Source organism: Pedobacter sp. SYSU D00535, assembly GCF_017355855.1.
Classification (GTDB): domain Bacteria; phylum Bacteroidota; class Bacteroidia; order Sphingobacteriales; family Sphingobacteriaceae; genus Desertivirga.
The window spans coordinates 57,414-115,084 of record NZ_JAFEWD010000010.1 but is presented as its reverse complement, the minus strand read 5'-3'; the positions used below and the strand labels follow the sequence as shown (position 1 = coordinate 115,084).

Sequence of the window (57,671 nt, the reverse complement as noted above, 5' to 3'; positions counted from 1 at the left end):
CCAGATGGTCTCGTTCTGCATCCGTTGAATCTTCAGATCTACGGCTCTGATAACCTTTTTTACCCCAGCTTTTATGACTTCTAAAATTGCTACCTGTGCATTTGCATGTCCCACAGGCATAGACACCATCAGCACAATCATACTGGCTGGCATCAGAATCATTAGTTTCTTCATGGTAACTTATTTAGTTTGTAAATCCCTTGCCAGTGCAACTATTCCTTTTTGAATGCTGCCATACTTTTGGGTGTATTGCTGGACTTTGAGTTTTTCACTCTCCTCGGTAGTATATGCGAGATATTCCTCCGGGCTTACCTCCGTTCGATAGACTTTGCTAAGCTGTCCTCCAAGGCTGATAAAAACCTCCTTGTACTTTCTCTGCGGATCATTTGCTTTGTTGATTGAAAGAATCTGGACTTTCTCCTTCTCGGTCAGTCCGAGTAAATCCTGAATGAGGTCGAACTTGTTCTGATATTTCGATTGGTCCAGGAGGATTTTGCAGTCCGAGTTATTAATGATGGTCTCTTTCACAACCGGCGAGCTGATGATATCTTCTACCTCCTGCGTAACCACCACTGCTTCGCCGAAAAACTTCCTGACCGTCTTGAAGAGGTATTTGATGTATTCGGCCATACCTTCTTTTGCGATGGCTTTCCATGCTTCCTCAATCAGTATCATCTTTCGAATTCCCTTCAGTTTTCTCATCTTACTGATAAAAGTCTCCATGATAATAAGGGTGACAACAGGAAAGAGGATTGGATGGTCTTTGATGTTATCCAGTTCAAAGACGATGAATCGCTCATTTAAAAGTTCAAGATTTTCGGTCGCATTCAAAAGGTAGCCGAACTCTCCATCCTTGTAGAAAGGCTTCAAAACATACAGCAGATTATCCAGGTCGAAATGCTTTTCCTTTACGTTGTCTGCTTTCAGTTGAGCAGAAAACTCAGTCCTGAGATAATCATAGAAGGTATTGAAGCAAGGGAAAATCTCGTTGTCGCATCTTAGCTTTTCATAGTATCCCTGAATAGCATTCGATAAGGCAACATACTCAGGCCTTTCCAGTACTTCATCTTCTTTCTTCCACAGGGCGAGTATTAAGCTTTTTAGACTTTCCTTTTTTTCGGTATCGAGCGTGTCTCCTTTGCTGATGTAGAACGGATTGAACCTGATCGGATTTGCTTCGTCGTAGGTGAAGTAGTATCCTCCCACCATTTCACACAAGCCTTTATAACTGTGGCCGACGTCAACCAACACGATATGGGTTCCCTGCTCGTAATAGCTTCTCACCATATGATTGGTAAAAAAAGACTTGCCGGAACCTGAGGGCCCAAGGATAAACTTATTACGATTGGTGGAGATTCCAAGCCTCATCGGTTCATCGGAAATATCCACGTGGACCGGTCTTCCTGTCAATCGATCTCCCAGGCGAATTCCAAACGGACTGATAGAAGTTTTATAATTGGTTTCGAGATTAAGAAAGCAGCAGGCCTGTTCCGCGAACGTGTCGAATGTATCGTTCATTGGAAAGTCTGCTTCATTTCCAGGTAAGCCCGCCCACCATATCTGCGGTGCTCCATCTGTTTCCCGTTTAGCGGTAGCATCAATTTGGGCCATTGCCGAAGAGACGAGCGTGGTCAACTCTTTCTTGTCATCGACATTTTCCGACCAGGCAAGAATATTAAAATGAGCTTTCACAGGAAGCCGCTGCTGACTGATTGCTTCGTTCAGAAAGTCTTGCGTTGCATCTCTGCTGATTGCATTTTCACGTGAATAAGCGGATAATGATTGCAGACGAAGACGTTTAGCTTCGAGTTGCTTCATTGTTTTTACAGCGTCATCGATAAAAATGTATTGATTAAAAATGTGGTTACAGTTGAGCAGCTGGCCTAAAGGAGATGCAAATCCGATACTACATTTCGTTCTGTCAGTACTATATTTATCATAGTTAATTCGGGAACCGCAAAGCGCCGGCATTGCTTCTGTGTCCGATAAAGTATATAGGTGACAATAGCGGTCACCAATTCGGATTTCATCCTTAAGATGAATGTCACTGATAGATGGAAGTGATTCCGCCTGAAGTAGAAAACAATAGCGTTCCAAAATGCCCGCCTTCTCTTTTGTACCCACCAAATCATCTGCATTTAAACGCTTGATTTCAATGAACCCGCTGTCTGCAAGTATGCGTTCAAACTGGTTAGCTTTATCTGAAAATTCGTCTACGAAATACTTATCTAAAGACTGAGACGGGACCACAGAACGCCTGAACAAGTTTGAGAAAGCTGAGCTTGCCAGGCGTCGTCCTTCTGGTTTCTTTGATAAAAAGACATAGCACTGGTGGTTCAAATAGGGCCTCTCGTTAAAAAAGCGTTCGCTTGCTCCGGATAAAAAGCTGGAGGTGCCGGATCCATCGATGAAATTTGCTTTGTAATTATCTGCCATAAACCAGTCCTGCTTATGGAAACAACTGTGTTTTGGCAGTACTTTGATAGCTTTTACCCAGGCCTGGTGAAATGCTTCATACTCATTGACAGAGAGAGTGAAAATTTCCGGTAGCGTGATTTTGTAAGCAATGGTTATATCGCCGAACATGGAAAGGATAGAATTATTCTCTACCTTATAAATCGGCAGCATTTTCTCTATTTCGATTGCATTTGCCATAAGTCCTCCTAATCTTTCCCGTACAGGAATTTGAAAACCTTTCTTGATCTTGCCTTTATAGCTGTTGGGACGTATCGCCTTGCAGCTTTCTTCAAAAGGCCATATTGCCCGTACTTATGGCTGAGACGAAAAACGGTCATAAACAAAGCTGTTCCCGAAATGGCTATCGTTACGATGCAGATAAAGAGGTTAATCCCTAGAATGTACATCGCTGAAAAAAGTAGAAGGAGGATAACCAGTCCGAATGCCAGATAGGTGATGTACTGCGCTTTCAAGCCTTTGAACTCAATAGGTTTATTTACGCCCTTGTTGATGTGATAGATGCTGGCCATAACTATATCCCGAAAAATGATTGAAGTACTGTTGCTACAATTACCAGAAATACGCAGCTGCCAAACCAGGCAGAGGCTACTTTACCTGTATCATGATCGCCACTGTTCCATTTCTGGTAGACCTTTATTGCGCCAACCAAACCAACAACTGCCCCGATTGCGTACATGAGATCCGTACCGGTGTCGAAGTAGCCTCGTATTTTTCCGGTAGCTTCGGTTATGCCAGCGTTACCGTCCTGCGCATAGATTGCAACAGAGATTAATAGTGTGGCTGCTGTGATGAAGGCTTTCTTTGAATGCTTACCGTAAGTTCTCAAAGCTTTGATAGTGTTTTTCATAAGTATACTGTTATTGGTCTTGTGAATAATCTGTTTCCGTCTCTAAGCTAAATTGGATGTCATCCGCAGAAAGGGATTTCGCCAGAACATCTTCTTTGGCCTTACCCATTATATCGTTCTGAACGGGTGGTCGCGAAGGTGTTCCACGGTGTCGGGAATTTTTTAAGAGGGCAAATGCTTCAGTCCTGAAGTACGCGGCTATTACAACCGCGTAGTAGGCTGTAGCAATTGTGACGATGGCAATTAAGTATTCTTGCCAGGAGATAGATGCGAGCATTGCTTTCAATTTTATCTTGCTGCTCCATTGCAGTAAGTGAAAGCAAATTTGGGGAGGGATTGAGTGTCGATTTCACACCTAAGACAGGAGGTGTGTAATTTTTTGTTGGAATTGTTCGGTCGATATTGTCAGTTGAAAAATTTTCGATAAAGCCGATTTGAGAGGGAATCAAGATTAGGGCTGTTAAAAATATTATCTTTAGCTATCCTATTGGATTATCATAATAGATTCATGTACATAAATAGTATTCGTATTGAAGGTTTCCGAAATTTTAAGGATAACCAAGTTGACTTTAATGAGCGGGTAAACGTAATAATTGGACACAATAACGCAGGGAAAACTAATCTTTTAAAAGCATTATCCCTTGTTCTTGATAATAAGTCCTCGAGGAAATTAGAGATAGACGACTTTAATAAAAATATTCCACTTGCTGATCTTAGAGTTCAACCTCCTAAAGTGACAGTGACTCTATCTATAATGGAAAGTAGCGGGGAAGATTTAACGGGTGATGATCTCGTAACTGTTTCTCCCTGGTTAACAAAGCTTGACTCGCCATATCAAGCTAAACTAACCTATGTCTTCTTTTTGCCAGAAGCAGAACATTACACTTATTTAACGGCACTTGCAGGGGAGACTGACCTAAAACATGCCTGGTTGAAGATTAAACATGATTTTCTTAGAAAGTATGTTTATAAGATTTATGGAGGGAATCCTGCTCTTCAAAGCCTAGCAGATTCTGAAAATTTACAAAAATTCGATTACCAGTTTCTCCATGCAATTCGAGATGTAGAACGAGATATGTTGACCGGTCGTTCTTCCTTACTCAGGGAAGTCATTGACTTCTTCATGGATTTCCAGATAAAAAACGACACTACGAAAGATAAAGCGACTAAGCATAGCGAAATTTTGCTTCATAAGCAGACCTTCTCTGCGGATGCTTTGGCTTTAATTACTCAATTACAAAATCGAATGAAAGAAGGCCGCGATCATATCATGAAATATGCAGATGAAACAGGCGCGGCATTTGATGGTGCGAAACCGGGATTTGATGGCCAAATTTCAGAAATCGAGATGTACTCTGCTCTGAAATTAATTATAACTCATACAACAGGTATCGAAATACCGGCTACCCATAATGGGCTGGGATATAACAACTTAATCTACATGTCGCTGCTTCTTGCAAAAATGCAAGTCGATACGAATGGGGAGTATTTGGGTAGTAATGCGAAAGTATTCCCTGTATTGGTAATTGAAGAACCAGAGGCACATCTACATCCTTCACTTCAGTACAAGCTTCTAAAATTTCTCCATTCGCATGAAACACAGAATGCAAGACAAATTTTTATAACTAGTCACTCTACGAATATAACAGCAGCAGTTTCCCTAGATCAGATTATATGCTTAAGCGGCAATAATAGCGGAACGGTAAACATAGGTTATCCGGGAAAGGTATTTTCGAATGATGCCGCAGGGAAAAATTCTAAGGCATATGTACAGCGATTTTTGGATGCCACAAGGTCAGATATGCTGTTTGCAAAAAATATCATAATGGTTGAAGGTATTGCAGAACAACTTATCATTCCGACTTTAGGTCGGTATGCTGGTAAAAATATAGAAGATACTCATACAGTCGTGATAAATATAGGTGGTCGGTATTTTGATCATTTCCTGAAACTTTTTGATTCAAATACTCCTCATACAATTCACAAAAGAGTTGCTTGTATTACCGATCAAGACCCTACCCGGAAAAGAATAGGAGCAGATAATAAACACAAAAAATGTTATCCCTTTGAGTTGCATCAAGATTCTGCAACATACGAGTACTTAACTGCCGGTAATGCACAAGTTACCCAATATGCGAGTCACCCGAACATTCGTTTTTTCTCTCAAGATCCGAATCTCGGCAAGACTTTAGAGTACGAATTAATGTTAAAAAACCCAGGTAGTGAGCTATTAATTACAGACAGTGTATCAAATCAAGCAGAATTAAAGGAACTCAAGAAGCATTACGAAAAGGGGGATACGGTAAATGCTGTTATTGCTGCTAACACGATGCACAAAAGTGATGAAAATACTCGAATAACAGATTCTTTGCTAGCATGCAATGGCGGAAGCTGGGATGATACGACTAAGATGAAAGCGTTATTAGCCGCCAGATATTTAAATAGTGTATCAAAGGGAGGAAATGCATTAGAAATTGCCGCTAAATTGGAAGAGAATCTGACAGCAACAACACCAGAACCTTTTGCAGTGCCATCATACTTAAACGACGCAATCTCCTGGGCATGCCAATAATTATTAACTCGGACGATATAGTAGTTGATATCGAACAGCACTTTAAAGTACTGGCGGGTCCTGGAGCAGGAAAAACCACTTTTCTTGTTAATCACATAAAGAATATTCTAAACAATAGTAGGAGATTAAAAATCCAGGGAAAAATTGCATGTATCACTTATACAAATGTCGCTACCGAAACCATATTAAAGAGAGTAGGTGATCACGCGGGACGGCTGGAGATTAGCACTATTCATAGTTTCCTATATGAACACATTGTAAAACCGTACGTTCATTTGATTGCAGAGGATTATGAATTAGATGCAAAAAATATTAGTGGACATGATGATATTGTCCTTAGCGGTTATCAAACTATTGAAGATTGGAAAGCTAGAACGGGACAAAGACGATTAAGAGACAATGATCTTATTGTCGCAACCTGGGACAGCTTACAATGGAAGTTTAATCCTGCTAATACAGACGAATTGATTGTTCGTCCACCTCGCCCAGTTCAGTATTTTAGTAATGATGGATATTTGGAGTATAAAAAGATACTGTGGTCAAAGGGGCTTCTCCATCATGACGATGTGCTATTTTTTAGTTACGAATTAATTAAGAAACGTCCATTTATCCTTACGGTATTAAGGGCTAAGTTTCCGTATTTTCTAATTGATGAGTTTCAAGATACAAGTCCCATTCAAATTGCTCTTCTTAAATCTATAGGAGCTATGGAAACTATTGTAGGTGTTGTTGGGGACGAAATGCAGTCTATCTACTCATTTTTGGGAGCAATTCCGGGACAATTAAGAACTTTTTCTTTACCTAATATATGTGAATATGAAATTCAAGGCAATTGGCGTAGTACAAATGAGATCGTTGATTTATTAAACAAGGTTCGTCCAGATCTTACTCAAAAATCACTTCGGAATGTTTCTGGCAGTAATCCTACCATAATTGTTGGTGATAAATTAGCAGCTTTGTCTTGGGTTGCAAATAAGCATCCGACAAATGAGATATTCTCACTCTGCCGGGAAAACTCAACAGCAAATGCGCTAGAAAAGGGGCTAGGAATTAATACTCACTCTAATCTTCTTCAAGAACTTAAAGCAAAGGATACAACATCCGAAAGGAGGCGCGCTGTATCTGATTCGATAAAAGCGGTCGAATATGCGAGACTTGGTTTCTTTAAAGATGCCTTAAAGACTCTAGGAAAATTATTTAATCGGAATAAAACTGTTGACGATAAGAAACAAACTTTAATCGCTTTAAAAAAACTCCTTGCTAATTACAGCAGCTACTCAACAGGTAATTTGATTAATATGGTAGACTTTATAAGAACTAACATAAAATCATTCTCAAATTTACGGGCGGGTGGAGCACAAACTTTTTATAATTCCACGCCTTATACCCATGTCGCTATAGCGGTGAAAAATTTGTGTGAGTCAGGAAATTGCAGGACTATCCATAAAGCTAAGGGAGATGAGTTCGAATGTGTATTAGTCATACTGGAAGCGACGCGAGGGAAAGCCTATAATGAAAACACAGCACTCTCTTTTCTCCTAAATACAGACTTAACTGCTAAGGAGGAGCACCGAGTTCAATATGTTGCAATTAGTAGAGCCAAGGAACATCTATATATTTCGACGCCCGCTTTGTCTAGAACAAATAAAACCGCTTTGGAAGCAATTGGATTTAATGTTCAGATTCTTCCTTAATCTAACCGTAAATGGGGCGATGATTTTTGAATGGAAGATCTTACGACTCAACGTTCTTGTAATATCCGATCATGGGATTCTGGACTACAAGATGAGCTGTTGTAAGAGTTACTATCATTTTTTTGTCGAATGGAGTAGAACCGAAATCAGTTATATCTACCAAAAAGGGATTAGGTGGTGGACTATTGTGGGTAAGGAAATACCCAAATGGTTTGAAATTGATTTCTGACCATTGTTTCTTTACTAGTTGATCACCTTCCTTGTCCCAGACTGTCATATAACCGAGAAGTCGTTTGTGGCTAGAAGAATTTGAATACAGGTAGATTTTTATATCTGGCGGAAAATTGCAGTTGTCTTTGTTCAGCAGATATTCTCTAACACCTTCAATTTGTCCTACAGCACCATCGCTATCCGCTGCCACAAACATCATTAGAATTTGCTTAAGAACGTTTTGAGGCTTAATAATATACTCTCCTCGTACATATTCCTTAATAGTATTAGCCGTAAAAACTTCGAGACCCTGCTTACTAAACTCACAAAAATCTTTGACATACCAGCTTCCAGTATCGTTGTTGCACGATGCACATAGCGTTTGTTTACCAAAGCCCCGCTGACTTCGCATTTTTTTCCCGAACAGCTTGCTGTTTTCCTCGAAAAGATGCTCGTGTTTCTGAACGTATATGACTTTATTATTTGATGCGCACTGTGGGGGAATATGTTCAAAGGTAAGCGGTCCCCACTTCCCACATAGTACGCAGTTTCCTTCCGTCATTCAACAAATATCAGTAATTGGTCCTAAATATCAGTTTGATATTGGCTCAATTTGTCTTTAATTCATACTTTTCCTCCATCTTTCTGATTAACCCTGCTTTAAGTCGATCCAGAAACACCGTACGTTCCTTTTTCCTATTAGTAATATCCGTATACTTTCTATAATAATGGTTTAAGTCGACTTGGAACATACTCTGGAAGTAGTTCATAAGGTACTTAATCTCAATGTTGCCGTTATTGAAAGCACCAGATTCTACAAGCGCGTAGATCAGTTCAACCAAATCCGTTTGATTGCTCGTCCATACTACCGGAATTTCTGATAGCCGGTGTGATTCAATTCCAGCAGGCTTCAAGAGCTTACCCAAGTATTCCTGAAATTTTTCATTGGCTATGATTTTAGATAGTTTATAATCGTGGGTAGTAGAAAACATCTCATCTCCCTGAAAGTCTTCCAGTTCAGAATAAATATCACCCGTTCCCCTTGTAAAGTAGATGCTATCCATATAGGTTGCTTGAGTGCGATAGTACTGGTAAAAGACTTGGTTGTGATCGAAGAAACGTTTTAAATCTGCCAGTTCAGATACAATATATTCTTTAAGCATGTCCTCGCCTCCAGCAGGTTTTTTGATTAAGAAATTATAGAGGCTTACATAATAAATGTATTGGCTGTAAAATAGAGGTTTAATCTGTTTGAAGAAAAGTACTTCGTCATCCATATTTTCAAAGAAATAGGAAGAGATAAACTTCTTTAGGATAATCAGCGCCTTTCGGCAAACCTTAATAGCTCCCTTGAGTCTTTCTGATTCAGAGGTTGTTTGTATTGATAATTCATAAAGTTCGATTTCCATTGCATGGTACAAGCGTTCGGTAAATGTTTTCATAGTGTGGTAGATAAATGTATAGCGATTTCACACTTTAGAAAGGTGAGAGCGTCAATTCTACCACAAAAATGGCTGAAAGTGTGCCGCTTGTAAATACGTTTTTCCTAGTATTCGTACTACGCAAAAAGTAGTATTTTATGCTTCAGACGCTTCAGAAACAGAATTAGAGCCAGAGATAGGTTTTTGTTCGAGTTTGTGAAGTAACTCGGTTCTATTGTTTACGCCGACTTTCTCGAAAACATTCTGAACGTGTTTAGTTACTGTCTTCTCTGACCGAAACAGTTTGTCAGCGATATCTTTATACTTGCACCCCTGTCTTATTAAACCCACAATTTCTGCTTCACGGGAGGTCAATTGGAAATATTTACAGTTTTGTTCAAAAATTGAAGGCTGATTTGCGAGATTGTTGAATTCCTTAAGCTGTTCATACTCGACACGAGCTTTCGCAATATATCGTGAAATAAAGAGAACGGTAATGACAATAAAACCACCGTTCGTACAAACTACTTCCACAAGTTGGCTGGCATGCAAATAAGACAATAAAGCGAGGGATGCCCAGGGGATAATAGCACAATAGACGGCCAGTACTTCAATAAAGTTGTTTTGATTAGTCCTCTCCTTATACTTTAGCCAAACAGCCCTAGATATTGCATAAAGTAATACAATGGAGTATATAAACGGAACAGCAACCCCATATCTTATCGCAAGATTCAAATCACCATCTATTGAATACCCAATAACAAAGAACAAGATGTAGGGCAAAATAAGAAATAGCGGTACACCATAAAGTGCATGAAAGCGAAGTCTCTTCAATTCAAATGCTCTATAAAAGTAATATGGGAAGTATGACGCCATTAGAAATCCGCTACCGTAAGCTGCTATGTTCTGAACCTTAATTGGGATGTCTAATTTGGGATCAGGAAAAAGGCCTCCGGTGATATTGTAAATGATCAATAAGCTCAACAGCACGAGATACCACATTCTGCTTTTATCCTGTGGTCTGAACAGGTAATACAGAAGTTGATAAAAAAACATGATTATTTCCAGTAGGACGAATACAAATGTCACTACATGCATTTCGGTTCCAAACACATTCATAGGAGTAGATTTTGTAATCGCTTATTAGGCTACGTCCTTTTTCAGGAAGAAAAGCTTATAGGAAAGGTCAAGTTCGTTATAGATATCAAATCCGAATTTCTTATACCAGGGGATGTTTTTGAGAGTGGAGGTTTCTAGGTATAACGGTCGCTTTTTCTGTGAACTATCGGCAATTACTTCTTGTAGCAAACTCGACCCTATGCCCGAATTCTGATATTCAGGATCTACTCCAATGAACCAGATATAGTACATCGGCTCTTTTGGCTGTAGTTTTTTAATCTTTGATTCTCTGGAAAGTGCTTTCTGAACATTGCTTATTCCTACAGAGTGAAGAATAAGTTTGATGTCCAGAAGTATGGATTTAAGGTTCGTTTTCTTCTTATCCGGGTAAAGGATCAATGCACAGGCTTTTTTATTTTCAGACAGGAAGACTTCGCCGAACGAATAACAAACTTCAAAAGAGTAGTCCATTAAGGCCTCTACCCGTTTTTCTCGGTGCTTATCTTGCTTTACAATGTAATTCACACTTTGATTAGTGTCAAAAGACTTGGTGAGGATATCAATCACTAAGCCTTTGTCGTGCGAGGATGCTTTAATCATATTATCTAGGCTTTGGTTTGGTTAGGTGAAATATTAACGGGGGAAGTGGGAAAAATGTTTACAAAACGAAAAAACAAAGGAGAAGTGAATTTGTATGTTGAAACATTGGTTGTCATGGCGACAAATAGTATCTTCTTAAAAGAGAGTTTTAAATTTGCAATCCCCTCATTATTCCTGATGTTGCTGTTGAAATGTCGCTTTTTATAGGTTGTTCATCTTTACCTGGAAATTCTCCAGCTATAATTTCTTGTACATCCTGCTTTATCTGAAGATAATTCACCAGGACACTTTCCTTGTCAATTGCTCTCAATTTCGGGATATCTTTGTAATGATCCTCTTCTAGTTGTATAGCCTCGTGATCGTTTACTATCTCGTTATGGAAAACCTTCAGGTCAATTTTATTCTGAGGATCGTCTGCTACCATACCAACGAACTCGCCAGAAGATAATGTAGATATTTTTGACGCAGGTATCGCAAAATCAAGTTGAGTGGAACGGCTGACAGAGGTATCGGAACTATTTATTGATATCGATTGTCGCTCCTGTTGAATTTTGCCGAACCTTTCGGATAACTGTTTTGCTGTATCTCCCGTAACTTGGCCAGCAATTACATTTCCCACTATGTTTAATATAACCTCTGCCTGTTCCTTGCCATAATCCTTTTTTAATTGACTATAATCCTGAACAGCTAAAGTTGTGGCAACTTTATTAGAGCGGGCGGTGGCGATAAGACTATCAATATTATTGAAATAGATAGTTGGAAACTCATCGAATATAAGACTACATTTTTGTTTGTTCTTCTGATTCACCAGCTTAATCATTCGGGAGATGTATAAACTTAATACCGCTCCATACACCTGCTGCTTTTGAGGATTATTACCCATACAAATGACTTTTGGAAAATCCGGATTATTGAGATCCAGCGTGAAATCATTTCCCGATAAAACATAATACAAGGAAGGAGATGACAATCGCGCCATACTTATTTTAGCACTGGCAACTTGGCCTTCGAGTTGATCGTAGGCTTCATTCCTCCATGCAGATATAAAAGGATTGATCAGCACTTCAATTTCGGGCTCCTGGCTAAGTACTGCAAATAGATATTTATACTCCACCTGCATAAGCTCAATAACATGTGGTAGTGTGCAGAATACGCCATCCTTGTACTTTCTCAAGTACCAGATAATGGCTGTCACAAAATTGATGGGAGATTCCACGAAGAAATCTCCCTGCTTCTTGATCCATTCTCGGTTCAGGCCAAGCATAATGGTACGCGAAGCTTCTGTTGCGTCTGTTATATCGATCATACTAGCAGGCTCCAGAGGATTGCAGCGATGCGTTTTGTTCAGGTCGTCAAAATTGATCACGAAAAACTTGCGCTTATCATTTCCGGAACTGCTTTTCAGCAATGTGTTGTAGGCTATCCTTGTTAAATCGTCGTACTTGAAATCATAGATGAACATGCTGAACCCCTTTTGAAGATGCTGGGCAATAATATGCCGAATAACAAAATATGACTTACCAGCTCCGGGTGTACCCAGAACCAAAGAACCTCTAAAAGGATTAATAATATTGATCCAGCTACCCCTGATCTTGCCCTTATAGTAATAAGTCGAAGGAAGATTTATAGAATACTCGTTTTCCAGTTTTCTTTCTTCCTGTGGAAAAGTTTCATTCTCTTTGTTAAATACATCGCTAACTAAATTCAATTTCAGCAATCGAGTTAAGCGAGTGCCGCTGGTCAGGATAAGAATATAGCCAGTCGAAGTGCTGGATATATAAGCGATCGCCTTGACGTGTGCGGCGATTTCGAAGCTGAAAACCAAAGTACTTATCGAAAAAAGGAGAAGACCCGTTGCCAAAGAGACAACCAAGTATTGAATGTTCGTCTTTTCATCTTTTCTCCCCCTGGCACCAAGTAACGAAATCATTAGAAGCACTAGACTTGCGATTTTTGCAGAAAGAATAGAATCGAAAACTTTCATTCTTGACAGCGCAATTAGAATCCGGTCTGTAATTTCCCAGGAAAAGCCATGTGCGTTGAAAACTGCATAGCAGCTCAAATAGAAGTGAATTACTAGTATCGCTATCGAAAGCATTCTTGTAAAATCAATGATCTTTCGCAATCCTTGTTCATTTTCACCGGTTCCCATAGGTTTATTATTTTGATAGTCCTTTTCTTTTCTTCTTTCTTCTATGTCTGAATAGATTGCTGATACCACCGCCTTCAGAATAATCCGGCTTCAACAGGTCATCAAGTAAAGATGTACCCAACTCGTGATTCGTAATACTTTGATCAGCAAACAGAGGATTATTGGATTGAGAAGCTGGTGACGTTTTTTCCAAGAGCGACCTGTCGACCAATGACAGTTTATGTGATGCATCTCCAAAATATTTATTCAAAGCAGTTGCACTGTAATCCTTACCGATATCGCTGCCATTAAACACTACTTTGTTATTGTGATCAATGTAAGTGATACCGTAGATATAGTTGCTTTCATTTCGTCGAAATACCACCTGAATTCCTTTTGAATGCAACGCCTGAGCAAATCCGGCCGGACTCGCTTTTGTCTTCAGTACACCGTCAAGCAATGCACGTACATTTTGCACGAACGGTTTCCTGAGTTGTTCGTTCTGTTTAAACTTCTCCTCCAGAAATTTTAGAGTCGGCCGACCGGGAAGACTGCTGGCTTTTATCGGCACTCCAACCTTATTTCCCTTACCATCCATGGCCCAGTAGATCAGCCAATTCTTTGTATACATCCTTGAGTCTTTTGAGCCCCGGTCTGCTAAGACATTGAAGTTCTGCAATACGACATTTAGCTCAGGAAGACTGGTAAAACGGTATATTTTTATAACAGCATTTACAGTATTAGCGAGAGCTCGTTTTGTATCTGTTTTTCCATATTCTATTTTAGAAAGAGAAAGGATATTGAGATCCTGTTCTTTCTGTCTTGAGTTGGCTGGCGTCAACCCAAATTTCGCCTCCAGCGCCTTTCTCGCAAGCTCTGATTTTGTCTTTCCAAGATTGTGCAAGCTGATCCTTTCTCCGGACGATTTAATATTGGTGCTAACAATATGAACATGGGGATGGCCTGCATCGCTATGGCTATACACGAGGTAAGGTTGGCTTCCGAAACCTATTCTTTCCATGTATTCGTCAGCAACTTCCTTAATTAAGTCTGTTGAAAGATTTTCCCCAGTAGCAAAGTTTAAAGAGATATGCAGCGTGTTCGTTTTTACACGTTCGTTTCTTAAAGACAAGTCCTTTAACCTAAGTAGCTTGTCGTTGAAATTGAGATGTATTATGTCTTTTGCATATCCGTTTTGATGGATCAAATCAGCTTTGCCCTGTTGCACCTTTTTTTCATTGTAGTTTAAGGCGCCGATCAGACTTTTTCCGCTAATAATTTTTGCGACCATAAATCAGAATAGTTATTGATCCGATCCTTGATTTGCCGGATTGAAGGTTCCAGTTGATCGCGCAAAACTTCAAGCACTGACTGCCAATGTTTTGCTTCCGGCATCCCACTCACACTGTTCAATTTCCTGACGGTTTGATTGAAATTATTTCCAAAGAAATTGAGCTCTTTACGAAGTAAGATGAGCTCTTCTAGAATATCATCGGAGGACTTATCTCTATATAAAATTGTAATCGGCTTTTCCAGTAGCACGCTCCTTGTATACTCGCTTAGACTACGAAATTTCGTCTTTTTAAATCGATCATTAATTAGTTGAAATTCTGCAGGTTTTAACCTCAACAGAAAAATCTTTGAGCGATTTTCGTCCTGTCTTTTCATAGGTTCTTTTATAAAAAATCCGACTTCGGAGGATTGCTTCTTTTTTTACCCGGACTGACTTCGGAAGGGAGGCAAGATTCGTTTGTATTACAAACGTACATCTTGCTGACTGCAGCAAAGCGAGGCAGTCTACCTCCGCATTTCAGGATCTTTGTTAATTCTCATGTTGTACCTCATATTTAAAGTGAGCAGAACCTGGAAGTTCTTAAGCTGAATTTTCTTTCTTGTTTGTAGTTGAAAATCCAGTCACTTGCATGTACTTTCCAATTTCGGATAGGCTTCCCAGTTTTCGTCTTCCAGCCTGACTTTTCTTGCTCATCGACGAAGTGCTGAGCAGCTTCCCCGGCTTCTTTCTGCTCAAAATAAATCAGGACGTCTAGTGTTTCGGGAGGAATGTTAAATCCGAAAGATTCAGTAACTTGAATAGGGATTTCCGGTGCTTTAGATCTCCTTTTTTGCTTCATCGGATCTATCCGTCTTGCCTTCCTTTTCATGCTAATTTCAATTGATCCTGAAACTTATCTGACTTCATTATCTCTTGAATTTCGTCGTAGTCGTAATAGGTAACACCACCTAGTTTTTTGAAGGGGATCACGCCTTTGTCTCTCAGATACTGGAGCTTACTTTCCGAAACTCTTAATAGCTTTTTGACTTCGAATGCCTTCAACCATTTATGGGGCAGCTGACCAGAATTTTCCTTCAATAGTTTCTTAATGTCTAAGATGAGTTGCTCTTTGAATTCAATAAGGTCCTGAACTGTAAGCAACTGATCTTTATAAAAACTCTGCTTTCTTTGATCGGAATTCATTTCTTTTATGCTTGTCATAGGGGTAAATATTTTAGTCCGAAGTTCAGGAAGCTGTGAGAATGAATTTAACACCTATGACAGGAGGTGTGTGTTTTTTTATAAGGGTTAATGGTTAAGATAATCCCATTCCTTTGATAAGCAAAGGTCTCTCGTTTCCTTCACCCGTCAAGAGCTTTCACGGCATAAATTCTCCTTCCTTCGTCAGTCCGATTTATTCCATGTTCTCGTGACAGGTTTGTAAACTAACAAGGAGGGTGGCTTAACAGAGGAATGGGGAGGAGTGATTCCCGTTACCTATATGAAAAATATTGAGTTAGCTGTTCGATCCTGGGATAAGGGAATACAACATTTTATTCCGATCTATTGAGCATTCCTCAACCAGTCCTCTCAATTCGTTTTCGATGGAACATCGCGACGAAATAACATGCGTAATTACTTTTAAATTTAAGGAAGAATTCACGCACTTGTGAAGACGGTTTGAACTTGGCCGTCCAAGGAGACGTCTCTTCCTTATCACCTCACTATAGACACATACCCAGTGAAACTCTTCCTCTGATTGCCTGGATTGATAACGTAATAATAGGTTCCCGCCGGAAGATCCTCTCCTTTATACCTTCCATCCCAAGGGATTGAATAACCGGTGGACTGGTAGACTTTTGTTCCATATCTGTTGAACACTTCCACCGTACACTTCGGTAGACTTTCTAAATTTTTTATCCCCCAAACATCATTCACTGCATCGCTATTGGGAGTGAACGCGTTTGGTATCCTGGGACTATTCAACACGCTCAACCTTACCTCATCTTTGGCGACGCATCCTTTATCTGAGATTATGGTTAGAGTATAAGTTATATCTGACGAAGGAGCAGCCACAGGATTAGGAATATCATCGCGGTTCAGCCCCTCTGCTGGCGACCACTTATATGAAAGTGCATTACCGCTCACCGAACTACTTAATAGCACTTCTCCCCATGCCAGCATCTCCCGGTCAGGACCAACGTCTACCGCTATTCCATCTTCGACCGTAATATCCTTGGAAAGAATAACCTCACAGCCGCTAGCTAAGGTATAGTGAAAGGTGATGGGATGTATTCCTGCACCCGCCCGGGCGGGCTCAAAAACAGCTTTAGATTCTCCTGTTGCTCTGACCCCTACACCTTTAAAAACGCCTGTTCCGTCGAGACCGAATTTTTCATACCCTTCCAATGGAATCGCCGTCTCATTCAAACATGTGACCAGAGGAAGAGAAAAGTCAATTTCAGTGATTGGCCAGGTTGAAATCCTCTCAACAATCTCACTGACGCATGCTGTTCCTGAAAAAGCCCTCAACTTTACCAAATACTCCTTCTTTCCGGAGTTGAAAAATGGAGGATAAGAGTGTTTTTGAACTTTCCCAAGCACTGGCTCTTCATCTATAAGCACTTCTGCGGGGTGGTTGGCGAAATCGAAATACCATTCGAGCCTCGTGATCTTACCAAAGTCGACTTCGGATCTATTTATAAAACTTACTTCATCACCACTGCAGAGCCTTGCTGCATTCATCACTTCCATTGCTGCTCTCGGGGTTGCGCCATTGATGGTAACGTCCTTTTCAACTGTATCACGACATCCATTTGAGGACGTAGCTATCAGCCTGACTTTATATATTCCGGCAGATGCGTACTTGTGTTGTGGGTCCTTCAACGTTGAAGTATTAGGATTGCCAGGACTAGAATCAGGGTCTCCAAAATTCCACAGGTAGCTTAAAGCTCCGTTGTTAGCAATGCTTGAGGTATTAGAAAACATAGCGAAAGCATCCGCGACGCAAGCTTCTGGCTCCAGGAAATCTGCTACGGGAACATCGTAGATCTGCACCTCCTTCTCGATACTGTCTTTACAACCCAGGGCCGTTTCTACTGCCAGCTTCACTTTATAGATACCGGGACTTTGAAAAGTGTGAACGACGGGCGCCCCTGAAGCAACCTGCTTAGTCGTCCCATCTCCTATCTTCCAGGTCCATTTGGAAATATTACCGTCGCCTCCTATTGAACTATCCTCGAATACAATACTCCTACTAACGCAGGCCCCAACACTATTAAAGTGAGCTTTCGGTTTTTTCAACACTTTAACCGGCTTAGTTGTGCTAACAGGAGAACAGCCAGATGCGGTAGTAACAGTCAAAGTGACTGAATAAGTGCCCGGGGTCAGATAGGTATGCCTGGGACTCTGTTCTGATGAACTTTGACCATCTCCAAAATCCCAGTGCCAACTTGTCAATTGATGCCCCATCCCATCACTCTTGTCAATGAAGACCGTTTCTCCTCCCTCGCAAACATCAACCCCTTCGAAGTCGACCGTAGCCTGAGAGTAGACAGAAAATTCGAACGGGATAACCTCTGCTGCCCCGCAGCCATCAGCACTACTTTTTTCGACCGTCACCTCGACATCATAGTCTTTCCCGAGGTTGAATACCACTTCTTCCGGCAATTCGTATACATAAAAGGTTTTGCCATTAGCAGTATAATGCGAGTCAGGGACGGGGTTGATAATCTCTGCGGGAACAGTGCCGTTCTTAAAATTCCACTTAATCCTACTAGCCTGATAGACCAGGCTCAGTGTAAATTGCAAGGGCTCAGCAACGCAGCCAGTGCTGACCTTTTCTCCCGTAGCTTTATTTCGAGCAGTAATTTCGAGGCCCGTTACATTTGCACCAGCGGAATAGCCGTAGGACTCTGCTGTTCCAAAACCATAAGCTATTGCATTAAACCCGTCTGCTGCTGATAAGGTATGGACACCGGCTGTTACGCTCAGCTGGGCGTAGGAATATTCAGGATCACCGGGGACATCCAGAAACTCAGAAGCCCGGCTAATTCCGTCGAGATTGAAACTGGCTACTGCAGTCTTTCTGATAGTAACATTAATATAATTCTGTTGGATCCGGTACCTATCGGAGGAATAGACTGTGATCTGATCGATATTCTGCTCCACTGGATTTAGGTAGATCATCTCGGGATCACCGATATTTTCAGGATAAAAGCCGCAATTTTCTGACTTATTCATCCCTACAGCGTATTGCACCACTTGAATGGGACGGTCAGCTTCTATCACTGCTACACCCGAACTCGGGAAGTCACAATATGAATCATTAACAAAGTTGGAAGCAGCAACAATAGAACCGTTCACTTTTACGGTAGCCCCTACTTCACTTTTAAATACCCTGATCACATCATAGCTTCTACTTTTCAGAGGTATCGTAAAGAACTTTTTGCCCCATGCTTTTGTAGGATATACCTGCTGGTATAAATTGTCCGAACTTCCCACGCCGGTGGGACTGCATCCAATCCCCACCTTTCCACTTCCGGAAAAAACAGCGATAGGCTTGCAAGCCTGGAGACCTGTACTTATTGATCTGATCCTTGAACCGGTCAGGTCGGCCCCTTTATAATTATAGATCGAAGTTTGACCAGCAGTCCCTACCACCTCGCTCCCCTGAGATTCTCCCAATACCTGATAAATCTCACCCTTGTTCAGTGTCACGATACGACTTTCGCCCGCCGGCCAACCATTTTTTGTCCGCGCTGAGGGAGTAATCTCCACTTCTGTCTGATCTTCGGTTGCTACTACAAAAAAATAAGAGAAAGCATTATCTGTATTTGATATCTGCTTGTAATTAATGGAGTAATAATCTTTACCAAGTGCAGAAACAGGGAGAATGAGACTGGCTCCTGATACCAGATTGTCGTAAATATGGGAGTAAATGACGACTGGTTGCTGGGAAACAATATGAATTCCTGTATTAAATTTCCCCTCATCTCCAAGGTGAGCCTGATCCGGAATGTCGTCGATTACTTTGATGGAGTTAGCGGCCACACTGAAATCTGAGCGATAACCGAGTGAGGGTATCTCTACATAACCGGTGCTATTTACATCAGACGTAATGTAAAGTGCAAGTTTCCGGCTGCTTCCGGCAATACCGGAGGAATGAAGCCCATATCCCAGCCAGAACTCTTTACCCTTGTTTGAAATGTTCTGTCCCGAAGCGCTTAGAAAAAAAAGGGAGAAAAAAAACAACAGGAGCACCCGTATCAGGCTATACTGTTTGTATTTTTTTCTCCCCTTATCCAACTTGTAAGATCTAAGCAGCAGTGAAGCTAATTATTTCTCTTCAAATGATCGCATCTTCATTATTTTTCCTGAGAAAGACCTTCTACTTTTTTAGCCAGCTCATCAATCTTCTCATTGGCTTTCTGCAATTGCTTATCCTTCTCAATTAAATAGAGTGTAAGCTCTTCTATTTTCTTCAGTAACACCGCGCTCATATCTCCCAATTCGATTCCCTCCTTTTTCACCTCCGCTTCTGACGGAACATCTGGTAGATGCTTATTTTCCTGGATGAATTTCTCTACATCAGCTAGGGCAGGTAGTTTATAATTTGGAGCAAAGACATAATCGGCCCAACCGTTGGGTGAAACCTTTATAGCTTTAGTCTGAATCGTGCCAAACACTTCAAGTTTCAAATTATCCTGGCTGCCAGAGCCTATCTTTAAATTATTAGTAAACGTTTTAGATCCTGAGATACTCTCTGCTCCTGACTGATGGACTACATTTGCATCATTAGCGGCTGTGTATCCTAAAGCTGGTTGAAAAGTTGTGGCAAGGCTAGTTATATCCTCTACCAGAGCAAACACCCCACTCTTATCAGGGAATCGAAAAGTTCGGCTTCCTGTAAGCAGTCCGGCATTTAAAGAGCCCTTTATATTTCGCTCTTGCAAATTTTTATAGAGATCAAGATTAGTGGTAGTAACTGAATAACTGGTAATATCAGTACTCAACACAGGACCTGAGGTGATATAAGGAGATTTTACGCTGAATCTTCTTGAATTAGCGGTTATACCGAAGCCTTCATAAGAGCAGGTGAATTCTAAATTAGGAACTACCATCCCAAGGTTTGAATAAAAAGAACCATTGTCTGTGAATCCTATTTTATATTTAGCAGCATTCCCATCGGAATAGCTGTGAACGAACCGTAAGTCAGGAGAAGGAATACTGTACCCACCAACAGCATGAGCATTTACCAGTGGAAAACTTACAGCATTAGAAACATAATCGCTAGGGATATCAGATGTTAAAGCAAGGTCAATTCCTCCTACATTTGGACGGGTTGTAAAAGTCTTAATTCCTGACACTATTTCATCTCCTGTTTTATGAATGGCTTCCATGTCATTGGCAGGAACATAACCTAATGCACTCGTAATGGAATTGCTGGTTGGAACTGAATTTTCAATATCAGATACCATAGCAAAAGTACCGTCCTTATCAGGAAGTGTATAAGTTCTATCTGCAGAAACAGAACCTGAAATGGTTTTAAGACTACCAGAAGTGCCTGATTCGAAAACGCCTTCAGTTCTTAAATTACCCGCAAACCTACCAGTGCCGTTTACGTCAAGCTTAAAGCCGTTATCGGTTGGATTATTTGGATGGCCAAGTAGCACGTTCCCGCTGGCCGGGCTGTAGAAACGCTGGACACCTTCTCCATCGCCAATTATCACAGTGTTACTTAGGCTGTCGGTATCGACATTGATTTTTGCGCCTAGAATTGTATTCCCGCTCCCTGTCTTGAGGCCTCCTCCCGAACTAAAACCGATGAAGGTGTTATCATATCCAGATTGAAGATCTCTACCGGCACTACCACCAAGTGCGGTATTGTTAGATCCTGTAGTATTGCTATACATCGAATATATCCCCAAGGCGCTATTGCCCGCCCCTGCAGAATTATTAAATAAACTATGAGCACCTGAAGCTGTGTTCCCGCTCCCGGTGGTATTCGAAGGAAGGGATTGAAAGCCCGTTGCTGTATTTACATTACCTGAAATGCTTTTACTAAGCGCGAATGAGCCTAGTGCTACGTTGCTTCCTCCATTAATATTGTCATGCATTGCGCGATGCCCGATGCTGACATTGTGGCTTGTACTACTACTTTGGCGGAGCGAGCTAGCACCTATAGCGATGTTGCTAAAACCGGTTGTGTTATTAACTAACGCACTCCCCCCTATTGCTATATTATAACTCCCTGTTGTATTATGGTTTAAAGCAGAAAAGCCGGTTGCTATATTTTCAAAACCGGTTGTATTATAAAATAAGGCATGCAAACCAGTTCCGATATTAAAACTACCTGTCGTATTACTATATAGCGCAGCTTGACCACTTGCTATATTACCGCTTCCGGACGTATTCTTATAAAGAGCTTGGTTACCGATTGCAACGTTACTATTACCGGTTGTGTTGTAATACAATACGTCTGCCCCAAACGCCATATTACTAGAACCTTCGGTATTTTCATTAAGAGCGTTTTGTCCTGTTGCAATATTATAGCTACCTGTAGTATTATTATTCAAGGCATTGAGCCCTGTTGCTATATTATACTGAAATATTCTGGTAGGAATATCAGAAGTTAATGCAACGTCAATGTCTCCGACTTTAGGGCGAGTTGTAAAAGTTTTAGTTCCTGACACGACTTCGTCCCCTGTCGTATGCACAACACCGGTTTCATTTCCTCCTAGACTGCTTGCTGCAATTTTTTCAATAGCTCCTGTTGAGGTATTTCTAGTTAAAATATCATAAGAACCAGTGGAGGTAGAAGGGGTATTAGACAATGTCAAATTGCCTGCAAACCTACCTGTACCCGCAACATCCAGCTTAAAGGCAGGCGTCTTGGTGCCTATTCCGATGTTACCCGTAGAGATGTTCGAATTCCTACCGTCCAAGTTGGTTCCGAAAATTAGATTGCCTATTGAAAGTTGGTTGTTCGCGGCGCCTGATGGCACATGAACCTCTGTTCCTATAGCAATGTTATTACTTCCTGTATTTATATTCCCCCCCGCTGACGTTCCAAGGCTGATATTGTACCCCCCGGTGGTATTGGCAAATAAAGCATTTGGCCCTATTCCTGTATTGCTCCAGCCAGTCGTATTTGAAGCTAAAGCAGAATTACCTGTTGCAATATTTTCGAAGCCACTGGTATTGGAAAATAAAGCAGAATTGCCGATAGCTATATTACTGGAGCCAGCGATATTGGCAGATAGAGCAGAATAGCCCATAGCAATATTTCTATAACCGGACATACTGTTATTCATCCCAAAAGCTAAAGTATTTTGAGGGCCTAACCCTATCCGTCCTACCATTTTTCGCGCGGTAGTGTCCGAATAAAAGCTTAGACTTGTTGCGCTTGTATGGATATCAGATGCAATCAGGCCGTCCAGCTTAAGGTCGCCCTGAATCACATTTGTACTTGGGGAAAGGACGGTCCTTGATAGATTCGGATCTCCGACCTCCATGAAAAAAATCTCATTTTCATAGCCATAGCCACCGTTACTAAAAAAATCATAGTCTACAAAGGTGGTCGTGCTGATATCACCATATTGCTTGTAATCTGAAATAACCCAAATATCACCTTCCCCTTCAACTAGACTGCGGGCGTAGACCCGATACCCATCGGCTCCGGGTACAGGAGAGATAGATACCGACACCCAGCTATTGGCGCCAGGCGGAACAGAAAAATCACTTGAGAGCGTAGCATAGCCTGGGGAAAAGATATATTTGCCATTAACTATTTTATAAGCATAAACTCGGTAATTCACCAAATTAGCTCCCCAGAACCCTCCCCCTCCCCACTCATCTTCAATCAGAGAAGCGGTGATACTCGCTGGTGTTGCTACTGTTATTGCAGTGTCGGTAATTAATAACTTATTTCCTTTAAGCACAGTGTCGCCCGGGTTTACACCGTTATTTTTTCTAATTTCAGAAAAGGTGATCGCTTTTACACTTGTATTAACTGTACTATAACCTTTAAAGCCGCTGGCTATAACTAAAAAAAGAGCAATTGCAATGAGGCTTGCTGTTACTTGTAATTTTCGGTTCCTGGAAATCTGCATGGGAAAATTGTGGTAAGGAGACTATCGTTTTTCTCTTTAAAGATCTAAAGGCTCAGGTACGTTTCTATTTTTTCTGCAGGTAGAAAGTTCTTAACCTGATCTAGATGAGCCTTTTTTAGTAGTGCGATCCTGCTCTTCACTTCTGCCTGACTTGGGAAAGGTGAATTTGCCGCAGTCCTTTTCTGCCTTTCAAAATTGATTCTAAGCTTTGCCAGTTCAGTTGCCTGCTCTTTGCTGACGCCCAACTTTTGCTGAAAAAGAGTGGCTTTTTCGTTTGCGGTGTTATTCAGAGAGTCACTTTTTGCCTTGCTGAAGCGGTTTTGTGAATAAAGCCTATATACCTCTGCTCCCAATGCCTTTTTAATAGCTACTTCTTTCTCCTGCCTCAGCTTTTTCGCATCAAGTATCCGTTTCTCTTTATTCTCACTTGCCTTACTTAGCTCTTGTGTTTTTTTAGCAAAGGTCATATTAATTTCCGTTACCCGTGCCCGCTCGGTCTCGCTAAGTACATACACCCCTTCAATAATGTTAGCGGAATCAACTTTAGCTGTTTGTGCAGCGAGGTTTGCCGTTAATAAAAATGTTAAGTAAACTAGGACTGTTATTTTTTTCATTTTTTGATATGGTTTAAATTTTGTGATTCAGTTATAGTTGCGTATTAAAAACGATTAAGCTGTTATTTACGAAATAGCGATCAAAGAGTTAAGATTAATTCAATTATTTCAATCGTTGAGTCCTTTTTCTTCCAGCTTTTTCAAACGCCCCTTTAAGTCCTCATTCTCTTTTTTCATTTCGATCATATAGAGGGTCAGTTCTTCTATTTTTTTCAAAAGGGTGGCACTCATGTCTGCCACATCAATACCATCTTTTATCACCTTCGCCTCTGACGGCACACCTGGCAAGTGTTTGTTTATTTGAATAAACTTCTCTACATCTGCCAGAGGTGGCAATTTGTAGGATGGCGCGAATACGTAGTCAGCCCAACCGGTGGGCTCTATTTTTATCGACTTTGCCTTAATGTTACCTTCCACACTCAGGTGGTAGTCCCCGCCTGCAGGTTTGCCGATCGCTATTTGACTAGCGTTGAAAACTATTCTTCCATTTCGATCCCCACTCGAAAAATTCAAATCACCGTTCGCTGCTTTTATAGACCAATCCCGTACTGTAGACTCTTTGAATGCTAAATGATGACTTCCTAATTGAAGATTATTTGTATTAATAGTTCCGCTACGGGAGGTAAAGTTGGCGTTTCCTGTTTCGTCAGTAGAGATCCGGAAATCAAAATCATAATTACCGTTATTATTAGATGAGTGAAAGTCAAGGCTCTTCCCAAGCTCAGTTGTCCCATTGCCGTCTATAAAAGGGATTTTATTAGAGAGACTTCCACCATTGTGCGTACTCATGAACCCTGCACTACCAATATCATCGCGAAACAAAAATTGACGATAAGTACTCCAGCCTGCATCATTATGCTTCCTAATGTAAAACTTGTTATCACTATATTCTGAAACTAGTTGAAATCCTCTATTTGCGCCTCCGACGGAAACAAAGGCGGCGTTCCAGGAGCCAGAGGGAGAGTTGGGTACTTTCCCATTATACCCATCCAGATTGCCCATTTCATTCCATAATACACCATTCAAACCATTATTTATAGGCTGAAAGAGGACTTTGGGGACGAAGGCAAGGGATCCAAGCCTGCTTTCTACCCATGATCTGGTAGTCAAATGCTCACCATTTACTGGCGGTGAACTTGAGATCGGCTGTAGGAAAGTCTTTCGGCCTGAGACCTCTTCGTCACCTAATCTGCGTACAAAATTGCTCTCATCTATTGTCACATCTTTAGTTGATATTATAAAGTGTACTGACAAAAACGCACTTCTATTATCAAAAGACTCGCCTCCGCCTGTTTTAGAAATGGAGCTTTCATGCAAAGCAATACTCGCCATATCCTCAATATAAAAATAGGCTCCCTGAGAGGACGCCAGAACTCTTTGAGCCGTGCCCGCAGGCAGATCCGCGGGATCAAAAGAAACCATGAGATTATGAGAATGAGATGGAATTTGAGACTCGAGTAGCGTCACATTATTTTGGCCACCCCCGCTTCCGACAGGCGTCATTGTTCCAGATCCCGCTGGTACTCTGTCGCGAAGATCTGGAAGAGAGAAGGTCATCTGTCCATCGCCTCCAAATGTTGTACCTATAGATTGAAACAATTCAGGATAATCTGTAATATTTAGAGTTTGCCCATTACAAATCAACCAACCATGAGGAATTTGTTCCTTTAGTCCTACGAACATTCTTATTTCCCCAACGTGTCTTGTTGTTCCTGTTTGCGCAATGGAAGTTAGCTCCAGAATCAACAGCAATGATAAAGTAACAATGTGTTTCATGATTGTAATAAATGTCTTTCCAGTTTCCCTCTTAATTTATTTTCTTTTAATAAATCCCTTTTCTACCTTTTCTTTCGGCATTTATCTGTTATCTGTTCTAGGGATTACAAATTCCTTTCTACTTCTCACTTGAACATACTTGCCAGAAGATGTTGAACAGCACCGGTTCTTAAGGTGACTGCGACCGTATCTATGGCCACCACTTGCCCGTTCTGCTTTTTTTCCATTTTGATAAGTATCTTTCTTAAAGTTGTTCTAGTTCATTTTGACTATTTGGAAAGCAAGTTTCCAGTTAGCACGAGTTTCACTCTTCCGGATAACCCTCAGCGCCTTGTTCTACTTGTGTTTTTTTTTTTTGCAAATGCCAACTTTTTTGAACAATTCGCCTAAAAAAATACTGCCCGAACTGCTCTTGCAAGCTGTAAGTGCAACGCTCTGCTCCTAATAGCTTCTTTATGTGATAAAATTCTCTTCTGCTTTTTTAGCTCATCATTTTTTTGTTAACCGCAATCCAATCTCCCCTTAAATTAATATCGGGATTAAAAATCCCTCTTTATCTCTTAGTTCGACATACCTTTCAGAACATGTCGAACAGCAACAAGTCATCATTTTTTGCTACCTGTAAAGCAATCTCCTACTACCGGGATTACAAATCCCTCTTTATCTCTTAATTCGACATGCCTTTCAGAACATGTCGAACAGCAACCATTCTTTTATTGGGCTAAATACCATTTCCTAATTTCATCTCATCATCTATTCGTTTAGCGGGATTGCAAATCCCTTTTTATTACTTAGTTCGAAGTGCAGAGGGAATATGCCGAACAAGCTGCGGATCACGACGGGAGTCTTATAAAGCAATCCCTCAACTGATCAAAGAAAGAACATTGGCTGCGTGGCGGACATCCATAAATCTCTTTAAATTTAAACTCCTGAACATCTTCCCCTTCTACAATCTTAATTACATATTCGCTGGTCGTTCGATCAACGCAATCGCACTTCATTGAAGTATTAAGGAGCTTCAAATTATCAGAAGATATAGAACGTAAAAAAAGAACAGTTCTACTGTCTTTGACAATTCTAGTAACGCTAGTTGTGGGCCTAAAATATAGCGAGTCTAAATACAAAGTTGTAACGACGTCTCCTTCCATCATTAAACCTGTAATTAAGTTGGACGATTTCTTTTGATGATCAAGTTTAAATACATATATCTTTCGCGAGGAGCGCGTCTGCTCCCGGTTCTCAACGTTAATGCAAGAAACTAAATGCAAGAAAAACAATAGATAAACTTTCACACCTCCCATATTTCCTAGTTTTCTAGCAACGACACAAGAGGCAAATAGCCAACCCTTTTCGCAAACAAAATGGGAGTCATTCCTGCGTGATTCTTATGATCTCTATCAGCTCCCGCGACTAGAAAACGCCTTACGAGCGCCAAATGTGTAAGCCGTCCTTTCACGTTGAATACGGCGGTCCATAACGGTTGATTACCATAGTTGTCTTGAATCGACAAGTCGCCTCCGGCATTCAAAATCATTTCCGCGAGATTGAGAAGATTATATTCCGCACAAAAGTGGAGGGGTGTTTTACCTTCCTCATTCCTCAAGTTTACGGGAAATCCATTTTGGATAAGGAGGTGCAAGATATCATGACTTTCTTCTAAAACCGCAAGGTGAACTGCTGAATCCCCATAACTGTCAACAGCTTGTCTATCTGCCTTGCCAATATGTTTCTTAACCATTGGTATATTCCGTTCCTTGATAAATCTTAAAATTTCCTCCATATTATTTTTTCTTATCATACTTTCTAGACCTATTTTCACTGACACCTTCTGGTCGATAATTCTTTGATTCTTTGTAATTCTTTAAGAACTGCTCTTCCGTAATTTCACCACGTCTTAAACGCTCTAGTTCGTCCTTATACTTGTACTTTGGTTTATGTCCCATATCCCATTGTCCATTCCGCTTTTTGGACTTATCCCAGAAAAGTTCGCGACCGGTATTTGGATCATAAACTTTCCCATCTGCATCCTTAGCAGCCTCCCATACCTCCTCAACCTGATTTTTTCCATACTTAGGCCTATTCTTGCTGTATTTATTTGCAAGTATACTATTAACTTCATTTGCATTCAATTTGCTTTTATTGACTGGATTTTTAAGAGTTTTATATACATCTCTTAAATCTGATAAAGCAGATACTCCTTCAATAAGATTTTGCGCATTGTTATAAATTCGGCTCTTGTAATCGCTCGGACTCTCGAAAGTTTCCCAGATCGGGTCATTCAAATTGGGAAGATTAGTAGGGTCGATACTACTAGGTAAAACTTTCCACTGACCGTTGTAGCCTACCACAAATGCACTTAATCCCAGCGTAGAGTAGTTAAGATCACCTAGTTTAATATCTTGAGAGAACAATCCATTTGAAAGGCGTAGTACAACTCCTAAGGCCACATTATCGGTTTTGATCTGGTTCGCAATCGAAAGTTGACTTTTACCATTTCTAGTCACCCAGTCGATGTTGTAATACTTCAACTCCCCGCCGTCTTCGTCGATACCCATAATAGGAGAGTTGCTCGCGAACTGATAGGGTGTCAAAAAGGAGTACTTTCTTGTCAAAGGATCTTCACTCAAAAAGCGCCCCAACCTCGGATCATAGATCCTCATCCCATAATCCTGCTGATTCCCTTCTCCCTTCACCTCATTATCATTCTCCTTACCATTAAAGCCGTATCTGTAACCACCGGAGCTAAAGCTTCTTCCAGGCTGGATCATCCCAAACGGATAGTAATCCTGCTGAGAAACCACATCTGCGGTATAATTACCCAGGCTACCAAAACGTCGGCCAGAGATCACAGACATTACGTTTCCTAAATGGTTCGTCAGCTCATATTGCTGCAGGTTGGCGTGGTTATCCCATAAGGACCAGGCAGTAGCTTTCTGCTCTCCGTTGAGATCCAGGTCGGGCCTGAACATCCCCACCCTTGAACTTCCATACAGCACCTGCTCACGCCAGAACAACTGGCTACCTGATTTCTCGTATAAGCCCAGATTATTCCCCTGCGCATCGCGAACGTAATAACTGGTTTGCCCGCCCAAAGTCTTGCTTACACGGTTACCTGAAGGATCGTAGCTATAGGCGATCACAGTACCATCCGTCTTTTTGATGCTCCTGATCTTTCCGTAAACTGTCCAGTCAATTTTATCGATACCACCTTCTGTATCCTTAACCAGGTTACCAATATCATCGTAGGAATAATTGTCCGGCGACTGATTATCGATATCTTCAGCATAACTTCCAGCAGACACATTATCAGTAACATGCCGTAAGCGGTTATTCTGTAGTCTCCCCGCTGCATCCCTGCTGTAAGCATAGTTCAAGTTGTCCATTGCGACTGGTTTCCCATCGCCTGAACCATACCTTAAAAAGCTGAGGATATTACCATTGCCATCATAAGTGATATTCTCCCTATAGGCTTCGTTGGCGGCATCGGTTGTCCAGCTGCTGGCACTTGCAGCAAAGCCCGTCTGCCTCATTTGTTTCAAACGGTTTAGCTGGTCGTAACGGTAAGAGTAACCCACCGGATCGCCATTTCTGAACTTACTCAATGCAACAGTGGTATTGCTGATATTTCCGTTGTACAAGTTCCTGCCAAGCTCATTCGTTCCTGCCTGATAACTGATTGCGAAGGCTTTAGAGGTAGTGCCGCCAATAGGCTTATAATCTGCGTTATAATAACCCAGCGAATAAGCCATTACGTCTTTCGGCATAAAATTTCCGTCGGCTCCTATATCTGCAGAAGGATTGAGGGCATACGAATTTACTCCCTTTAGCCAGCCTTGTAGTGTATATGCGTAGTCGAGCCCTTGCACTTTGTCTTGCAAGCCGCCCAATTCAGTCCTTGCCAGCGGCCCGTGGTAATAGTACTGGTATGACGCCACCTGTTTAGGGTTAGCTGGATCCACGCCGTTCCATACTTCTGTTAGCCTGTTTTCCGCATCGTACTTATATTGATAATAGAATCGGTCATCCTGTCCTTTCTGGTAAAATACCTTATTTACTTTGCCACTTACCAAGTCGTACTCATAATCGATTTTTTTCAGGCCGAGGCCGTTTACCTGCTGCCATAAGCTTTTTACGTTACCATTAAGATCGTAGTCATAGTAGGTGGCGTTGATATCCGCGCTTTCGGGCGTGTCGCGATAAACACTTGCTGCTACCCTCTTGCGGAGATTATTTTGAGCTAGAGCGGTATGAAGCCCAGGACCGTTTTCAGCTCCAGGAGCATTGTCATAAATAGTTTGAGTGATCTGCTGGTTACTTCCGGCAGCATCATTCAGGAAAGCCAGGTATTTATCTTTGCTGACAAAGGAAGGATCTTCAAATCCCGTAGTGAGCATCCTTCGCTCTCCGACTTCCGTAATGCGGCCCAGATCGTCGTATTTCGTATAGCTATACAACGCCTTTCCGTTATCTGTATCCTTTCGCTGCTTCTCGTTCTGCGACACTACCAGGCGACTCAGATCATCGTACCAAAATCGTGAAGTTCCACCGTCTGGTGTGACCTGTTGCACTACCTGGTTGGTGCTGTTATAGGCGTAGGTTGTAGCCAGCGTGTGATCAGGGTACACTGGCTCAAACCTTTGTTCAAGGGTACTGGTACTTCCGCCGGCGAGTATTTCGTCCGGAATATTAAATCGATGCCAGGCCAGCTGCTCGATGCTTTTTGCGTTAAAACAAGCACTTTCAGCATTGTTGATGATCTCCTGATCCCCCAGTCTCCGGTTGTAAACGCGCAGGTGCTTTAAGTTGCCTATAAACTGAGGCAGTACAAGAGGACTGGTGCTTATTTCCCAACCGCATCCCGTTTCACCAGTGGTACTGGTACCATCTACTTTGCGCCCGTTTAGCCAGAGTTCAAGTTCACCCGAAGCAAGGTCCTTTCCTCTTACCACTACGTGGTGCCAATTGAAAAGTGTCTGCGTTCCGATACTTCCGCTAATATGGTTTGACCTGCTAATTATCACACCTTCCACTCCGTCGGGCTGCATAGTGTAAATATCAGCATTGATTTTACCGTTACCCAGGCACACCTGCACCATATACTGCTTTTCTGCAGTAATAATGGTTTGTGCACCCGTAGCATTTTGATCATACATCCAGAGCTCGATAGCTGCATCAGTATTGTTTGTTGCGCTGCTTGAAATGATGGTATTCAAGGACTGTTGCGCGAGAGACAAGGTGCTATTAGACGTTGGCCCATTGTATGCACATACTGCGAGATCCTTTTCCCGATATCTCTCAGCCATCTTTATCTGATCGCTATTCAGAAATGATACCCCCTCGGGAGGTACGGTTCTCACCAGATTATCTGCCTGATCGTAATAGTATAATGTGTAATGATATGTCTTGGTGGTTTCTGTAAGATTTACATAAGGTTTCGCAGAAGAGCATACATTAGTGTATTCCAGCATCGCTTTTTTGCGGATCTCCGGAATATATTTAGAATAATCTTGCCTTCCGTTTCCGACAGCCAGTTCTATCTCCTTTTTAAAATCTGCGTAGTCATCGTCGAAGACTCCTGGAAAGGCAGGTTGATTGCATAACAGCTTGCTGGTGTTATCAGGGAGCGCCGCATAATCCTGATACACGTGGAATGCTATACTGAAGCCCCATTTGTGATTCAGGTAATTTGCAAATATCTGTTCGTAATTTACATCCGCGGTTGTCAGACCGGGAACCTGACCTGTCAATTCACTAACTGCCTGGTTAAACTCTGCCTTGGTGATACATCCTTTAGAATACGGATCAAGAAACGCCGGCAAAGGCATAGAGGCATTCAGGATATAATTACACCTGTCACAGGACTTCAGCAGGTCCGCGAATTCCTCCTCGGTTATGTTCAGTGCTTCCTCATATTTCTGACTAAGGCAATTATAGAACTCTGTAGTACTTGCGGGATTTCCGCAAGCCTGTTTTAATTCCTGTAGACGGGTACAGATCTCTGCACTGCTGCTTCCTATCTCCTTACCGGAAAGACTTGGCTGCTTGTCGTAGGGATAAGGAGAATCAAGCAACCATGGATTAAGCTGGGCCGTGAATACGCCATTTGGAGCGTATTGTCTAATCGCATCGGCGAAGCTGGAAGGAATCGGGCCGGTAGCGCCGGGAGGCAACGTGCTGGAGCCCATGCCGTGCTCAAAGTCTCCACCTGCTTTACAAATTGCCACCAGTTTTGCGCGAAGTTCGGTCTGTTGGATAGAACTGAGGCCCGCGGAAGCCAAATTACGCATCCACACATCCGCCTGTCCCTCACACGCATCTTCAATCTCGGCCAGCATCTCTTCCTTCTGCTGGGTATCAGTTGCGTCGTAGTCGTATTCAGGGACCGTTTTGTCGATATCGTCGAAATGAGACTTCTTAGCTCGAAGCTTATAATCAACCGTCACGTTGAGCTGGTTAGAAAAATTGGAGCTACCACATTCTGTTGTCCTTTTCGCTGTATATTCCCCGGGGAGCTTTACATCAATAAAGTTTTTACCACTCGCATACTTCTTTCCGTTCCGGAACCAATGAATCGTAAGTGCTTCTTCCTCTGATGCGTCGGCAGTAATCTTGACAGAAGTTCCCGCACATATAGGAAAAGTGCCGTTGGCAGTGATAAGGGGAGCAGGCACAATAGGAGGATGTATTGTTACTGGTTCGGATGTTAGTTGCGGCCCGCAAGGGTTCACAACTTTAACGGTATAAACACCCGGGCTGGACACACTGATCGCCCCGCCTTTCCCTATCTCCACACCGTCCTTAAACCATCTACTAAAGTCAGAATTGTTATTTGTTATCAAACTTAAGTTATTTGTACATAAAGAACCGGTCAGAGTAATCGTTGGCGATAAGAGGAGAGGAACGTCGGTCACCCTTTTCGTATCCGAGGTTAAGGAGCAGCCGAGAGCATTCGTTACAGTAACAGAATAGTCTCCCACGGAATTTACAGGGATGGATTGTTCTGTTTTTCCATTACTCCAAAAGTAAGTATAGCCTGGAGGTGCACTTAATGTTATTGTCTCCCCAGGGCAAATTACCTCCGGGCCTGTAATTAAAGGCTTTTGAATAGTGGTTACCTCAATTTCATTTGAAATGACAGAACACCCGTACTCATTGATAACTGTACAGGTGTATTTACCAGGGACGTTCACCACGATAACAGAGCCTTCCTTTTCGTTACTCCATTTGTATGTATATGGTCCGTTGTTCTGCCCCCTATATGGAGCCGATAATGTGACAGACTTGCCTGCACATAACTCTGTAGGCCCCTCTGCTCTAATTATTGGCTCATTTACTAGCTTACGAAGGGCATTAAACCTCTGTTCGATAAAGATATTTTGTTCGTTGTCTAATGCTACGTGATACGCATTGTTTGCTCCTGATTTATATACCAACTGAGCCTCCGGAGCTCCTGGTATCCATTTTAATGTTCGGTATGCGTCTTGGATATAAATGTTGTCGTTCTCGTCAAGATCAAAACCAAAGGTAAGACCGAATTGATTGAGAGCAGAACCTTGTCCATTTCCACCGGCAACTGTCGTACCAGTTAATTCACCGGGTACCCACTTCTGAATCCGGTAATTCCCCACGTCTAGGATATATAGATTCCCTTTCGAATCCAGCTCGACATCAGCAGGATTAAAAAGCTGATTAGGCCAATATCCCTGCCCGTTGCCACCAGCCACCGTCACCACGGTGCCCATAGTCGGATTGATCTTCGCTATCCGGTGATTATTTACATCCGCGACATATAAGTTTCCGGAAGCGTCAATGGTAATTCCTTTTGGATTTGCAAACAATGGACTATTCGGTGCACCCTGTACTACAATTTGCCCAGATGATGTGTTCGGAGTCCACTTTACAATTCTGTCATTACCGTGGTCGACAATAAAAATATTTCCAGCATTATCAACGACGGCCGACTGGGGCTGATGAAGTTGGTGCAAACCGTTTCCGCGACCATGCCCTCCTGCTACAATAACTCCGGTAGCTTCATTTGGTCTCCATTTTACTACTCTGTCATTCGTCCCATCAATAACATAGATATTCCCTTCCTTGTCAAAGGTAAACTCCCAGACTAACATTGCGTTATCACGTATAACAGTCACTTCACCAAGAGGAATCGGATTTACCGTTACCCTAATTGAAGCGGAAGAAGTCCATCCAGTTCCTGAAACTGTAACTGCGTAATTTCCTGATCGATTTACCGTAATAGATTGGCCGGTGGCTCCGTTATTCCACAAATAACTTGAACCTTGGCTCGCTGTTAATACTACTGAACCTCCTTCGCAAAAAGTTGTAGGACCCGATGCTGTAATCTGAGCTTCTTGACCACGGCCATAAGTGGCATATAGAAAAGTTAATATAATCAGTATAAATCTCTTCATGGTTCTTCAAGTACTAAAACATCGCTAACTTTCATGGCACTCGCTGGAATGTTAAACGGCACACAAACTGATTTTACAGTTTCTCCTATATTGAAATCAAGCTCTGCTACACCTGTTTGCCCAGGGATGTATACCAGCACTTTCGTCGGTTTTAACGTTTTTCCGTTCATCAGCAGCACATCGATTCTTTGTTCCATGCCGCTACAGGCAGAGACAGAAGTCGATTTCATTATATAAAAATCTCGGGCGCTTATTTCTCCTGGAATTGGTAAAGCAGCAGGAATACCTATGAGACACTGCTTGTAAGGGCAGTAAACTTCATCACGATACTTTTTATAATAATCTTCCTTTAGTTCCAGATACATTTCCTGGTATTGTTGCCATTCTCTGTTGGGTACCCGGCAGTCAGCAACTGGATTGCATGCTTCCCAGTCTATATTATTTGTTCCCGCAATCCTGTTGTTATTAGTTCTACCTTTTGCATCACCACAGTATAGGAAGTAATCGATAAATTGCTGTACATTCTTAGTCGCAACACTTGCTCCCAGTACTTCACTTGTGTACTGAGTGAGGTCTTTTTGTATTGCCAATTTATATATCGCTCCGGGCCCAGTATTAAAGAAAGGATCAATGTCGAGGAGCCAGGAAGGGCTATTGTGATTATAGGTACCTACTGCGCCTGGGATGCTAGAAGTTTCCGAGTGTGTTATTTTCTCACTAACGAGATTATCCCACGCTACGTACTGCTTATTAGCCTCACAGAACTCCAGCTTACACTGTTCCGGGTGGTATTTAAGAAACCGGTGAGCCCATTCCGGCTTCCAGTGTACAAGCAGGTTCTTCGCAGTAAAAACCTTTTGCCCATTTACTGTCTCCAAAACAAAGGCCTCATCATACGGCGAAATGACCGAGCCGTCGTCAAGAGTTACAAGATCTGCCTCAGGTGCCGTAGAACCTGCAGGAAGACTAAATTCAGTGGCCCAGTAGTTTTTTAATACGTTAAGTTCAGGCTCAAGAACCTTGTTGTTAGTATCAAACATGGCGTACTGGCCACCCGGGGAAACGTCTTCTAGCATTGGGCCTATATACTTCTCACAAGGCGAAGGAGCCACGCAGGAGGCTTGGAGCGCCTGACACTGCTGACTCAGAACCTGGTACTTCCCGCTGATCCAGTCCTCCAAAGCACTGATATCGGTGGTAGCGAGCTGCAGTTCCAGCAACTTCTCCTTGAACATCTCCGTGAAATCCTCCTGTGTTCCCAACGCTTCCTTGCATCTTTCACAACCTCCGAACGTTCCTAAGCCAAGCTCATCCAGATATTTCTTCACGAATACCAGCTCTTTCTTCACCTGGCCATCTACCTGGCCTTCTCTGATAAAGTTGTCAGCATAAGTTTCCATTCCTTGCTTGCTCAACACAAAATTGAAGGTGACATTATACTCTCCGATTTTCTTGAAGTCTGGTTCTATAGACTTTACTTCCGCTACGCCCGCATATCCAATTTTTACGGGGGCACTACTATTGTTAAACACTTCTTCTCCGCAATCATCCGTGATTCTAATACTAAGATCGTAGAAACAATCCTTGCATAGCTTAAATGTCCCTTCAGTATAACATGCTATTAATCTTTCGATATCGTATTCAATTAATACCTTCCCCGGGGCAGACACCAGGTGAGTCGTGCTCGCCGAGAGGCTGAGTGCAGACGCATCAAACCGAAACTGCGGATGCGTGAGCAGCGAGATTCTCTGCGTTTTTGCTGCATTTTCCGACGAGGGAAGGGCATCCATACCATCAGGAGCATTTCCCGTTAAAGCTGTTGCGATCGTTTTTCCGCTGGCATTCAAATAACTAATGCTAATCTGCCCGTTAGGATCAATCACCATATTCTTCAGGTAGTGGTTCGCATATCCCACGTCATTTCCAAATAGCCGGTCTAACTCTCCCTGAGTAGGAGTACCGTAGAAGTATTTCGTTGTTTTACTCAAATCTGCCAATCCAGGTTGAAAGGTTTGTCCTACTCCACCCTGAATTTTGATGCGACCGGTATTATCTGCGGTGTACTGAGTTATGGAAAACGGGTACCCCTCGGCATGGGGGATGTATTTATCAAAGTTTCTGTTACTTTTAAATCCATTCTCCGCTATAAACTGGTTTTTGTCTGAATAGTATTTTGATGCCCCTGAGGAAGTACTGAGGGCTGAAGGTTTTAGTTCGCAAAGTTGGGCTATATCCGCAAAGGTATAAGGCTGATTATTAAGATTTCTGTTAAAATTCCTAAAAAAATGAAGGTTTTCGGAGCCAGTCGCATTTTCTTTTACCGGAGCGGGAAGAATATTTGCCACAGCCCTGCCAAACTCGTCGTAAATATTCTCCTGCACCACCGCCACATTATCTGAACTGTTAATTGTAGCAGTTTGACGGCCCCGAAGGGTACCGTCGAAGTAGCTTATTACCTCTTTCTTTTTTCCCTCTTCCGCGTAGGCTACAGAGTATTGCCAGTTTAAGTTCTTCTCATGCCATAAATTCTCGATATTCCAAACAGCATAGCTTCTGGACGCATTATTCTGTTTATACTGCCAATCGCCCTCTACCCGCACCCCCTGAGCATTGTAAGCAACTTGCCTTATCCTCGAAACAATATACTTCGAGTTAAAAACCAATGCGAGTTTATAAGCGTTATCATCCGTTGTTATCCTCGTTGCATTGTTTCGGAACAACTTGTCGGCCATTCCTGCAACCTCAGTCCCTGCAGCCATGCTGTTGACTGTGGCTTCAAATTCACTTCCTTCATCTACTGCGACCCACTCCAGGTCATACTCTTGGGCACCTATTACAGCTGGCCATGATAAACTAAGAGAGCCAAAGCTCGTATTTACGCTGTTATTACTATTTAGGGTTCCTATTAGACCCAAACCAAGATCCGGAGTGAATTTGTATATCCTGTTAACTATGATCTTATTGCTTATTTGCAATACCGGAGGAAGAGTTTCCCCAAGTTCGGGACTACTAATGTTTGTTATATGAACATTCACCAGGTATCCTGAATTAAATTTATACAGATCCTGAAGTACAGCAGTCCCATCGTTGGTGTACTTGACAGTAAGATTAACAGGATCGATTACGGTAGGATCTGTTTGCGAAGGATCACTAAAATATTCGACCCTCAGGGATACCGTGCAGCTAAAAGACTGATTGATAGGGGTGTCATCCAAGATTCTGAGTGAGATAAAATTATCCACAGACATATCAGTGATAAGTTCCTTGTTGAAGGATGGATTATTAAATTTCTCGTCTTGTATTGACACTACCGCGCCCTTGCTCAAAGTGCCTCTTAGAAACGACTCGTAAGGCTCCTCGCCTGCCTTACTCTTTTCAGTCTTCAGAAGTGATAAAAGAAATATCAGTATAAAAGTCTTTTGTAAAATTCTTACCATAGACCAACTATTGTTTAAGGTATCTATATTCTATTTTTACTCTAAAGCGGAACAGATATTCTCTGAACTCAATCTTTAGCGCTTACATTATCACCAACTCATATCCTTGAAACTCCTTGCTGAGCGTCCATTTATTATCGTCCCGAATTATCACAGGCTTTGACACAAACTTTTCAATTTGAGAAATACTGGAAACTGTTTGCAGGCGCATATCAAGGACAAGGTCACCCCCTGTGGATCCTGCAGCATTTGAGTTGGGCATCCTGCAAAAAACCCTGTTCGGCTTTAGACTCAACGTATCAAAACTTACGCTATATTCTTTGCAACTTAAATGCATCTCATTCAGAAGTGTAATCACCTGATTATCACCCTCAAACTTAGTTCTAACAGCAAAACGATCTTCTAAAATTTGTTTAAAAAGCTCATGAATAGCATTGGGGGAACTATCCGTAAGGACTTTTTGGTCGGAGAGCAAGACCTTCTTCGCGTCCGGGTCGATATAGATGTACAAGCCCTTGGCATTTATTGTCTCGGTTTGACCTAATTTGTAATAGAAATCATTTCCCCGCTTGCTATAGATATAAGGAAGTGTTCCCTCTACGTCTAAAGTATTTCCTTGAGTATAAGAACTGACTGAACCTTCAACAAAACACTCCGGTCTGTTAATATCCAGCATGGAGCATACCCTTTCCATCTTGGACAGAAGCTGTTCATCAGTTTCTGACTTCAATGACCTCCCTGCCTTTTTTGGTAAACGAGCTTCCCCTTTTTCAGACTTGAATACCTCTGCGCTAATTGCCACACATGCCAGTGTAATACAGCTAAGCGCAATTGCCAAATAACTTTTCTTTATTATTGTTGCAATACCTTTCATCTCTTTAAACTGCTTACAATGCTCTCTTTTTATAGGAAGATCTGCTCTCTTTAATTGTAACAATTCCTCGCTCTGTTTCTTTTTTCACCCTTGCCAATGAGCCTTCGTCATCATATTCATAAAAAGTCGCAAAGCCGTTCTCATCCAGTTCAGCCATCAGCTTAAAGTTCTTCTCATCATACGCGTAGGATTTTACATGTGAGTTAGAAGGATGTATTCGGATATCATCGATGAAAACTTCTGCTCCAGGCGAAGCTACTATTTGGAGATTGAAATTCGTGTTAGTTGGGGGACTCGTGAACGTTCCTTCTATCAACTTCCAGCCCTCGACCACTGTTTTGCATCTAAAGTTCAGAAGCTGTCCATTTACAGAATAAGTAAGGTCCAGGTTTTTATTTTCTGGATGACCATCCTTCACCCAGGCATTGATTATATATGCAGTAGATGGTTTAGGCTCAAAGCCGTTTGGATAAATACCCTTTCCTTTTAGCAACTGGTATTCATTCGTCGCGGCTATTTCGAAGTACTGTCCTGAATGTCCCTTATGGGTATTGCCATGAGTAAAGGAAGAAAGTATCATACCCGAGGCAGGAATCACTAGACTATAATTTCCTGAGTGCGCTCTTGTGTTAACCGCACTTTTAAATATTTCCTCTCCACTCTCCTGCCTAAATTCTGTTATGCCTTTTCCTAGGCCGTTTTCTTTCCGAAAATTATTATCCTCAAATCCTTCCACATAAACTTCCCTGTTCATAGCATTTGAAGCGACGGCAGCAGGGAGCTCTCCATTAAAGTCAAAGATGGCGGCGCTGTAGCGTCCCAACGCATCTCTATTTTCCAATTCCTGCCCATAGCGATCATATAGGCTGACAGCACTTGCCGCCAGCCAGCCCTGTCCAGCTCCATTTCTAACCCAGCCCGAATTTGAATATCTCCAGAATGGGTTGTAGGAACTGAAATATCCAGAATTTCTTGTATCAAGTCCCTTTTTATCAGTCCTAAAGATATTATTGTATTCTCTTTGAGTTTGAAATACATATTTCTCGAAAGGATACCAGTTTCCCAAATATCCCCTATAGTAGGGGTTTATGAAGGGATCCCCTCTTTGAGCATCTATGTCGCAGTAGTCGATGACATTACCGTGTAAGTAGCTCTTTTCCACCTCATCGCTCCCAAAGTGCTTCACCTTTTGATACGCACGATATTTACCTGTGCCAATTAGCATTCTGGAGCTATTTATAATATTCACCCCTGACCCGGCGTCATCAGTATGAATTAATTCGGAAAACGTGTTCGTATAAATTTCGAACCCTCCAGTTCTGTCGGGGAAAATGTAAGGGTTTGAGACCGAAGCGCGTCGGTAGGCTCCAAAAGAATAATCAATAATGTAACGGCCCGGTTTTAAATGATAGACGTACAAAAGCATATGATTTAGGCTGCACTGATCGGAGGAAACATCCGAGATCTCTTGAAAGGTTGGGTCAGTGCAGTTTGTGATCCTCCATTTGGACCTATTCGTGTTTCCAGTAAAAGCGAAAACATAATCCCCTTCTGTTGAGATCTCGAAACTTGATTCAAGCCCAGCTTCAACTGCTTCAACTGTCTCTCCAAATTTCGTTTCACATAGCTTGATCCCACATCTTCCATATGCGCCACCGCCGCCTTGTTGCCTGTCAATCCAGAATTTTGACGGCAGCTTACCATCTGTCCGGGTAATTGAGTTGTGTCGATGATCCATTAGACCATCTGAACCGGGAATGTCACTACAGAGTCCAAGCGAATTTAATACTGGGACCTTTTCATCAATGTCCTCAACTACCCATTTGTCGTCATACGTCTGGACAGAAGCATTAATCACTTTCAGATCTTCAAAACCAGCATTTAAAGCAAACGCAAAATGCCCATTTGTAATTGGATTGGTAAGGCATACAAGGGAACCGGTAGTGGCCTGCAGAAGATTTCTAAAGGACGATCTAACTAACTTCGCGGTAGCAATCGAACCTTTGTAGATACTTCCATCCTTTTTTATAAGTCTTTTGACTCCATTAGTTTCCACTACCCAATAAGAAGTACCAGTTCTGATACTTATTATTTCATCTCCTGGGTTTAAAAGTTGATTATATGGAGAGTTGCTTATGGTTAATCCATCGAGGTTCTCAATATACATTCCCAGATTCTGGTAGGCTGCTCCCATCCCCTTGTATATCCAATACGCAGGAAGGTTTACAGAATAGATATCGTCGTTAAATTCGTTCTGAGTTTTGGTAACGAGCGCTTCTCCCGTAAGTCCGTCGAATGCGATGTTCTCTGTACTTATAGAAGATCCATTTTCTGTCTTAATTACCTCCTTAAGAACACCGTAATATTGCACTACTTTAACCGCAGATGTAGAACGGAACAGCTTATAGTCGCTATTATTAAGCTTGGGCCAGTGAGGGATTGGGAAAATGCGGGGAAAATCCAGTCCGAGATTGATTGATTTGCCACTGTTAGATGAGAGTTGCTCTCGCATATCGGTAAAGAATTCAACATCCCTTCCTATTGTTCGTTCTACGACGCTTCCGTCCTGGTTCACCACCTGTACCCCGTTCTTTAAACGCCATTCTTCAGGCCCCGTCGGCTCTGTAAAATAATTATAAACAATCGAGGATATTTCAGCATTTGCCTGGTTAAAAATCCTGGTTGCCTTTGGTTTTCCATGCATATCATTCAACTCGACACTGTATCCCTGTGACAGTGCGAGTTCCTCGATATTAGTGCTGGCCAGCACTTTATATAGCTTACTTGGACGGTAGGGGTCCGTGACGAGCTTCAGCATTCCTACCCGAACAGGAAAATCTTTGGCAGTGTAGAACTCGTTCATGATATATCCTGTAGCAGGTGTTCTCTCGGTAGCTCCCAGATCCTCTACCTTCACTTTGCTATATACAACTAAGGGCGCCGGATAAAATGACTCTCCAAAAGGTTCTTCCAGGTTGAAGTAATTACTTATCGCCCCTTTTATATCCTGAACATACGGCACTGGCTCCCTCAAAGGATTTTCATCCCCCCCAATATTAGGCTCATAAGCTGCCACCCCGCTGCTGATCTCCTGACCGTCCCTTTTAGTTCTATAGGTGTACTTCTGCCCGTATGTTCTATCAACAGCTGCGGAGGTCGACATTTCCTGCCAGTTATCCCGAATCTGAACCTGTTTGACCCGCACTCCCCCTCCTAGCTTAATACCATCGGTTTCTGTTAAACGAACGAAGCTCAAGGCATGCTGGTAGCTGGTTGCAAATTTCCGTCTGTTAGCTTTTCTATAAAAGCTTTCAGTAAGCTCGCCCAAGTTTGTTATAGAACTCCCCAAGGCTTTGATAGCCCTTTTTATATTAGATTGAGCATCCCCGTCCTGAGCCCTGTTACTGAAGCCTTTGTTTGCATACTTTGGATAATCGTTTTTTAGTTTCTGCCATCCAGCTATACAGATAGGGTTCTTATCTTTAACCCCTTTTTCATCAATCTCATCAAAAAATACATTTACCTCACTCCCGTATATGTTAACTGAGCGGACTTTAGCATAACAAGGGACAAAGTCAAAATCCTTTCCATAACTTTCACAGAAAGCAGTTGACATCTTCACATAAAACTTCGTATATAAGTAATCCGACCCATTTAGATAGGTCTTTTTAAACCAGGGGGTAACATCTGTTCCAGGAGGCGCATCTTCCGGCAGTTTGCTGAGCTTTACCCTTAGTCCCTTCGCCTTCGAAAGGGCTTCCGGGTCGGAGCTGCTGATCGGATTCCCGTCATGCCCCACTAGATATTCGAAGTGCTGCATGCGCATAGCATCTTTATTTTGAACGTATGCGTAATCGTCCGATTCATAGCTGACGTTTATTGTCCCGCCCGTTGGAAGCCCCACCTGTTCGAGGTTCCACAACCCTGCATTCTCGTCTGCCTCCGACTGATTTTGATTGCTATACGGAAACACGTCATTTTGCGGGGCAGGAAAGCCAGGAAGAACCGGGTTTTGGTTATCAGGTTTATAAGTTCCCCACCTGTCAGCAGTCATATTCTCATATTGGGGTTGGATACCGCTGATCTTCATTTTGTAAGAAAATGTGTAGGGATGGTTCTTCCCCTTTGAGGTATTTCCATATTCGAACCAAACCCTTTTAAGAGTTAACTTCCCTCCATTAGCGTCGATTGAATTAGGGGTACCGGGACACAAATCATAATTGTATTCAAACTTTACTCTCTTTATAGGTTTGCTTACGTCGGCCTTAGAATAAAGGATAATTTCAGTCAATCTTCTTTGGCGAAAGTCCTGATTTTTTCCCCCAAGCCAGTTTTGAACGCCCAGTCCGTCGAGCCTTTCCGATGTTATAAAGTAGGCGATCTTGGTTTTCGTTTCGATGGAATGGAGGTAAGTTATTTCCTTTTCTCCGTAAACGATACTGGCCTTATCGTCGTCTGCATCTGCAAGAAGCCCTTTACTAAGAGTAGCCGTATTTGTAGCGTAGGGGGTACGCCATTTATATAGTCCATTCAACTTAGAGTAATTAAATTTGATGGCTGTTCCCGCATCTTCAGCGGAAATTCCTTTTTCACCTCGGTCTATATAGTCAGGAGATAAAATAGCCGTAAGGAGGTATGAGGATGCGTATGCTGGTGAAGTTTGACGTTGAAAATACTCATCAATACCTTTTTTGTGAAAGGGTTTGTCCCCGTCTATAGTGAACTGCACCTGATTCTTATTTTGGACGATATAGTCGTTCTTTCCTTCGTTACCGACTGCGAACGAGAGTTCCTGTTGAACTACATTATACACTGGGATACCGTAGATAGTACGCCCCCCTCCGTCATCATTGACGCTGATTTCAGAAATATGATCGTCCTTCCTATAATCTTTTGCGCGAGGAAGAATCTGTTCTAGCAATAACTCACTATTATGATCTTCAGGCACTGCAAATGTTGCAGGATCATTCAAACGATAAAATTTGATGGCAGGATCTAAAGCTGCTTTCATGGCTTCTTTTGCCGTCAGATACGAAATAACAGTACGCTTTCCCTGTCTCTCGCTGTTTTCAATATTTCCTGTCGCTTCTATCGAACCGTCTGCTTTCCGAAAGTTGGCCCCGGTAGTACGTGCAGAGGTCGGAACGGCTACCGGACTATTATTTTTGAAGAAATTATTAAGGTTAGGACCTTCAACGCTTTTTTCTCCCACAACCCGAAAGTATACATGCTCTTTCTGGGGTTCCGCAGATTTGTACACCTGGAAATCCCCCTTGCTTAAATAGTTATTCCCGTCCTCCCACTTACGGGAAAAATTCGTGGTTTTCTGATCGAAATACTTCAAGCCGAGGTGGACGGATGAAGCACCTATTCCCAGATCTGCGCCCCCGGTATACGTTTCCGATTTATCCTGAACTTCAGGATCGCCAAAAGCTCCCGTGCTCCTATACAAGCGAAACTGCCCACTACCCGTCTGACTGGTATACGTAAACAGGTCAGGTAATTGAACCGGCATTGCTATATTCGGCGTTCCAGGAATGTAGGGATTATCCTTTTCTCTGATGAAATCCATCACAGCATCATTCCGCCCCTTTGCCTTATCGGAGTACAAAAAGCCATAGCCTTTTTTTTCAGTTTTATAATCCTTTACCTTCCTTACAGTGCGATAGCCCGCAATACCTCCACCGGCAAAAATGATAAGTTCTGCACCTCCTGCGTCTAAGCTGAACGAGTGATGAGTAGTTTCAAAAGGGACCTGGATTGTAGGGCTTACAGGTTCCGTGTTATAACTTACCAATGATGTTGAAGCGTCCAAACTAGCTGCAGCTCCTACATTTTTCCCTGTAAAACTGCCGGAAAAGCTCTTACCTAAAGTTATATCCTTCATCCCTGACCTGGAGTTATAGCCGAGATTGTAACTTGCCCCGGCACTTACACTCAAATCCCAACTCCTCTTATTCTGCCATGACATATTTATATAAGGGCTTACGTCTACTCCTGCACCACTTACTGTATTTGAAACAACTCCAAGTCCCATTCCAGCTGTCAACAGTCCGTCATTCAAACTCGATACTGAAATTCCCGGATTCACTCCAACCTCAGCTCCTATCCCTGTGTAATTGTCGTTGAAAATCCCCACATTCACAGTGCCTGAAACCGTCATCTTAAACTTTTTTGCTAGCTTTCTTGGTAATTTTACCTTCTTATCCTTTCCTTTTAGCTCCACCTTAACGTTCCCTCTCCCACCTATTGTGATCTTGTCCTTCATTGAGGTTTCAGAAATAATAGGATCTCCGAATGAATCGTCAGGAATCCCCCTCATCTGCCTGTTAATAGCACCGATGTTGAGGTTCCATCCGAGGCCCACCCAGCTCGCCTCATCATCCATTCCAATACCGGACTGGTAGTTCAGGTTCACCGGATATCCGTCCACGTCGAGCAACGGAATGTTATATTTGAAATCACCTGTGCTAAGATCAACCATATCAGAAACACTGGCAGGCTGAAAGGCCTGTGTTTCTGGCTGTGTTGGCCCTGAAGTGAGTGCGTAGGTTAAAGCAGGTGTAGCAATATCCAGGATGAAGATGCCTATTAAAGATAATGCAATCTTCCTCCTTGTGGGAATACTAAATACCATAATAAGGTTAAGTAAAAATATCTTTGTTAATCTTTGTGTAAATTCAAAACATATGTCTTTCTGTTGAAATGCCGGTCACTATAAACCAGCTTCAAACTCTTTTCGGGAATTCCTGGTACCTCAGGAAAAAGGAGGAGGTACTCAAAACTATTCTTAGTTCCGTTTGCTACCGGCTCCTGGAGATTTGGGTAAATCTTCTCGCTACCGGCAAGCAAAAAGAAGCAGCTGTCTGCATCGTACCACATAGCCGTCTGAATATCCTGCCTCCCTTCCAGCATGTCTTTCGAAGGAAATATTCTTACCCGATAGTCCCGGTCGCCGCCACCACTCCCGGCTACCTTCATCACTCCCAGAGCTATCTCCTCTTCCTTGCCTGCTTCCTCATTACCTTTTTGTTGCCTGCAGCCCGAAAGTCCAAACAGAACTACAAGGAAGTAAAAGCAATACCCTATCGTTCTCATAACTTATCTTTAAACACAAACCTCAAACTTTTCACACTTCCATTCGGTAGCCATACTTTGAGAATATAGTAATAGTCATGTTTGAACGCACGCTTAGACCTGAGATCTATAACTATCCTGTTTTTTCCCCTTTCCAGTTTTAAAGCAGGTAGTGACTTTACTTTTAGCTCAGGATCGCTGATACAGTCAATTTCATACTTAAGGTTCTGCTCACCATAAGAATTAGTGAGTCCGAACTGTAGGTATCCATCGGCAACGTAGAAATTTCCCTGGGCGAGGTCCTCGATATCCCTGAAGCCGTCATAGTTTAGCTTGGTATCTGTTACAGTGTCCCTACAGTCGACGGTAAATTCCCATACCTCCGAGCGATTCAACACCGTCTGGTTCTTATAGATACTCACCTGCCAGGCATAACGCTTACCAGGTTGCAATTCTCTAAATGAAGCCGGATAAGGCATCACGGGATTGATCATATTGCTTTGACTTATTAAAGGTAAGTTATAGTTAAGGGCCTCGGGTCCCTTTTGATCCCCCCTTAATTCGACAAGTAAAAGCTGATAAGTCCCCCCTTGCACATGGGGGAAGGATGGTTGCCAACTAAACAAAGGCCTCGTCTCACAGACCTTATCCTGGTTGTATGGTTCCACAAGCGTTAAAGGAGCAAAAGGGGTGAGCTCTGCATCAAAACATTGCTCCAAAGGAACTTCCGGATCATAATATCCCTGTTCAGGAGTCAAAGTATAACAAAACTCGTAGTCGCCTTCTGGCAATAGGCCACTCTGACGCATCCTGTTGGCAATACCGCTAGATGCAAATTGAATCTTCGCAGATCTTACCGCGTTTACTGGAATGGTATTAGTTCCTACTGGCAAATTAAAGGCTGCTGTTTTTAGTGATAGCACCCTTCCCTTCGTTCTTTCACTAACAGTTACAGTTAAACTTACAGCTCGTCTCGCAACCGCGTTCGAAATTTTTGCATTCAACAGCCCTTCAATATTTCTGCCATGGATCTCAGGGACGAATTGGAAATTCAGCTGGGAAAAAGCTGACCTACATACGAGCAGCAATACAAGCGTTATCAATATTCTTCTCATCTCCTCTTTAGTTATTAGTCAGGTAATATCTTACTGACAGCTCACCTCTTCCTGTCGTATAAAGACTTTTATATATTGGTTCGATTAAATTCCTTCTCAAATCCAAATATGCACTGATATCAAAGTGCTTCCCTGCCAACCAATGGATATTCTGTTTCACTCCCCACTGCCGTGCTACTCCCTTGTTATCCAAATAGGTCATGGAAGATGAGAGGTTTAATTTTTTAAATAAAGGATACTGGCAGCCGGCTTCCGAATTAATCATGTCCCCCATCAGCATGTCACCAGACAGTTCCTTGTTTCCAAACAGTGATCCTGATATGGTAAATTGGTTCATCACGACAGTATGGGTGTAGTTCAATGTCAAAAAATTACTATTTGCAGCAGTGCCTGAAATTATTGCTGTACCGGCGACATCTGAAAGATTGAATTTATTGTCAAATAGTTGCTTTGCGATATTCAGGTTGCTGAAACTATAATAGCTCCCTATTCTGTACCGACCATTGCCACTGAACTGAAACTTACGGGATGAATAAACTGGCGTTCTCATATCGCTTATCTTGTTCATCCCGTTTTCCATATATTTTAAGCTAATGTTATACTGCCTGCTTATGGAATATCGTCCGTCTATTTGGACTTGGAAATTCTTCCATTGAGAGTTGGAGGAATAGCTCACTGGCGTATTTTTTAGGTCTGCTCTGACGCCAAGAGAGAACTTATTACTAAAAAAACGCTTTTTCAGGTTCGTGCCTAGGCGCATTCTCATATTCGAAACACCAGCTGCCCCCGGATTCTGGTAACCCAAGCCGGAATAATTGAAATAGAAATTATTCGAAAACGCTGCCTTCTTAAGCTCTAAACTATGGTTTACTCCCAGAGAAAGTGTTTCAAACAGCTCATCGGTAAAATAATTACCCAATGCGCTCTTATCAAGGAATAAATTCTCGTGATAAGCGGATATAGTATTATTATATTGGCTCGCTGATTTAGAAATATCGAAGGTAAGATTCCCCAAGGTATTCATTTTGAGGCTCTGACTAATTGTGAAAGCCATCGTTGTTCTTGATAAGGCGTTTACGGGGCTAACTGAATTATCGTCCGTTTTATTGAAGACGCCAACCCACGACAAACGGCCGCTGCCAAAAGTGCTACTGTGAGTTGCCACACTCAAATAGGAAATATTTCTGGGAAAGGAATAGGTCGAATTCTCAAAGCCGTTATCCTTTGGTAGCCCTACATCCCTCTGACTACCCCAGCCTACCTGCACCGGGCCTCTCCTTGTGTTAATGGTAAGATCAGCTCCTTGTATAAACATATCCCTGTTTAATGAGCTTCCAGGAATTTTAGCAGCAAAGCTTCCAGTCTGAAAGGATTGAACCTTCCCAAGCATATACTGTAACTTGCTAGTTTTCTGCTGTTTTTCCATTTCGGCCATTATTGAAAGATCGATATCATCCAGTTTGTCCTTCCCCGATAAATAATATTGAAGAACTTCCAGATTTTGGGCGCTCAAACCATTCTCCCTTAACTGCTTTTTAAGTGAGTTTACCACCGAAATGATGCTGTCCACTCCCTGAGTGATTTTTTTCTGTTCAGCCTGGGCAAAGAATATACTATCTGTAGTCATCTTTCCACTACGGATAGCATTCCCCGTTTTCTTTTTTAAACTGTCCGTCCTATTAATCAAGCTGCCTTCGTATGGGTTCAAGCCTTCTTTCGCTTTAGTTTGAATCTCTTCCTGCTTTTGCTGCATCAACGCTCTCAATTGTTTCCTGAGGGCAATCTCATCCATACTAAAAAGTTCGATGGTATTCCGGGGATCATCAAGAAAGGAATTAAGTGTCGAATATTTCGTATAATCTGAGGCACCTTGGACTCCCCTCAATTTGTCCCTGATACTTTTCCTTGCAAACTGTGGAAATTCCATCCCGGACAAGTAATTCTTCTTAAACTCAAGGAAGCGCTGAAGGTCGCCTTTAAACAGACCTGAAAACTTCTGCCTGTCAAAATTCAGTTTAAAAAGGTTGCTCTGCAGCGGATCAAAACCAGTATCTGAATTATAACTTTTAGCAAAATCAAATTTTAGAGGAATTTTCCCGACCTGCACCTCTGTTGCAACAGAAAAGATATCAGCAAAACCTGGTGTACCCTTTAGAGGCGTTTCCTGCATATACATGAAGTCGTTCCCAAAAGTTAGCTTAAAGGGAGGATCCTCTTTTTTGATCGAAACACCCTCAAATTGCGACTTTGAATCGCGGCTTAGGCGCTCCATTCTATTACTTACTTCAATGTTCGAGACTTTTTTAACACCAGTAGTATCTGTCCGCGTTTCAAACCTTTTTCCCAGTCGCCCACTAAGCTTTTTAACTGCGGAATCAACAATTCTAGTATTGTTAAACCATTTAGTAGGGCCCCAGGCACTCGTTTTAATACTTCTCGCCGGAGTTAAAGCTGAATCTGTTTTTGTGTCTGTTTTATAGCTGCTGTCTTTTACATCACGACCAACAGGAGTTGTTTGTGAAGATGCCAAAAGTGTATAAGTAAAGGTAAAGCCTAAAAGTACTAGGACCTTTTTCATATTGTGATTCAATCAGGGTTTGCTGCAATTTAGTTAAGGCTCTCCGTTTAGGTTTTTCCTCAAGACAGGCTTAAATAAATCATTCGCATTTAAAACAATGCAACCAATAAATAATTATTCATCTTTTGGCAATAAGATATAGGAGAGCGCGTTTAATACTATTGCCTTAACTCATCGAAGCAAAGATAAACATAAAGTCTAAATTTGGTAATGAAGAAGGCCGTCAACCTCAATTTTTACACCAACTCTTGGATTAGGCGGACGAACAATGCTTTTGTTGACATCAACCTTTGCTTTGCAGTATGCTAGACCGGTCGCTTTTTCCTGCAACTTATCGTCGAATTCCTTCGGTTGTTCACCTAACTATAAATATCTGTAGTGACGAGATAGCCGTCGCAAGCACTTTTGACAACTTCCGTAAATCGTACGCTTAGGCCTTAGGAAAATATTTAATTCAACGCCCAAATTGATGGCCGGCGATGGTTAGTAGGAAATTCCTCAATTCTAGAAGCGCTGATAGATTAGCAAGTCCGCCCCCCCTCCTTGTATCTCCATCTTTAAAGTAGTCCAACATTTTCACCAACTTATGCAACTTCCACTAGCATAGACGTATCGTGCCTATATCTTATCCATTTCCTTTTCAAGTTCCTTTAACAATTGCTCTTCTGAAGGCAAATACAATTCATACTTACTTGCAACGATATTCTTATTATCCTCCGGCAAAGAAAACTTGACAACTGCATTATTCTTCTCGGCACACAGGAGAATTCCGATTGTTCTATTCTCATGAGCTAACTTCTCGACCCTATCAAAATAATTCACGTACATCTGTAGCTGTCCAATATCCTGATGGGTGAGTTTATGCGTCTTAATCTCAACAATCACAAAGCATTGAAGAAGCCGGTTATAGAGAACAAGATCGACAAAGAAGTCATCTCCATCTAAGTGAATTCGTCGTTGACGCGCTATAAAAGAAAAGCCGTTTCCTAGCTCCAATAAAAAATCCTGAAGGTGAGTGATAAGAGCCTGCTCCAAATCCTTTTCGTAGTAAGCAGATTCTCTCTTTAAACCAAGAAACTCTAAAACCATCGGGTCTTTTATTATTTCTTGCGGCTCAATAGGATACTTTTCATTTCGGGCAACTTTTAAAACATCTTCTTTATCATTGCTCAAAAGCAGACGTTCATATAAATGACTATCAACCTGCCTTTCCAACTGCCGGGCGGCCCAATGATTTTTCTCTGTTTCAGCTATGTAGAAATTTCGTTTATCCTCAGAATCAATACTTATCAGCTTCCTGTAATGTGTCCAAGAGAATTGTGCACGCAGTGCGTGCACAATTGGAAAAGCTCGATAAAATTGCCGAAACATATTTAAGTTTCGAGAGGAGAAACCACTCCCGAATTCAGGTTGGAGTTCCTTCGAAATATACTTAATCAATTGGGTACCATATTTCGCCCTATCTTGCCCCTGCTGTTCTTCTTCAAAAATTCGTTTACCGAGGTGCCAATACATTAGCACCCTTTGGTGATCGACTGCCTTCGCTGCCTCGTATCTAGATGATTGAATTATTGATTTGATTTCTTTTATTAAAGATGGATTAATGTTCATGATGAGAGTTGTTAGAAAGGAACTTTCCCGAAAAAAAGTTCCTTTGCTTTTTAGTTTATGCTAGTTTCTTCCTAAGTGCTGCCATGTCCTCACTGATCTTCTTTTCAAGAACCTTCGCGTATATCTGAGTAGTGGCAATCTTAGTATGGCCTAGCATCCGGCTTACTGTTTCGATTGGAACGCCGTTGGAAAGGGTAACGGTAGTGGCAAATGTGTGACGAGCTAAATGGAAAGTAATATTCTTTTTAATGCCGCACAAATCAGCAATCTCCTTCAGATAGCTGTTTACCTTCTGATTGGAGATTATAGGGAATATTGTATTGCTTACCTCTGCTCGGATATTTCCCTTGTATTTCTTAATAATGTCTACTGCTTTTGGAAGAAGAGGGGTATTTACAGGCGTTTCTGTTTTCTGCCGGAATGTTCTCACCCAAAATTCTCCATCTGCGGCTTCAACAATATTATGAGGAGTCAGCTGGATGACATCGACGTAGGCAAGTCCAGTATAACAGCAAAAAACAAAAAGGTCTCTTACCATATCAATCCGCTCAATAGTAAATTCCTTGCTCTCCATTGCAGCTAGCTCTTTGGGCGATAAATGCTCTCTGGTAACTTTCAAAATTTTAAGTTGGTAGTTAATGAAAGGATCTTTAGTGATCCATTCTAGCCGAACCGCCAGGTGAACCATTTTCTTAAGCCGGATAAGATGCTTCATAATGCCATTATTATTCAGAGGCTTTTGATGATCCTTGGGTTTATGGTTTCGAAGAAAGATTTCAAAGTCGTGAATGAACTTGTAATTCAGCTCATGTAGGTAGAGGTCTGAAGCCTTAAATTTTTGCTGAATAAACTTCTCCAAATAGCGTTGGGTAACATAGTAGTGTTTAAGAGTGCTCCACTTTAAGGAAGATTTAGCTGTCTCATTATGGTAGTCAATTAGCTTTTTCAGCGTATAGACTTCTTCGCCTGTACCGAGAAACGCATCTTTTATCGCTTCTGCACTTAACAGCTTTCCCTTTAATTGTAATTGCTGATAACAATTACCTAAGGCAGTCCTTACCTGTGTAAGATAGTTATTGACTGCTTTTACCTCTTCCCGGTTACCTTTTGCCACGCCTTTGCCGGTATCCCAGTTTTTTACGTCTATCACCTGCTTTAACGCAATGTGGCACCGTTGCTTGTTTACTGTTACACTAGCATAGATAGGCGCTTTCCCTTCTTTAGCCTTGTCGGCTCTGATCGTGAAGTGCACACGAAATGACTGTGATGTTTTCATACAATTGCTTTTAAATTTTCAATTCAGAATTCATCCTGTTTTCAGGTAACCTGCAGGTAGCAGAAAGTGCGTTTTTTTGATCAACTTTTTAAGCTGTATTTTATTGATCTTCAAATTATTACAGCACTTTCTGTTACCTCAAAAGTAAAAACTAAAAACAGGTAGTCAGTTAGGTAACAAGAACCTTGGCTTTCTTTGGGGAAGTTGAGGGGATAATTAAACAAAAAACCCCGTAAATACTGCTATTTACAGGGTTTTAGTGTTCTTTGAGTGACTACTCTGTGCGCCCACCTGGGCTCGAACCAGGGACCAAAAGATTATGAGTCTTCTACTCTAACCGACTGAGCTATAGGCGCAGCTAAAACATTATCGTTTTGCGGTCGGCAAATGTACTTATTCCGTCTAAATTCTCAAATAAGAAAATTGAAAAATCGTTTAAACAGGTGTAAAAGAAGTAGAACACATGGTTTAAATGCCTTAAGCTCTTCTATTTGAACTAACTCCTTAACACCTCCGAAAACGAAACTTCATAAAACTCTCCATAAGTTCTTTAGCGGGAGTTTTCCCACCATCTTTTAAAAGACTGATTGGAGTTGTCTAATTCTACAAGCTCCCCGATCATGGGAGTAATAAGCGAAAGGCCTGCTTGCTTATTTAATGCAGTCAATTTTGATAGCGGTTCATTCCAGGGATGCCCGGCAAGATCAAATTTTCCCGAATGAACGGGAAAGACACGTTTCGCCCGCAGGTCTCGACCCGCCTGAAGTACCTCTTGTGGTAGCGTATGGATATACCGCCAGGCTTCGTTATACTGCCCGTTCTCCAAAATCGCTAAATCAAATCCACCAAACCGCTTCCCTATCTCAGCAAAGTGTTTATCATAACCACTGTCTCCTCCTACAAAAATCCTTTTTGAAGGAGTTTCAAAGACATAGGAGGTCCACAACGTATTATTCCTAAAAAGGCTCCTGCCGGAAAAATGGCGAGCTGGGGTTAGATGAACGGTTATCAACCCGTCTAAAGTGAAGGTATCTCCCCAATCCTTTTCAATTAATTGAAAAGGAGAATAGCCCCACTCCTCAAGATGAGCACCAACTCCTAGGGCGCATATCACTTTCCCTACGCGGCCTCTTAGTTTTTTAATTGTTTCGTGATCCAGATGATCGTAATGATCATGTGTAATAACCAGATAATCGATAGCTGGCAAATCCTCCACCTTGTATTTGTTAGTTCCCTTAAAAGCTCCGTTCATCCAGCTAAAGGGGGCTGCATAGCCACTAAGGACCGGATCCACCAAAAAGGTTTTTCCTGACAACTTCATCAAATAAGAAGAGTGCCCAAACCAGACAAGCACTTCAGCATCTGCCGTAAGGGACTTCAAGTTAGTAGTAATCGTGGGAATGCTGTCTGGGGGAGTTAGATTTTCTTTTTTCCTTACCAAGAAATCATAAAGTACGCCGAAATAATTGTATCCTTCCGCTAGGGAGGGTGTAGGGCTTAGATTCTGAAACTTGCCATCTCTGAAATTTTTTGACTTCTTAATCAACTCTAATCGCTTACCGCTTGGCCTTGCCCCGAACGCATCCTGTTGCAGAAGAATGAATCCACCTGCCAGAATGATGATGATAATTATCAATAGGATATACAATACTTTTTTCATTAAATTCTAGACTCCGCTGCGTCTATTTATCGTGTTTTAGTGTTACCTGAGGGCATTATCGTCTTTCTTAACTCCTGCATACTATTTACTTAATAGTGTTTGGATAAAAACCTTCGTTTCGGTAGAGCCATAATCAGCAATGCCCTCATGAAAGTAGGCGATTTCGCCGTTTTTATTTACGATGATTGTAGTAGGCAGACTTCCTTGAAATAGTTGTTTTGGAATGGAGCCGTCGGGAACAAATACCGCCAACCCATACTTATTCTTTTCAAAAAATCTTTGGCTTGATTGCAAGTCTCCATCCACGTTCGCAAGGAGAAAAACAAGGTCTTTTTCATTTTTGAAGTGCTGCGCAAGATTATGAATGGAGGGCATCTCAGCCAGACAGGGCGGACACCATTCTGCCCAAAAGTTCAGAAAGATTACTTTTCCTTTGCTGGCGGCCACATTAATTTGCTCGCCCTTAGAAGACCTAAAAACCGCCGAGGGAGCCTTAGCCGCATGTTTAGCGCTTACCTCTACGAAATCCGGGTTGTACAAACCAGTTTTTATCAGCCCTTCTAAAACAAAGCTTTTTGCGCCGGGATGGAGGGCAATTATAGCAAGTAACGTCCCGCTGATAATAAACCCGATATTTGATTTAATGTACTTCATTACAAATCCAACCTGTTCGAGCTATTCTATCTCCTGTTTCTATCTCCTGTCCCACTTTAACAACAAGTTCCGGAGCTCATCGCCTCTATCGTCACACGGCAAAGGTACACTTAGTCATCTATTTTCTATCCTTACAGCAAAGATTTCAAACTCCTGCTGAACGCCGTAAGCCTTAATGGGCGCAGGGATACCACAGCCGGAGATGAGTAAAGGAGAGCGGGTGAAGTTGCAGGGATCTCCTGTTACTCCTTGAGAAGAAGGCATATTGCATGAAGGTCAGGCGCTTTTCACCGCTACTTCAAACTGCTCAACCTGCTACACCCGTATTTTTTTTATTTATGCAATCGTTCCCGGGATCGATTGCTATCTTTGCTTTGTTTGATTAAAGTTGGTGTATTTCGATACACGTTAGGAGTGATGCTAGTCAGAATCAATGTTGATTGATATCACTAAACAAAAAAAGGCTGCCCAAGGGCAGCCTTTTCCTTTTATAAGCTTCTTTGTATTATCTCGACAGCTGGATCACGCCACAGCCTATTCTTCCTCCTGCGTTTCCGGTAGGCTGAGTAATATAATCATCTGCTTTTTCATGTACCATAATGGCCTTTCCTACAACATCATTAGTAGCTCCTGTTCCAACTGTCCAAAGGTTAGTATCCATTTCAAGCTTTCCTTTACCGTTCGCGTCGAGGGTAACATTACCTATATCGCCTAAATGGAATTGTCCCTGTCCCCATTTTCCATGATTTGCCTTTGTAGGATTCCAATGCCCGTGTGCGTCATTGCCGGCATTCCCGCAGTCTCCGTGCTCGTGAATATGAACGGCCACCGTTTGATTAGCTTTCGAAGGAAACGTAAGTTCCAGCTCCATCTCCACTTCATTTGCTTTCTGAACAAATGAGATGTTTCCTTGCCCAGGAAGCTCAGTAGGTTTGGTAGCGCCGATTTGAGCAACGGCCTTTTTACTATTACCACCTCTTAGGTTTGAGCAAGACACAACTGTTGCCAATAAGGCAACCAGCGATGCAGCAAATACTGACTTCGATAATTTTTTAGTCGTCATCTTCTTGGTTTTTGATTGATCTTATAACAACAAAAGAACAATTAATGTTGAACATTTGATCTATTAAACAAAAAAACCTGCTGGCGCAGGTTCTTTTTAAACTAATGATTAATGTGTTATTTTCCTCTAGGTAGACATAGTTCCGTATATTATAATTCTTCGTCGTGCTGACTTTGATCCAGTCCAACTGTTTCTTCCTCTACAGAAACGCGGAGCGGATGAATAGCATTTGTGATGATCAACAGCAAGTATGAACCAACAAAAGCAAAGAGAGACACACCGACTAAGGCTGCCAGGTGTAATAAAAACAGTTTAGTTTCACCATAGAACAAACCATTTCCGGTTGTATTTGCAGAGTTAACAGCCTGATTAGCGAAAACTCCGGTAAGAAGCATACCTACCATACCTCCTACACCGTGACAAGGAAATACGTCCAGGGTGTCATCAAGTTTGGTACGTGAACGCCAAATTACTACCAGGTTGCTCACCACGGCCGCGATAACCCCGATGGCCAGTGAATGCGGTACTGTTACAAAGCCTGCTGCTGGCGTGATAGCAACTAAGCCGACTACCGCACCAATACAAGCTCCCATTGCCGAAGGCTTTTTCCCTCGGATAATATCAAAAAATATCCAGGCAATTGCGGCGGCTGCAGAAGCAGTAGTTGTTGTTGCGAGCGCAGTTGCAGCAAGTGTACCGGCACCTACCGCCGAACCTGCGTTAAATCCAAACCAGCCGAACCAAAGCAAACCGGTACCCAAAATCACGTAACTGATACGAGCAGGAGTATGATCCAGGTCGTGGCGCCTTTTTAAGAAGATAGCAGAAGCCAGGGCCGCCCAACCAGCAGACATGTGAACCACAGTTCCGCCGGCAAAATCAAGAACACCTAACTCAAACAACAGACCTTGTGGATGCCAGGTCATATGCGCCAAAGGCACATAAATAATGATCATGAACAAACAAATGAAAATCAGGTAGGAGTTGAAGCGGATCCGCTCTGCAAAAGCTCCGGTAATTAATGCTGGGGTAATCACAGCAAATTTGAGCTGGAACATGGCAAACAGAATGAGCGGAATGGTCGGTGCTAGTTCCCAAGTTGCATTGCCAAGCATACCCTTCATCATGAAGAAAGTTCCAGGATTACCGATAATACCGCCCACATCTTCTCCAAAAGCTAAACTGAATCCAAACACGACCCACAGTACTGTAATAAGGCCCATACAAACAAAACTTTGAAGCATCGTGGAGATAACATTCTTTTTCCGAACCATTCCTCCATAAAAGAAGGCCAGACCTGGAGTCATCAGCAATACTAAAGCTGTAGACATCAACATCCAGGCCGTATCGCCTGAATCGATAGCACTTTTTGCACTTGATTGCTCTACCGAAGGGAATACAAGGGTTAAAACCACCACAACAACGAGCAAAATAAAAGGTAAAACTCTTTTCATTCTTATTTATTTTGATTTAGCGATATAAATGTGAGCACTTTTTAAATAAAAACCAAAAATATTTGCATAAATACTAGATTTTATTCTCAAAAAATTAAAAATTAGTAAAAAAATACAACACATAACTACAAAACAAACCAGAAATAGGTAAAAAAGACACAAAAAAAAGCCGGAGAACATCCGACTTCACAAAAACATCATATTGAGTTTACAAGATCAGGTGAGATACGACTTCATCACGAGATCATAAGACTCGGAGGTGATGTAAACAATGGGCTCTTCTTCCAAATGCGAAGCTTCCATAATAATTTTTGTCCCGAAATCATAGGGTTCAATAGTTATAATCCTCCCTTTTTCAAACATGGTAGGTTTGTTGTCTATTAGTACTGTAAAAAATTTTCCGGCCATTAACAATTAATCTTATTTAGGTATGATACTTATAGTGCCGTCTTTTTCGAGAACAGCATATTTTATTTGATTCAAATTTTCAAGCCCCTGAAACTTCCTCCCCGCTTCGAGGATATCCTCTATTTGTAAACGTGACTTTTTGAGCCTATCCATGTACGGCTCTCCATCCTTCAAAATAATAAGGGGCACA

General features: G+C 41.9%; 36 protein-coding genes and 1 tRNA gene (2 of these 37 cut by a window edge). 2 read left to right on the top strand and 35 right to left on the bottom strand.

The annotated features are described in order from the left end of the window. The 5 genes in view from J4N23_RS16705 to J4N23_RS16685 are tightly spaced (at most 10 nt apart) and all read right to left on the bottom strand, a layout consistent with a single transcriptional unit that may run on beyond the window. A protein-coding gene (locus J4N23_RS16705; protein ID WP_207428913.1) for a conjugal transfer protein TraI crosses the window boundary here: on the bottom strand, positions 1-174 show its 5' end (the start). The gene continues 519 nt to the left of window position 1, outside the view; the window shows 174 of its 693 coding nt (coding positions 1-174); its start codon is at positions 172-174; its stop codon lies beyond the left edge, outside the window. A gap of 6 nt (positions 175-180) precedes the next feature. Next, on the bottom strand, positions 181-2,655 hold the full coding sequence (locus J4N23_RS16700) for a TraG family conjugative transposon ATPase (protein ID WP_207428912.1): 2,475 nt from the start codon (positions 2,653-2,655) through the stop codon (positions 181-183). Positions 2,656-2,663: 8 nt separating this feature from the next. Further along, positions 2,664-2,987, bottom strand: a complete 324-nt coding sequence (locus tag J4N23_RS16695; RefSeq protein ID WP_207428911.1) for a DUF4133 domain-containing protein — start codon at positions 2,985-2,987, stop codon at positions 2,664-2,666. A gap of 2 nt (positions 2,988-2,989) precedes the next feature. Next, positions 2,990-3,325 carry a DUF4134 domain-containing protein gene (locus tag J4N23_RS16690; RefSeq protein ID WP_207428910.1) on the bottom strand — a complete coding sequence of 112 codons (336 nt, stop codon included), beginning with the start codon at positions 3,323-3,325 and terminating at the stop codon, positions 2,990-2,992. A 10-nt stretch (positions 3,326-3,335) separates the two neighbouring features. Then, entirely contained in the window at positions 3,336-3,602 is a 267-nt protein-coding gene (locus J4N23_RS16685; RefSeq protein WP_207428909.1) for a hypothetical protein, read from the bottom strand. Positions 3,603-3,833: 231 nt separating this feature from the next. On the opposite strand from J4N23_RS16685, the gene J4N23_RS16680 reads away from it, so the two are divergent. Together J4N23_RS16680 and J4N23_RS16675 are read left to right on the top strand one after the other, a co-directional pair. Continuing rightward, the gene (locus tag J4N23_RS16680) at positions 3,834-5,897 is read left to right on the top strand and encodes an ATP-dependent endonuclease (protein ID WP_207428908.1); all 2,064 of its coding nucleotides are present in this window, start codon (positions 3,834-3,836) and stop codon (positions 5,895-5,897) included. Then, complete coding sequence (locus J4N23_RS16675; RefSeq protein ID WP_207428906.1) at positions 5,888-7,591, top strand: UvrD-helicase domain-containing protein; 1,704 nt, start codon at positions 5,888-5,890, stop codon at positions 7,589-7,591. The genes J4N23_RS16680 and J4N23_RS16675 overlap by 10 nt, the downstream gene beginning before the upstream one ends. Positions 7,592-7,631: 40 nt before the next feature. On the opposite strand, the gene J4N23_RS16670 is transcribed toward J4N23_RS16675, so the two are convergent. From J4N23_RS16670 to J4N23_RS16525, 30 genes are all read right to left on the bottom strand, one after another. Next, the gene (locus J4N23_RS16670; RefSeq protein WP_207428904.1) at positions 7,632-8,363 is read right to left on the bottom strand and encodes a hypothetical protein; all 732 of its coding nucleotides are present in this window, start codon (positions 8,361-8,363) and stop codon (positions 7,632-7,634) included. 46 nt (positions 8,364-8,409) lie between these two features. Continuing rightward, complete coding sequence (locus J4N23_RS16665; protein ID WP_207428903.1) at positions 8,410-9,243, bottom strand: RteC domain-containing protein; 834 nt, start codon at positions 9,241-9,243, stop codon at positions 8,410-8,412. A gap of 135 nt (positions 9,244-9,378) precedes the next feature. Further along, a complete protein-coding gene (locus J4N23_RS16660; RefSeq protein WP_207428902.1) occupies positions 9,379-10,341 on the bottom strand; it encodes a response regulator transcription factor in 963 nt (320 codons plus the stop codon). A 24-nt stretch (positions 10,342-10,365) separates the two neighbouring features. Beyond that, the gene (locus J4N23_RS16655; protein WP_207428901.1) at positions 10,366-10,941 is read right to left on the bottom strand and encodes an N-acetyltransferase; all 576 of its coding nucleotides are present in this window, start codon (positions 10,939-10,941) and stop codon (positions 10,366-10,368) included. A 148-nt stretch (positions 10,942-11,089) separates the two neighbouring features. Beyond that, positions 11,090-13,093, bottom strand: coding sequence for a conjugal transfer protein MobC (gene mobC, locus J4N23_RS16650; RefSeq protein WP_207428900.1), 2,004 nt, complete (start codon positions 13,091-13,093; stop codon positions 11,090-11,092). 7 nt (positions 13,094-13,100) lie between these two features. After that, a complete protein-coding gene (locus J4N23_RS16645; protein WP_207428899.1) occupies positions 13,101-14,363 on the bottom strand; it encodes a relaxase/mobilization nuclease domain-containing protein in 1,263 nt (420 codons plus the stop codon). Then, positions 14,330-14,740, bottom strand: coding sequence for a plasmid mobilization relaxosome protein MobC (locus J4N23_RS16640; RefSeq protein WP_207428898.1), 411 nt, complete (start codon positions 14,738-14,740; stop codon positions 14,330-14,332). The genes J4N23_RS16645 and J4N23_RS16640 overlap by 34 nt, the downstream gene beginning before the upstream one ends. A gap of 179 nt (positions 14,741-14,919) precedes the next feature. Beyond that, entirely contained in the window at positions 14,920-15,234 is a 315-nt protein-coding gene (locus J4N23_RS16635) for a hypothetical protein (protein ID WP_207428897.1), read from the bottom strand. Then, positions 15,231-15,566 carry a helix-turn-helix domain-containing protein gene (locus tag J4N23_RS16630; protein WP_207428896.1) on the bottom strand — a complete coding sequence of 112 codons (336 nt, stop codon included), beginning with the start codon at positions 15,564-15,566 and terminating at the stop codon, positions 15,231-15,233. Before J4N23_RS16630 ends, J4N23_RS16635 begins: the two co-directional genes overlap by 4 nt. Before the next feature lie 495 nt (positions 15,567-16,061). Beyond that, positions 16,062-19,652 (bottom strand): PKD domain-containing protein, encoded by a 3,591-nt coding sequence (locus tag J4N23_RS16625; protein WP_207428894.1) that lies wholly within the window; start codon positions 19,650-19,652, stop codon positions 16,062-16,064. 59 nt (positions 19,653-19,711) lie between these two features. Next, positions 19,712-23,458, bottom strand: coding sequence for a hypothetical protein (locus J4N23_RS16620; RefSeq protein ID WP_207428892.1), 3,747 nt, complete (start codon positions 23,456-23,458; stop codon positions 19,712-19,714). 44 nt (positions 23,459-23,502) lie between these two features. Then, the gene (locus J4N23_RS16615; protein WP_207428891.1) at positions 23,503-24,072 is read right to left on the bottom strand and encodes a hypothetical protein; all 570 of its coding nucleotides are present in this window, start codon (positions 24,070-24,072) and stop codon (positions 23,503-23,505) included. A 108-nt stretch (positions 24,073-24,180) separates the two neighbouring features. Further along, on the bottom strand, positions 24,181-25,848 hold the full coding sequence (locus J4N23_RS16610; protein WP_207428889.1) for a phage tail protein: 1,668 nt from the start codon (positions 25,846-25,848) through the stop codon (positions 24,181-24,183). A gap of 1,306 nt (positions 25,849-27,154) precedes the next feature. Continuing rightward, positions 27,155-27,646 (bottom strand): ankyrin repeat domain-containing protein, encoded by a 492-nt coding sequence (locus J4N23_RS16605; protein ID WP_207428888.1) that lies wholly within the window; start codon positions 27,644-27,646, stop codon positions 27,155-27,157. Beyond that, entirely contained in the window at positions 27,630-34,274 is a 6,645-nt protein-coding gene (locus J4N23_RS16600; RefSeq protein WP_207428887.1) for a GH-E family nuclease, read from the bottom strand. The genes J4N23_RS16605 and J4N23_RS16600 overlap by 17 nt, the downstream gene beginning before the upstream one ends. Then, a complete protein-coding gene (locus J4N23_RS16595) occupies positions 34,271-37,711 on the bottom strand; it encodes a DUF6443 domain-containing protein (RefSeq protein WP_207428886.1) in 3,441 nt (1,146 codons plus the stop codon). The genes J4N23_RS16600 and J4N23_RS16595 overlap by 4 nt, the downstream gene beginning before the upstream one ends. 82 nt (positions 37,712-37,793) lie before the next feature. Then, a complete protein-coding gene (locus tag J4N23_RS16590; RefSeq protein ID WP_207428885.1) occupies positions 37,794-38,585 on the bottom strand; it encodes a hypothetical protein in 792 nt (263 codons plus the stop codon). 13 nt (positions 38,586-38,598) lie between these two features. Then, the gene (locus J4N23_RS16585) at positions 38,599-45,222 is read right to left on the bottom strand and encodes a hypothetical protein (RefSeq protein WP_207428884.1); all 6,624 of its coding nucleotides are present in this window, start codon (positions 45,220-45,222) and stop codon (positions 38,599-38,601) included. 26 nt (positions 45,223-45,248) lie between these two features. Beyond that, positions 45,249-45,683 (bottom strand): hypothetical protein, encoded by a 435-nt coding sequence (locus J4N23_RS16580; RefSeq protein WP_207428883.1) that lies wholly within the window; start codon positions 45,681-45,683, stop codon positions 45,249-45,251. After that, positions 45,680-46,777: a DUF928 domain-containing protein gene (locus J4N23_RS16575; RefSeq protein WP_207428881.1), complete on the bottom strand. Its 1,098-nt coding sequence runs from the start codon at positions 46,775-46,777 to the stop codon at positions 45,680-45,682. Before J4N23_RS16575 ends, J4N23_RS16580 begins: the two co-directional genes overlap by 4 nt. A 7-nt stretch (positions 46,778-46,784) precedes the next feature. Further along, the gene (locus tag J4N23_RS16570) at positions 46,785-49,355 is read right to left on the bottom strand and encodes a hypothetical protein (RefSeq protein WP_207428879.1); all 2,571 of its coding nucleotides are present in this window, start codon (positions 49,353-49,355) and stop codon (positions 46,785-46,787) included. A gap of 618 nt (positions 49,356-49,973) precedes the next feature. Then, positions 49,974-50,966 (bottom strand): YhcG family protein, encoded by a 993-nt coding sequence (locus J4N23_RS16565; protein ID WP_207428878.1) that lies wholly within the window; start codon positions 50,964-50,966, stop codon positions 49,974-49,976. Positions 50,967-51,021: 55 nt separating this feature from the next. Next, entirely contained in the window at positions 51,022-52,242 is a 1,221-nt protein-coding gene (locus J4N23_RS16560) for a site-specific integrase (protein ID WP_207428877.1), read from the bottom strand. 282 nt (positions 52,243-52,524) lie between these two features. Continuing rightward, positions 52,525-52,598 (bottom strand) — tRNA-Ile (locus tag J4N23_RS16555). 194 nt (positions 52,599-52,792) lie between these two features. Next, entirely contained in the window at positions 52,793-53,902 is a 1,110-nt protein-coding gene (locus J4N23_RS16550; protein WP_207428876.1) for an MBL fold metallo-hydrolase, read from the bottom strand. 81 nt (positions 53,903-53,983) lie between these two features. Further along, positions 53,984-54,556, bottom strand: coding sequence for a TlpA disulfide reductase family protein (locus tag J4N23_RS16545; RefSeq protein ID WP_207428875.1), 573 nt, complete (start codon positions 54,554-54,556; stop codon positions 53,984-53,986). A gap of 505 nt (positions 54,557-55,061) precedes the next feature. Next, complete coding sequence (locus J4N23_RS16540) at positions 55,062-55,619, bottom strand: superoxide dismutase family protein (RefSeq protein ID WP_207428874.1); 558 nt, start codon at positions 55,617-55,619, stop codon at positions 55,062-55,064. A 149-nt stretch (positions 55,620-55,768) separates the two neighbouring features. Then, the gene (locus J4N23_RS16535; protein WP_207428873.1) at positions 55,769-57,073 is read right to left on the bottom strand and encodes an ammonium transporter; all 1,305 of its coding nucleotides are present in this window, start codon (positions 57,071-57,073) and stop codon (positions 55,769-55,771) included. A 216-nt stretch (positions 57,074-57,289) separates the two neighbouring features. After that, positions 57,290-57,481 carry a hypothetical protein gene (locus J4N23_RS16530; protein WP_207428871.1) on the bottom strand — a complete coding sequence of 64 codons (192 nt, stop codon included), beginning with the start codon at positions 57,479-57,481 and terminating at the stop codon, positions 57,290-57,292. Positions 57,482-57,493: 12 nt separating this feature from the next. Next, positions 57,494-57,671, bottom strand: the final stretch of a protein-coding gene (locus J4N23_RS16525; protein ID WP_207428869.1) for a DUF421 domain-containing protein. 266 nt of this gene lie beyond the right edge of the window; the window shows 178 of its 444 coding nt (coding positions 267-444); its start codon lies beyond the right edge, outside the window — the gene reads right to left on this strand; its stop codon occupies positions 57,494-57,496.

What these genes read in the sequence shown, in the direction of transcription:
- J4N23_RS16585 (WP_207428884.1), bottom strand. Translation starts at nt 45,222, where the DNA reads ATGGTATTTAGTATTCCCACAAGGAGGAAGATTGCATTATCTTTAATA.
- J4N23_RS16580 (WP_207428883.1), bottom strand. Translation starts at nt 45,683, where the DNA reads ATGAGAACGATAGGGTATTGCTTTTACTTCCTTGTAGTTCTGTTTGGA.
- J4N23_RS16695 (WP_207428911.1), bottom strand. Translation starts at nt 2,987, where the DNA reads ATGGCCAGCATCTATCACATCAACAAGGGCGTAAATAAACCTATTGAG.
- J4N23_RS16670 (WP_207428904.1), bottom strand. Translation starts at nt 8,363, where the DNA reads ATGACGGAAGGAAACTGCGTACTATGTGGGAAGTGGGGACCGCTTACC.
- J4N23_RS16570 (WP_207428879.1), bottom strand. Translation starts at nt 49,355, where the DNA reads ATGAAAAAGGTCCTAGTACTTTTAGGCTTTACCTTTACTTATACACTT.
- J4N23_RS16655 (WP_207428901.1), bottom strand. Translation starts at nt 10,941, where the DNA reads ATGATTAAAGCATCCTCGCACGACAAAGGCTTAGTGATTGATATCCTC.
- J4N23_RS16675 (WP_207428906.1), top strand. Translation starts at nt 5,888, where the DNA reads ATGCCAATAATTATTAACTCGGACGATATAGTAGTTGATATCGAACAG.
- J4N23_RS16685 (WP_207428909.1), bottom strand. Translation starts at nt 3,602, where the DNA reads ATGCTCGCATCTATCTCCTGGCAAGAATACTTAATTGCCATCGTCACA.
- mobC (WP_207428900.1), bottom strand. Translation starts at nt 13,093, where the DNA reads ATGGGAACCGGTGAAAATGAACAAGGATTGCGAAAGATCATTGATTTT.
- J4N23_RS16620 (WP_207428892.1), bottom strand. Translation starts at nt 23,458, where the DNA reads ATGCAGATTTCCAGGAACCGAAAATTACAAGTAACAGCAAGCCTCATT.
- J4N23_RS16530 (WP_207428871.1), bottom strand. Translation starts at nt 57,481, where the DNA reads ATGGCCGGAAAATTTTTTACAGTACTAATAGACAACAAACCTACCATG.
- J4N23_RS16600 (WP_207428887.1), bottom strand. Translation starts at nt 34,274, where the DNA reads ATGAAGAGATTTATACTGATTATATTAACTTTTCTATATGCCACTTAT.
- J4N23_RS16545 (WP_207428875.1), bottom strand. Translation starts at nt 54,556, where the DNA reads ATGAAGTACATTAAATCAAATATCGGGTTTATTATCAGCGGGACGTTA.
- J4N23_RS16640 (WP_207428898.1), bottom strand. Translation starts at nt 14,740, where the DNA reads ATGAAAAGACAGGACGAAAATCGCTCAAAGATTTTTCTGTTGAGGTTA.
- J4N23_RS16565 (WP_207428878.1), bottom strand. Translation starts at nt 50,966, where the DNA reads ATGAACATTAATCCATCTTTAATAAAAGAAATCAAATCAATAATTCAA.
- J4N23_RS16540 (WP_207428874.1), bottom strand. Translation starts at nt 55,619, where the DNA reads ATGACGACTAAAAAATTATCGAAGTCAGTATTTGCTGCATCGCTGGTT.
- J4N23_RS16615 (WP_207428891.1), bottom strand. Translation starts at nt 24,072, where the DNA reads ATGAAAAAAATAACAGTCCTAGTTTACTTAACATTTTTATTAACGGCA.
- J4N23_RS16690 (WP_207428910.1), bottom strand. Translation starts at nt 3,325, where the DNA reads ATGAAAAACACTATCAAAGCTTTGAGAACTTACGGTAAGCATTCAAAG.
- J4N23_RS16660 (WP_207428902.1), bottom strand. Translation starts at nt 10,341, where the DNA reads ATGAATGTGTTTGGAACCGAAATGCATGTAGTGACATTTGTATTCGTC.
- J4N23_RS16610 (WP_207428889.1), bottom strand. Translation starts at nt 25,848, where the DNA reads ATGAAACACATTGTTACTTTATCATTGCTGTTGATTCTGGAGCTAACT.
- J4N23_RS16700 (WP_207428912.1), bottom strand. Translation starts at nt 2,655, where the DNA reads ATGGCAAATGCAATCGAAATAGAGAAAATGCTGCCGATTTATAAGGTA.
- J4N23_RS16560 (WP_207428877.1), bottom strand. Translation starts at nt 52,242, where the DNA reads ATGAAAACATCACAGTCATTTCGTGTGCACTTCACGATCAGAGCCGAC.
- J4N23_RS16680 (WP_207428908.1), top strand. Translation starts at nt 3,834, where the DNA reads ATGTACATAAATAGTATTCGTATTGAAGGTTTCCGAAATTTTAAGGAT.
- J4N23_RS16590 (WP_207428885.1), bottom strand. Translation starts at nt 38,585, where the DNA reads ATGAAAGGTATTGCAACAATAATAAAGAAAAGTTATTTGGCAATTGCG.
- J4N23_RS16630 (WP_207428896.1), bottom strand. Translation starts at nt 15,566, where the DNA reads ATGACAAGCATAAAAGAAATGAATTCCGATCAAAGAAAGCAGAGTTTT.
- J4N23_RS16535 (WP_207428873.1), bottom strand. Translation starts at nt 57,073, where the DNA reads ATGAAAAGAGTTTTACCTTTTATTTTGCTCGTTGTTGTGGTGGTTTTA.
- J4N23_RS16645 (WP_207428899.1), bottom strand. Translation starts at nt 14,363, where the DNA reads ATGGTCGCAAAAATTATTAGCGGAAAAAGTCTGATCGGCGCCTTAAAC.
- J4N23_RS16635 (WP_207428897.1), bottom strand. Translation starts at nt 15,234, where the DNA reads ATGAAAAGGAAGGCAAGACGGATAGATCCGATGAAGCAAAAAAGGAGA.
- J4N23_RS16605 (WP_207428888.1), bottom strand. Translation starts at nt 27,646, where the DNA reads ATGATAAGAAAAAATAATATGGAGGAAATTTTAAGATTTATCAAGGAA.
- J4N23_RS16595 (WP_207428886.1), bottom strand. Translation starts at nt 37,711, where the DNA reads ATGGTAAGAATTTTACAAAAGACTTTTATACTGATATTTCTTTTATCA.
- J4N23_RS16550 (WP_207428876.1), bottom strand. Translation starts at nt 53,902, where the DNA reads ATGAAAAAAGTATTGTATATCCTATTGATAATTATCATCATCATTCTG.
- J4N23_RS16575 (WP_207428881.1), bottom strand. Translation starts at nt 46,777, where the DNA reads ATGAGAAGAATATTGATAACGCTTGTATTGCTGCTCGTATGTAGGTCA.
- J4N23_RS16665 (WP_207428903.1), bottom strand. Translation starts at nt 9,243, where the DNA reads ATGAAAACATTTACCGAACGCTTGTACCATGCAATGGAAATCGAACTT.